This window comes from Candidatus Liberimonas magnetica (genome assembly GCA_020523885.1).
GTDB classification, from domain to species: domain Bacteria; phylum Elusimicrobiota; class Endomicrobiia; order Endomicrobiales; family JAFGIL01; genus Liberimonas; species Liberimonas magnetica.
The window spans coordinates 1-57,671 of record JAJAPY010000004.1 but is presented as its reverse complement, the minus strand read 5'-3'; the positions used below and the strand labels follow the sequence as shown (position 1 = coordinate 57,671).

Below are 57,671 nucleotides of genomic sequence, written 5' to 3'. Positions count from 1 at the left end.
CGTTGAGCGATACATTGAGAGGAGCTTTGCGGGCCGCTAAAAAATTAAATGTGGCTATAGACCTTCAAATTAAATCCACCACGTTTGATGAGGTCGCTCAATTAACCCGGAAAGACCGCGCCGAACTGATAAAGAGAGTTAAGGTTGCCCATTCAGACTGGCACCAGGTGTGTTTTGCCGATCCGGACCCGGTTAACAAGCAAAAGGATATTGCTTATGCAAAAAAAGAAATCGATTTTCTGGCTGAACTGGGAATAAAGTACATGGCGGTTCACCCGGAGGGAATTGGTTTTGCCGGTCTTTTGACTGCCGAAGAGAAGATAGACAATATCGCCTCTGTGCTCAAAGATTTGGAATATTATGCCCGGCAAAAAGGTATATTTGTTCTTTTAGAGAACATGGAAGGCGACAATCCCAGGTACACGAGAGACATTTTAGATAAAGTTGACAGCTCAGTTGGGTTGTTAGAAGGCCAGCATGTTCCGAATCTCGGGGTCACCCTGGACCTTTATCATGCAAAAGGGTCCATAGAAAAGGGCAACGGGACAGTTGATGATTTCATTCGGCTTTTGGGGCCGAGAGTTATGAACATGCACATTAACGACGAGGTTGAAAAGTTCGGCAATGAAGCGAACCCGCCGCATCTGCATATGCCTCTTGTTACGCCCGAAGGGATAACTCTTTTTTCAAGGATCATAAGAGAAGTTTCGCCCCAGGTTGTGAGTTTTGAAGTTTTCAGCGGTTACGGCGACCCTGCCATAATGGGACAAATGATAACCACGGCCCGGGATGCCAGTAAAACAACACCCATAGAAAAAAAGATGAGCGAGAGTGCCCGCAGGCAGGTTATTAAAACAGTCAAGACAGCACGGCAGGAAGCCTTAAACGGCAACAACGAGAAGGCTATTCAGTTGCTTATAAACATATTGAGAAAGGATTACAGGCTTGCCAACGTCCTGGTGGACGGCGTGTCTATCGGGACACAACTGGGGCTATTCTTGAGAGCAGGCCCTTCAAATCTTGCGAAGAGTTCTAAAAAAACGTTGCCTGGCTTCGGAACTATCCTTTCTGCATTATCCGTCTTTATACACAAAGTTATAAATAAAATATTAATCTCGGATAAGGCCTCAATGACAGCAGAATCAGCCGGGACTAAGCAAGTAAAGCCTGATACCAGAGTTTCTGCTGACACTAGAGCAGATACCGGAGTTCAGCCTGAAGAAAAAAGGCCTCTTCTTACTGTCCAACCTGTTAACCCAAAGCCTGATCTGGACAAGACAAAACTTTTTATAAATGCTGTCGCTGCGGTTCAAAAAAGAAAAAGTTCTATGCCCGAATTTTCCTTTGATAATAAAATGTATTATTGGGAAGAAATCATTCTTGAATTATTATACGGAATGAATAACGGCCTGGATTTCAATGTTCAGGAAGAAATGCCGAAAGCTATGAGTATAATAACAGAAGCAGAAAAATATGCCAACTCAAACGAGCAGGGATTGAAAGCTGCCTTATCGGAAACGATGTCTAGAGAAGAAGCCGGAATAATAATTGCAGGGCTAAAAGAATGGAGAAAATATGCCACGTTTGAAAGGCTTTTGATCAGTTCTTTCCGTGTTGAAGGAAATAAGGTTACTAAAACAGACATCGCATATGACGATGCCGGAAACGTAATTAAACGTGATTACCCGAAATCAAAGCACTATGACATACCATATATAATAAATGCTGTTGAAAAAGGCAGGATTATTTTTGCAGACACTTATACAGGAACAAATTCTATTATAATGAAATTTTTTGAGCAGGCAGGAAAAAGGATTGTTTCACAGCAGGAACAGATAGAACTCGGGATACCTCGTATTATAGGAGAAGGGGGGTCTGTCAATGAGCGCGAAATGGACATTATATCGGTAGCCGGTTATGCTATAGCAAGAAGGTATACGATGATATCTAAGCATCAAGATTTGTCTTTAGAAGGATTGCAAAGACATTTGGATGATTTGTCTAAAGCACTTTTAAAATATGAACAAGACGAAGATGAACAAAGTGCTGCATTTTATAAAAATCTCATTATACGTACACAGGAACAAATTGATTATGTAGGAAAACACCCTGAAATTGTGGATGAAGTAAAAAATAGTTTTCCGATGATATTCGGAATAAACTATGCCAGGCTGAAAGAAAAAAATGAGAAAGGAGGGCCGAAAGGCAGAGGCCAGATCGTAAACAATGTGCCTCTTGAAGCTATAAGCCATGTTTATATCCCAAAAGAAAAGATTACGGAGGTTAATGAATGGCTGGAAAAAATAGGCGCAGAAGATGTTTTAGTAATACCTATTGAAGAAATAGAACAAATACAAAAAGTTCCTGATCTTGAAAATTACACTCAAGACTTCGGCGATCAACCTTTTAATATAGTTGACAATGACAGTTTAGAAATGCCGCTTGGCAAGGTTATAAAGTCCGTTATTACTTGGGAAAGGGCAAGCAGGCGTAATATAAATGACGCAAACGCTGCAATTACCGCATATATTGAAAGCTATCAGGCTGAATGGTCTCCTGAGCAGGGCCAAGTAACCGTAAAGGCCAGGCCCGGTATTTCTGTCGGAGAAATCCTTGAAAGAATACGCAAAGTATTGTCTTTTGCACAAGAAGAACCGGGTATTATTGAAATGAGTGTCCCACAGGGAAACATAGATAATTATATATATTCAGATATAGATAAAAAGATATTTGCTCATTTGTTTATAGAGAAAAAAGAAGGCTTGAAAGTTATAAGGAACAACACACCTTCCGGCAATAGCGGTATGAGGGTAGAAATGAAAGGAGAAGTTGATATAACGTATTCCGATAAACCTGAGTCTGTAGTGTATGATGAGTCTGGGCAGAGAGGGGCGAGGTTTGAGTTAAAAATTGCAGGTGCAGGTAATATCGACTGTACTTTAAACCCGATGCTTTTGGGAAATACCAGGGACATACGGGACCTGACGGACGAATCCATCCTGTCCCGTAACTGGGAGTTTTACCGCAGAATGCTTGAACGCGGAACAGATGTATTTGCAGAACTAGGAGTTTCACATGAAAACGATGGGAGCACGGTTATAATATTTATATCAAGCAATGGGAATCAAAAAGTAAAAATCACTTTTCCTGCCGGTGTGAAAGTAGAAATTATAGATAATAATGTGATACTGATGGAAAGAGAAACTCAGCATATAGTAAACAAAAAAGCTCTCAAAATAAAAGCGGATCGGAGTTTTGATGTAAAAATAGAATTTACTACAAATGACACTCCTCTTGAACCTTATAAATTGGAAGAACTATTTATCCCCGAATTTCTCGAAGCCTTTTACAAGCTAAAATCCTCCGTTGAAGCAGGCCAGGCTTCGCCGGAAGAAGAAAAAGAGTTTGAAGTCCAGCAAAACCTTATAAAAACTGCACGGTTTTTGATATACAAAGATGTCTGGCTTGCAGGCAGTTGGCGGTTCTTGACTTATTTCGGCAGGGATACGGCAATAACCTTAAGGATGCTGATGCCGATTTTAAATCGGGATGTCGTAGAAAATGCCATTGAATCCATATTAATAAGAGAAAGTGATAAAGGAGAGGTATCTCACGAGGAAGATGTAAGGTTTGCGGCTGATGACCCGCATCGGAACGATTATAAGATGGCTGATGAAAACCTTATGCTTCTTCCTGTTTTTATGGACTACCTAAAACAGTACGGTGCCGGTGCAGCAGAGCGTTTCCTTAATAAATACAAAAATCCTGATGTGCAGGTCCTTGACTTATTGCTGAGAAACCTTGAGTTCAATATAGCAAATATCCAGCGTTATGCAAATGACAGCGAGTTTAAAAGTCTCATCGCATCAGTTAACCTTGGCCCCAAGGCAAACTGGAGAGATATGGAAAACGGCCTTGGAAGAGGTATTTACCCTGGCGATGTAAATGCTATGTGGGCGTATATAAATGTTTTGCTTTACGGCGAATTGTTGGCTTCAGGGCTTAAAGGTGCAATCGAAGAAAAAATGGAATATAAATCGAATCAAATCAGGTACCCTTATCTTTACAACTACATCAGGCAAAACGAAAACCAAAAGGCAAAAGAGCAGGAAGCCTTAGCTCTTTCCTGGCAAAAGGCAGGCGAAAGTTATAGGGTGAACTTATCTATCGAGGAATGGCGCAGCAGGTTAAGAGTTTACTATGACTGGCTAAAAGTCGAAAATCCAAATGAGGCAAAAAAACTTCTTTCAAGAAAAATAGGGGCCGGTGTTACATTAAAAGATTTTGTGTACGAAAATAAAGCTTTGCCGGATGAATACGGGAAATCTTTCTCATATTTTGCCCTTAGCAAGGACAAAAACGGGACAAACATACCTGCTGTCAACAGCGATGTCATATTTAAACTACAAAATGAAAAGCTTTCTCCTGAAGAAGTGGTTAAGCTGCTTCAGCCTTTTTTTGTACCTTACGAATTAGGCGGCCTTTATATGAAAGGCATTGGTTTTGTGGTTACAAACTCTATGCTTGCAAATGACAATTATGAAAAGTGGGAACCCCTGGACATACCCGCCTATCACAGGCCTCGGCTTCCTTCAATATGGCAGATGCTGGACAAAAATGCTTACCATGGAGCAACGATATGGGGATATCATTTGACTATGCTCCAAATAGTGCTTACAAAGTATATAGAAGATGCATCCCAGTCCGGAATAAGTGAAAGCGATAAAAATATTGCCATAATTAAGTCGTTCCTGTCAAGATTAGATGCTGACATCTCAAATTGCGACAAGTTTCAAAGCCAGGAACTCTTTACCTGGGAAATTGAAAACGGAGAATATAAGCCTGTTCCTTATGGGACTAAGGGCTCCCAGGCTGTCTCCTGCGCTGCACAGTTGTGGAACGTTATAAAGTTAGGCCTTATTCATCTTCAAAATGTTAAAAAAGCTCGTACCCGGACACTTGGAATACCTGGTGCTGGGCATATGGATCTAGGGAAATATGATTATATAATGAGCTGGGCAAAGCCGTTAGAATCGATTCGCACGCTGGTTCTTATAGGGATCATTCATTTCCATGAGTTCAGGCATTACCTTGCTGCAAGCATGATGGGTCTGCACGCAAAAATCCCTGACATAGACTCAAGATCTCTTAAAGGTAAAGTTGAGCTTAAAGAAGCCCCCAAAAATTCCCTGAAAGCACTTATTTTCTTTGTTGTTGGCCCGGTGTTCGATGTACTGCTTTCTGTTTTCATTCCGGTCATTGTCCAGGGGCTTACAGGCATAGACCTCCTGGCAGTCCTTAGCCTCATAATCTCCTATTATTTCCTAACGGCAGGAACTTTAGGTTCCAAAGAAGACTGGCAAGATATAAAAAATATTGTTTTTGGCAATGCTGAGCTTGCCAGAAATCAAGCCTTGAAAAAGCTAATTCCGGATGAGCTGACTGGCAAAATAGTGCAAGAAGAGGGCAGAACCAGGCTTTATGTTTGGGATGAAAAAGCTAAAAAATACAGGGACATTAAAGAGGTTTCCGGTGCGGTATCTTTGGCAAAAGCTTTTTATGTGGTTCTGCCCAAGGGTTATTCTCCCCATAAAGCTTATACAATGACGATGTTCCTGCACGGCTATGCGCATCCGCTTATAGAAACATTAAGCTCCGCTGAAAAACTTGAGTCTCCGTCCTCTATCCTTGTGGTTCCCATAGGCCCGGTTCAGGAAGAAAACGGCACTTTTTCCTGGTTTGGGAAACCCCTTATCCTTAAAGACCCTGAGGATAAAGCGAAACAAAAAGCAAGCGAACCTATCTTTGAGATAGTTTCCCGGGTAAAAAAATCTTTCAATATCAATAAGGTTGTTATAGGCGGTAATTCCCAGGGCGCTCTTATGGCGCTTTATTGCCTGTTTACGTCGCCCAAATTATTTGATTCTGCGTTTGCCGTAAACGTACCGTACATTAAGGGGAATGTTAAGGCAACGGCTGAAAGTTCCGGAAAAAGAGTACTGTTGTTAAATTCCATTGAAGATATTATTGTACTGCCGAAAAGAACAGAAGCAATGAGTAAGGAGCTAAGTAATAATGGAATATTATTAGATAGCTATACCTATCCTTATGGCGAACATCATGAAATGGTTGTCGGCATGGGCCCGGACATAGTTTCCTGGCAAAATGAAAAAGTAGAAAAAGCCGGATCAAAAGACCAGTATCTAGATATACTTTTAAATGAAAATCTGCCTCTTGACGAGCGCTGCCAAAGCTTCTTAGGCCTTGAACGGGTGGTTCCTGCAGATGACCCTGTCTGGAAAGATAAGAGGATAGTTTTTGTTTCTAAACTACTTGCTGCCAAGTATCAACTGGCGACTGCAAGGCGCATCTTAGCCTATTTAACTGAGCATTTTCCGGGCCAGGAACAGGGTTCCCAGGGATTCTTAAAGTCTTTTGGAGATTTTGCTCAAGAACTAAACGCCTCGGATATTCTTTTCGAACAGTATATTACAGGCCCGGAAAACAAAGCCGGCAGGCAAAGTGTTTTAGATTTGATTTTGCGCATTGAAAAACTTTCCAAATCAGGCGTTTCTTTGGAAAGTAAATGTAATTCGTTCAGCTGCGGCATGTTTTTGGCGATAGAACAGGCAAAATTATCCAGAAAAGAAAGAAGTCCATTTGCCGCTCATATAGGTGCGGCTATACTTGATTCAAACGGGGTTAAACTCGGTGAAGGCTATAACAGGGAAGGCCATCAACTGCATGCCGAAGAATTCGCGATCATAGATTTGATTGCAAGGTTGATAGGCGTAGATACTGAAAAATTGATAAGTGCAGATGAAAACGATGAGCATGTAGATAAAAATGTAGATAAAAATGGCAAGCGTATTGAAGCTCTCTCTAAAGAGTTCAATGATCCGCTCAATGATTCAAAAAAGGATGAAATTTATAAAAAGTTAAAATCAATTATAATTAAGTCAGGTAAATTCGAAAGCGAAGATGCCTTAGTAGCCTTATTTGATGAAACAAGTGATTCATTTTTAGAAATAGCCGGCATTATAGAAAAAATAACCGGCAAGCATATCTTTGATAATATAATCTTATGCGGGAGTATGACTCCCTGCAATAAATGTGCTTCAATGTTTTTGAAATTAAAAATGAATAGTCTAATCTTTGGCGCAAAATCCCCTAATCCGAAACATATAGGCATTGCAACACTTAAGGCAGCAGGTGTTGACAGCATAATTACCGATGTGTATGCAGGCCAATGTGCCAGGGTAAGCTGGTTTTTTATAATAGTTTCGCGCCATATTCCAAAACTGTATGCTTTTATGCAGGTATTTTTTAGGACAAAATCTATAAAAGAAAACGAAAGTTCTGAAAATAAAACAGGCAGAACTACATTACCGGTTATCTTTAAAAACAAAGACCTTTCCGGCTTAGGCAAAGCTGATAAAAAATGTATGGAGCGTTTAATGGGTGCGCCACCTATCGTCGAGAAAATTCTTTCTTTACAGGCGCCCGAAGGCACAAGGCACCTGCCGCAAAAAGGGCTGATGCCTCCGGATTTAACGCGTGAAGAGTTCAGGGAATACGTAAGTCATCTCTCTGTTGAGGAAAGGGCGAAATTTGAAAGCCCTTATACTGTGATAAAAGGAGAACGGGATAAGGTTACGGGCAAATGGGAAAAACTTGAAACAAGGCCGTTCTCCCTGGAATATGAAAAGGAAGTGCGGGAACTCTGTTCTTGCCTTAAAACGGCAGCTGAAGTAGAAGGGTTAAACAAAGGGATGAAGATTTACATACAGAAACTCATTGCAGCGCTCAGCGAAACAGAAACAGATAAAATAGATGATGCCTTTAAGGAAGCCAGCCGTGCCTGGCTAAAGACCACAAGCCTGCCTTTTACATTTTTACTGGGACCGGGTGATGACTATCCGGATGAAATGTTAAAACGTAAATGCTTTTTTGAGATGAGTATACATATAAAAAATAAAAAACTAATCAAAAAAGAACAAAAAATAAATGAAAATATCGAAAAGTTCAATGCTTCTTTAGATAACCTGGCAAAGGATGATGCTGTTTTTTCACAAATGCTTGCGGAGTATAGAAAAAGTAAAAAAGAAAGCAGGCTGGTTGGCCAAAAACAGAAAATACTGTTTTATGATACATTTTTCTCCGTAGATTATGGTAAAATGCCTGCTTTAGGCGTGAGAAATCCGGGTATCCTGGATTTAAAAGAAGATACCGGCATGATATTCGTCAACATGCTAAAAATAAAAATCGGGGAAACTCTAGGTCAAATAAAAACCCGCATATTAAACAATTCAAAGGGTTTTAAGACTAGTTTTGAAGCACTTACAGAGTTGACTACTTTTCATGAAATAGGGCACATTCTTCTAGACCCGCTGGAATCAAGGACTGACCTGCTCAGAGAGGATTATAACATCATCTATGAACTTGTTGGAGAGCTTTTCTCTTTATACCAGATAGGAGAGCAGTATAAGAACAAAGAGATTGACATAGAAAAGGCAAAGGAAGGGTATATTACTTTTATTGCCTTAATGGCCCATGTCTTTGCAAGGGAAAAAGAAGAGGACTATAAAAAAGGATATAATATTATATTTAAAACCCTGGAAGAAGCCGGGATCCTTATCCCGAATAACGGCCGCTTTGACCTTAATCTGAAAGATGAGGCAGATATTAATAAATTGCACAAAGGCATTACAGCTCTGTTAAAGCAAACGCTTTTGGTGCAGGAAACAGGAACTGCAGAAGATATAAAGAAATTTATAGAAGCCAACCAGATCGAAGGCCTTGAGAAAACATTGGCCGCTCTTTTAGAAGGCATAGAGACACAGCCAAACATCGATTTTGTCAGTGCCCGGAATATGGCTAAGAAAGTCAGCCGGGGAGGCAATAATATATTCAGGTATATAAAAGGTTTAAACATCAATGAACCGGTAAAAATAAAAGCCATGGTCTTTGATATCGACAGGACATTATCAGAGACTGGATATTCTCCGCTTAATGAAAAAGCTAAAGAACAGATAATAAGGGCTCTGGAAGCTGATATACCGGTTCTATTGCTAACCGGGAGTATGTTTAAAAAAGACCAAAAAACTACATTATTTAAAAGCGCTGGGGCAGATGATGTTAATATTGAAATTAAAAGCTATGATATGAATGCAATTGAACTGCGTATATTAGAAGACCTAAAAAATGAGATGGGAAAAAGAGGTACAACAAGCAAGCTTTCAAATTTACAAATAAGGGCATTTTCGGGTTTAGAAAAGGTAACTTTTGATAATTCTGGTAATTATAACTATGTTTATGATGACCAAAAGCAGTTTTCTCCACGGGCACAAAGAGAAATAGGCAGGGCCCTTGCGATAGGGTACCTGGAAGTTTTATCCGAAACAAAAGGTATCAGTTTAGACGGAGCAATCAAAAGGCTTAAAGAGGCAGGCAATATTATCGAAGTTCGCAGTATCTTTACAGAGGCAGTTAAACCGTATGGCGATGTTTTATTCAATATTTTCGATTCAGAAATCGAGGTAGACGAAGTGGAAGTCAGCGGAATAGATTTTGGAAAAGCGCGGGAGATAGCGTTAAATATATTGAAAGAAAATTATGGGTCAATAGAAAAAGACGGACAAAACAGATTGTACCTGTTAAACGGGAGTAACTTTTTTAATGTAAGTCTATTTAGTAAAGCGGACGAGTCAACTGATTATTTAGGGGGCATTAAAGGAGATGGAGTTGTTTTGTGCATGGGAGATTCAGGAGTTGATACATTCCTCTGGGAGCAGAAAGAAGAAAAAACAGTATCGGTATTCCTTGGCAAAGCCTCAATACCTCCAGACAAAAAAATATTAGTTGCATGTAAAGGAAACAGCGATGACTTACAATCCGAAGGTTCGGGGTATGTAATTGAGAAGTTCTTGGATGCAAGAGAAAATAAGAAAACCTACCTTGAATTATCCGCAACCCTGTCCGAAGGAGAGCTTTCTTTAAAGACAGCAGGAGAAATAATAGTAGAAGCTTTTATACAGGCTATAGCTGCTGCATTTAAGGGGAGTATAAAGCATACGATTAATGCAGTTAAATATCGCGGGACGATAAAGGGTTTTGTTGTTAACCTTTTCGGGAGAGAATCCTTCCTTAAAAAAGAGTTTAAAATAAAATCTGCAACAGAATACAGGCCTATTGGTGTTGGAGAGAATAGCGGTGTTGTTGAAAAAGAACTGCTGGATAAAGCAGAGTACGGTATAAACGAAATCGGATTTACTTATATAACACAGGAGGAAGCAGAAAAACAAAGATTGGATAAGCTGACAGGAAACGGGATACCTTTTATAACTTATAATTTAAGTGATTCGCCCCAATCTTTGAATGTTTGGGCAAAAGTGTTGAGGACTCAAAAAGGTTCTGCTTTGATGCTCTATGTGGAAAAACCAGCCGGGGCTCTGGCTGAGATAGAGCCTGCTGTGTACGACTTATTATTAACTAAATTCCTTGCGCAGTTCCTCAGGAATATAAACGGAAACAGCCGGCTGGTGGACAGCTTAAAATCATTCGGGCTTCCTGGCGAGTTTTTTATCGGCAATACGCTTAAACCGGACATGATCTCGGGTAATTCAAGGATAATGGCTTTTATGGTGCAGGGCAACGTTAAAAATAAATTCATTATAAACGGCAACAGTATCTCGTTTGAAAATAATACCCGCCAGGAAACAGAAGTTTTATTTACAGATACAAAGTTTAATGTGGTTCTAGAAGACGAAAAACAAAAAGTTGAACAGGAAGTCTCTCAAGATGTGGCAGGCGCTGTTTCTGGCAGTATTGTGGTAAATGACGGGAAGGTAAATTATTGGGATCTAGTTAATGCCTCTGATGCCATTGACTGGGTTGAAACACAAAAGGCGTCATTTATCGAACGCATGATAGACTTCGCTCAGTTGATGAGGAAAAGGGCCGTAACTGCCGGCTTTAGAAAAGGCTCGGACATTATCCTGGAATTTGACCAAAAATTTTACGATGAGAACAGCGTCACAGATATTGAAAACCTCCTTAAAGAGAATAACGCCCTGTTTAGGGTAAACGGCAAATATGTCAGCGTTGAAAAAATAAAAGATAAGAAAATATTAAAAAATATCATTCTTGCCTGCAATATAGATGTTAACAGAGATATAAAAGATATAAAAAAATTAGCCGCCGATTTGCAGAAGCACGGTTATAGAGGCATGCATCTTGCTCTGGAACGGGATTTGTCACAAGAGGAATTTGCTTTCCTAAGAGACTTGAAAAGGAAGAACCCGGAGTTTATTGTATCTCTTACACTTAGCGAGAAATCGCAGTACAGCCAGCAGGATTTGCAGAAAAAATATAACTTTGTTGTTGAAAGGGAATTTACCCCGAAAACTGCGGGCAATGTTATATCCGATGAAAATATTTCCTGGAAACTTGAGTTTAAAGGGATAAACAGCAAAGACGGGCTAAAGGAATTTTTAGGAAAAGCTTTCCATTCAGGAGCGGTCTGGGTTGTTTTACCTTATGATTTAACAAGCATAGAGGAAATTAACTCGTTGAATAAAGAGGATGAAAGAATGATAGATGAAATAAATAATATGATAGACAACATGTCTAAACCGTTTAAACCCAAGGACCAGAAAACTATACTTGAAGAAGCATATAAATCCGGTTTGAACTTTGCCAGAGGTTTTGATACGCAGGCTTTCAGCGAAACGACTCTTGGTTTGCTGGCCGGGGCGCTTCAATCAGGCGATATTTATAAAGTCTCAAAAGTTTTGGATGACTGCGATGAATTTAAAGGTATGAAGGATACCGGTGGTAAGTTGAAAAATAAGGCTTTTTACGGGGTTTTGATGGAAATGCAGAGTTATTCAAGGAAATATAATGCACTCAAGGGTAAAGACCAGGTGCAGGCAGACAATATAAGGTCCCAAGGCATTAAATATATCCTTGGCGTGCTGCACAAAATGACAGAGGTTAAATATAAATTAGATAACCTGGAGTTTTCAAGCGATAATGCCAGGTATGCATTTTTTATGATGATATTGTTTACTCCGGAAAAGAACAGGGGTCTTGATTATTTCCTTGCCATAAGAGATTATGAAAATGCAAAAGAATATTTCAGGACTGAAAGTACAAAACAGGCTGTTACCAAGGAAGAGTCTTTAAGGCTGGTTGAAGCCCTGTTGAATTGTTCCGCTGTCAAGGAAGACAGAGAGTTCATGCAGGGAGTGATTGATTTTACTGATAAGACCCTTGCAGGGTATTCCCGAGAGAACCTGCAGCAGCTGGAAATTAATATTCTGCCTGTTTTGTATAATGTTTTGGACGCAAGGTTACAGCTAAGAGGAAGCGGAAAGTGGAAAGCTTTGGGCCTTTTAGTCGAGGAAAGAATTGACAGTATAAACCCGGCCTTGAACTCACCTGATTATACAATCATAGAAAACCTTGCTCAGAGGGATCCAAAAGCCATAGCGCTGATGGAGCCTGCTGTTATCGCAGCTACCTGGAGGGTCCTTGGAATTTCATATAACTTTAAAATAAAGGGTATTTTAGAGGAAACAATTAAAGAGGCAACCGAGGCTACAAGGATAGCTTCAGTAGAAGCCCTAAAGTCCGCAGCATAGCCTGAATCCCTCCCCCCTGATTCTTGAAAGTATTTGCTTATTTTGATAAAATAACTTCCCAAAATGAACGGTGCTTTGAATTTGGAATTTTTGCCTCTGAAAAGGGAATATATAAGCGAAATCCTGGAGATTGAGAAAGTTTCTTTTCCTGAGCCCTGGACAAGAGAGATGTTTGAACGTGAATTATCTCTTCCTCTGTCCAGATTTTTTGTTTTAAAGTTTGAAAATAAGATCGCAGGCTATGCCGCAGGCTGGCTCATACTTGATGAAGCTCATATAACGAACATTGCCGTACATCCTGATTACAGGAATAAAGGGCTTGGCAGCAAGGCCCTGGAGTTTTTAGTGGAAGATATGTGTATTAAGGGCGCAAGGAAAGCATTGCTTGAAGTCCGCGAAAGCAATACAGTAGCTCAGAAACTTTATAAATCAGCGGGATTTAAGGCAGTAGGTTTTAGAGAAAAATATTACAGGAATGAAGGCGCGATACTGATGGAAAAAAACTTATAAGCCCAGAACTAAACTCTAAACACTAAACAAACTCAAATAACCAAAAATAAAAAACAATTGAATTTTTTGTTTAAATTTTTAAGTTTTGAGCATTTGAATTTATTTAGAGTTTTAAATTTAGGGTTTAGGATTTTAATTCAAGGTAATAACTAACATTCAAAATAAGGGAATTAAATGAAAAAAATTATATCATTACTGCTTATCTATAGCTTGGTTGTTCCGATTAATTTACAGGCTGTTTCCAAAGAAGCCTATCAATCCTATCTGAACGGCCTTATCGCCAGCCGTTCAGGGGATTTTGACCGCGCGATCAAAGAATATGAACATGTATTAAAAATTGATGATAAAGCTATAGATGTTTACCGGCAGTTGACAAGCCTTTACTGGCAGGTCGGCAGGATACCGCAATCTTTTTATGCTGCTCAAAAACTTGAAGAATTATCCGGAAAGGATATTGACACCAAGCTTTTTTTGGGCAATTTTTATCTTGTTTCCGGAAATCCCAACAAGGCCAGGGAGTTGTGGGAGAGCATACTGGAAATCGAACCTGACACTGAAACGGCCCTGCTTTACCTCGCAGCTTATTATTCCGACAGGAACCTGCCCCAGGCTATTTACTACTGGAAAAAATTTATAGAAAAAAAGCCAGATTCAGCGCCGGCTTACTTTCAGCTCGGCACAGCACAGGAAAAACTGGGGCAGTTGGACGACGCTGTAGAATCCTTTAAAAAGGCAATTTCACTGCAACCGAACGGAGCTGAAATGTACCTGGCTTTAGCGAATATCTATGAAAAACAGGAAAATTTCACTGAGGCTATAAACGAATTTAAAAAATATTTGGAATTAGCGCCGGATAATGTCAATGTCCTTCTCTATCTTGGCGGGCTGTATTATCGTTTAAAGATGTATGAGGAAGCTCAAGGCGTTTTTCTGGAAGCCTTAAAAATCAAGCCGCAGGATACTAATATTAATTTCTGGCTCGGGATAATGGCTGAACATAAAAAAGACTGGAAAGAAGCCATAAAATATTTTGAAGCCATACGCGAAAAAGAAGAAAATGCTGCTATCCTTACGCGCCTTAGCTTTTATTATTCTGCTTCTAAAAATATGAAAGAGTCCTTAAAATGCTTAAAAAAAGTCGCTAAACTTGAACCCAACAACGCAAATTCATATTATTTGCTGGGGCTTGCCTATTTTGACATGGATAATTATAAAGATGCAGAAAAAATGCTTATTAAAGCCCTGGAGTTAAAACCTGATTTTGATGAAATCTATTTCCATTTCGGCGTTTTGTATGACACCTGGAAAAAATTTGATAAAGCTGAGCTTATGCTTAAAAAATCAATTGAGCTGGACCCGAAAAATTCCACAGCCCTTAATTACCTCGCGTATTCTTATATAGACCGCGGGATCAACCTGACCGAGGCAGAAAGCCTTATAAAAAGAGCGCTTGCTCTTGGCCCTGATAACGGTGCCTATATAGACTCTTTGGGCTGGCTGTATTTTAATAAAGGGGAATTTGAGAAAGCGGAAAAGTATTTGATAGATGCCTCCGAAAAGATCAATGACCCTGTTGTCTTTGAACATGTAGGCGATGTGAGCATGAAATTAAACAAAACAGCAGATGCCTGGGATGCTTATCAGAAGTCCTCAAGTTTGGACCAAAAAAATAAAAATGTGTTAAAAAAAATAAAGGCATTGGAAAAATTTGTTTTACCGAAGACCGTTCAGAGAAAATTGCTCAAACGGGCCATAGGAAATTTACTTCAGGTAAGTTCACTGAGATCTAATTTCTCCATAACAGGCAGGAATTCCGGCGTAAATTTCTATTCTTTCGGGACATTCCAGTATAAGCGCCCTGCCAGATGGAGAGTTGACATACTCGGGAATTTTTTAATGCCTCATGTGGTAATTGTCCAGAATAAAGGCCTAAAGATCTATCCCAAAGACCTCCAGGAAAATGACTCTGTCTTTAACCTTGATTGCCTGGACAGGGTTAAAGCTTATTTTAATACGGAAATTCTTGCAAAGTTCGATTCTGACAGGACGGCCGTTTCTGTCAAACGTAACCTGTATACGTATAGACTGGACGCCATGGCCCTGGTGATCGATTCCAGGACCGGTGCCATAAAGGAATACAAAGAAAGCAATAAAATGGAAATAGCTTTTAGAAAACAGGTCCAATATGAAGGCCTATACCTGCCTTTAGATATAAATATCTATCTGCCGGATAAAAATATATCCGCGCAGATAAAAATAAAGGATTTTGACATAAACAATTCAATAGAGGACGGTGTATTCACCCCTTTTGAAAAAGAGATAATAAAACAAGGGGAAAACAAGCAGTAAAATGACAAACAAAACAATGACAAATGACAAAAAATATCTGGGATTTTGAATTTATTTTGTTGAGATTTTATAATATAGGGATTTTGTCATTATAAGGTTGGAGTTTTTAATGCAACTGCTTGCGCCTGCAAAGCTGAATTTGTTCTTGGAAGTTATAAACCGGAAAAAGAACGGGTATCATAATATCCAGACTATTTTTCAGACCATCAGTTTGTATGATAAAATAACGATCCTTCCCAGGAAGTCAACCCTCTCTTTAGACAGCAACTCAAACGCTATCCCAAAGGATATGAATAATCTGGTTTTAAAGGCAGCGTTTGCTTTAAGGGAAAAGCTAAAGACCGGTAAAGGCGCACACCTATACATAGAAAAACATATTCCCATAGGTGCAGGGCTCGGGGGCGGATCAAGCGATGCCGCAGCTGTGCTCAAGGGTTTGCAGATTCTCTGGAAAAAAAAGCTGCCAAGAAAGGCACTGTCAAAAATAGCTGTTAAATTAGGAGCTGATGTGCCTTTTTTCCTTTCTAAAGGGAGTTATTACGCTTCAGGGATCGGAGAAAAGCTCAAAAAGATAACAGGCGTCAAACCTGCCTGGTTTGTCGTTATTTATCCAAGGGTTCAGGTTCCTACAGCCTGGGCATATCAAAACTTGAAGTTTCCATTGACAAATAAACAAAAAATTAATAGAATTAGGCAGTTGTTAGCCAGCGGCTCTTCCTCAAAAGCTTGGGGGCATTTTTTGTTTAATCGTCTTGAAGGACCCGTGCTCAAAAACAGGCCGGAAATTGCGGATATTAAAAAAACATTGAATAAAATGGGGCTTATGAATCTTATGTCCGGTTCCGGGTCAACTGTTTTTGCTTTGGTGGCATCGAAAAAAGAAGGGGGAAAAATCAGGTCGGCTTTGAAAATGCATCCTTGGGATATTTTCTTGGCAAAGTCGGTTAATTAGGATTTCCCTTTCCCTGTGTAAAGAGAGATGAAGTGTTCCTTTAAATGCTCTCTACTAAGATGGAGGGGTAATGAAGATCACAGAGGTACGGATTTTCCTGAAAGATGAACAGAAGCTGAAGGCTTACGCTGCTGTAACGTTTGACGATGTTTTTGTAGTGCACAATCTCCGCATCGTTAAAGGCGAAAAGGGCCTGATGGTATGTATGCCGTCAAGAAAGATGAACGACGGTACTTTTAAAGACATCGCACACCCTATTACCAATGATTTCCGCCATGATTTGGAGAAAAAAGTTTTAGAGTTTTATGAAGAAAAATTAAAGAGTAACCCTGACCCGGGTCAACATACAAATGAAGTAAAGCCTCAATAATTCTGCTGTAAATTTAACAAATGTTCTTTATTCCGGGATGGTGTAATGGCAGCACAAAGGAATTTGGATCCTTTTGTCTAGGTTCGAATCCTGGTCCCGGAGTTTTTTTGGGAAAGCAAGCCAAGAGTTTGGCTTGCTTAAGGATTCGAAGACCGCAGGGAGCCGAAGGCGAGCGAGGGGCGGGCTGCGAGCGTTGAGCGGAGCGAAACGACTTGTAGCCGAATCCTGGTCCCGGAGTTTTTAAAGAAACAAACATTAAATATTCACTAGGATTAAGCCCAGATCACAAATAAGGGCACAATTAAAGGAGGTCTATAATGAAGAAAGTAGGGGTTTTTGCACTGGTCATGATTATGGGAGCTAATTTTGCTTACGCCGCTAACCCATTCGATAATTTTCAGAGCTTGATAACGGGCCAGGCTACCACAATTGCCCAGGGTATGCTTGATAACTTTGCTAAAGATTTAGGGGCATTAATGGGAGGCGGGACATACCACCAGGGTAAGTCTCTTGGGCTTCCCGGTTTTGATGTAGGCCTGCGTATACCAGTTGTAAAGGTCAAGGATGAAGATACAATAATAAAATCAAGTTTAGACAGCGTAGCTTTACCGATTTTGCAGGCGGAGATAGGTCTCCCTGCTAACCTTGACCTGATAGCAAGATTTACTTCTTATTCGGATTCTTCCCTGGCAGGAGTTGGTTTAAGGTATGGGATCATAAAAAAGAGCATACCGGGAGTTCCTTCGCTTTCAGCACAGGCTGTATATAATACACTTAATGTAAATTCAGGGCTCAACAAACTAAAAGCCACCACCTTGAGCGTTTCCTGTATAGCCTCAATTGACCTGCCCATAGTTGTTCCTTATGCAGGCATCGGGATTGACAATACTGAGGTAACTCCTGATGCAACGATAATCGATTTGAAAGGCAAAGCTTCAAGCATGAGAGTGGAAGCAGGGGTAAATTTAAGCCTTATTCCTTTAACCTATATACAGCTTGGCGGTGCACTGGTTAACGGAGATATTAACTATACTTTAGGTCTTGGGATCAAATTCTAAATAAGTTACCTTCTTAAAAAAGAGGCCGGTTAAAAGTCAATAAAATATTTGTACAGGCTATTGACAAATTATATCGGTTTATGTATAATTAGCACTTGCAATTGGCGAGTGCTAATTTTATTTAGGCAAAGAATGCCAAAAACCAAAAACTATAGGAGGTGAATTTTTTATGAAACTTCAACCATTAGCAGACAGAGTAGTTGTAAAACCTCAGGAAGCAAAGGAGGTTAAAAAAAGCGGTATTATCATACCGGACACGGCAAAAGAAAAGCCGCAGGAAGGTGAAGTAATCGCTGTCGGGAAAGGCAAAATGACAGATGAGGGGAAGCTTATCCCGATGAACGTAAAGGTTGGCGATAAGATCCTTTATGGCAAGTATTCCGGAACCGAAGTGAAGATCGATGATCAGGAATATCTTATAATGAACCAGGACGACATACTCGGAATAATCCAATAATGTAAACGCAAAAGCGCAAAATACCCGCAAAAGCGCAGAAAATTAAAATATTTTAATAAATTTAATTTATCTTTTGCGCAACCTGCGGAGGTTTTCATCGTTTTCTGCGTAATAAAACCAGGAGGTGTATTAATATGGCTAAACAAATAGCATATACTGATGACGCTCACAAACTAGTTAAGACAGGTATAGACAAATTAGCAAACGCTGTAAAAGTAACGCTCGGGCCTAAAGGCCGCTATGTGGTACTTGATAAAAAATTCGGCTCGCCGACAGTTACAAATGACGGTGTTACTATAGCAAAGGAGATCGAGCTGGAAGACCCGTATGAAAATATGGGTGCCCAGCTTGTAAAAGAAGTTGCATCAAAGACAAATGATGTGGCAGGCGATGGGACAACTACTGCCTGTGTCCTTGCTCAGGCGATAATCACTGAAGGCTTAAGGAACATTACCGCAGGTGCAAATGCGATACATATCAAAAGAGGCATAGACAAGGCGGTTGCTATAGTAGTTGACGAGATTAAAAAAATCGCCAAACAGGTAAAAGGCAAAGAAGAGATAGCGCAGATAGCTTCTATATCGGCAAATGACAAAGAGATCGGCGACCTGATAGCCGATGTTATGGACAAGGTAGGCAAAGACGGCGTAGTGACAGTAGAAGAAGGCAAATCAGCTGAAACAACAAAGGAAGTGGTGGAAGGCATGAAGTTTGACCGCGGTTACGTGTCTCCTTATTTCGTGACTGATGCAGAAAGAATGGAAGCCGTGCTTGAAGACCCTTACATTATCATAACCGATAAAAAAGTATCTGCAATGCAGGATATATTGCCGTTACTTGAAAAAATAGTCCAGACAGGAAAGCCGTTCCTTTTAATTGCCGAAGATATAGACGGAGAAGCTTTGGCGACTCTGGTTGTAAACAGGTTAAGAGGCACCTTAAAGGTAGCTGCTACAAAAGCGCCGGGTTTTGGAGACAGGAGAAAAGAAATGCTCCAGGATATAGCGACTTTAACGGGCGGTACGGTTATTTCCGAAGAGACCGGTATGAAGATAGACAAAGCGACGCTTGAAATGCTGGGCACTGCAAAAAGAGTAGTCCTTGACAAAGAGAACACGATAATTGTTTCCGGAGCAGGGGACAAAAAAGAGATAGAGAAGCGTATTTCCCAGATCCGCAAACAGATAGAGGAAACAAAATCCGATTATGATAAGGAAAAACTTCAGGAAAGGCTTGCAAAACTTGTCGGTGGAGTTGCGGTCATTAACGTGGGTGCAGCTACAGAGACTGAGATGAAAGCCAAGAAGTACAAAGTTGAGGACGCCATGCACGCTACAAGAGCAGGTATTGAAGAAGGTATAGTCCCGGGCGGCGGAGTAGCGCTTCTTCGCGCTCAGGCAGCTCTTGAAAAACTTGCTAAAGATGCGGATATAGATGTGCAGACAGGCATCAATATAGTCAGAAGGACTCTTGAAGAGCCTATAAGGCAGATCGCAAATAATGCGGGTGTCGAAGGTTCCATAATAGTTGAAAATGTAAAAAAGAACAATAAGAATCCTAACTATGGATTTAATGCTGAAACCTTAAAGTATGAAGAAGATATGGTAAAAGTCGGTATTGTTGACCCTGTAAAAGTTACACGTTCAGCGCTTCAGAATGCCGCTTCGATAGCAGGCTTATTGCTGACAACCGAAGTGCTTATTACGGACGTTCCGGAAAAGAAAGAACCTATGATGCCGGGTGGAATGGGCGGGATGGGTGGAATGGGCGGCGGAATGGGCGGGATGATGTAATCAAATAGGGGATGACCCATTTTTTTTCTATTAAAAAAGCAGTATTCAGGCTACAACAAATAAATTTATTTCCTAACCCTGCATTTAGCGGGACTCCGTTAAAATTTATTATTTCGCTCTGAGTACTGCTTTTTTATTTACGAAAACGGGGATGGTTCCCTATTTGGGAACTAATGAAATAAACCAAATGAGCTTGACAAACTAACATTTCTTTAAAGAACATTAAACCGGCATTATGCATTTTTGATGAGAATTTTGATGAGAATTTGGACTTGACGAAATAATTTCTCGAGTGTATAATATAGTTATACAGATGAATAATAACATTTTAGAATCCATTGAAGGTTTTGAGTGGGATAAATTTAATATAGAAAAAATTCTTCAAAAACACAAAGTAATCATTAGTGAGTGTGAAGAAGTGTTTTTAAATGACCATATACTTGGGAAAGATGTTAGGCATTCTTTAGTTGAGGACAGGTATTATTTGTTCGGTTCATCAAACAATGAAAGGCTGCTGACAGTTATATTCACCATAAGAGGCAAAAGAATCAGAGTTATTTCGGCAAGGAAGATGAGTAAAAAAGAGAGGTTAAGCTACCATGAAAAAATTAAAAGAACTACCAAAATTCAAGACTGAGAAAGAAGAGGCGGATTTTTGGGATACCCACGATGTTACTGACTACATTGATATGTCTCAGGCAAAGAGAGTAATTTTCCCGAACTTGAAGCCTTCTTCAACGGCGGTCCCGGTGAGGTTCCCGAATTCCCTGCTTAACAGTATTAAGATGATAGCCAACAGGCGGCATGTCCCCTATCAGTCATTGATAAAGATATTTTTGGCTGAGAGAGTCAACAGAGAACTTCATAAGGCAAAGGCATAAATCCAGTTCAAACTTGGCCAAGTTTGATTTAAGGGAGAATCCTTCTCCCTTCCTCTTGGTTAGCATCTAAAACTACCAAAAACTTGAGTGATTCCCGTCCTCGGCGATCCTCTCAGGTTCGGCTTAGATGTAGAGTTTTAAAAAATATAGCAATTTTTAGCTGGTTTAGTAGTTAAAAAACTCCGTTTGAGTTATATTTAAAACCAAAACGGAGCTTTTTTTTTGTCAAAAAATATGCTATAATACTACATTGTGCTCTAAGTTAAATCTATGATTAACCAGAATATCGATTTTGTCAGAAAAAAGATAGCAGTTTCTTGTAAAAAAGCCAACAAAAATCATAATGATATTACTATTGTTGCAGTAACCAAAACAGTTCCGATTGAGCTTATAAATGAGACTATAACGGCAGGTATAAAAGATATAGGCGAAAGTAAATTGCAGGAAGCTTTATTAAAGATAGATAAACTTCCAGCTAACATAAAAAAGCATTTTATAGGGCATTTACAAAGCAATAAAGCAAAAAAGGTAGTAGAATTTTTTGATCTAATACAGTCCGTAGATAGTTTAGGCCTGCTTGAAGAAATAGATAAACATGCTTTTAAGGCAGGCAAAGTTCAAGAATGCCTGTTTGAGCTTAAAGTATCTGATGAAACAACTAAATTCGGCATCACAAAAGAAAATTTAGGTCTAGTGTTAAAAAACATTGAAAAATTAAACAATATTAAGCTTTGCGGGCTTATGGCTATGGCCCCGTATTTTGAAGATCCAAATGATGCAAAGCCGTATTTTAAACAAGCAAAAGAAGTTTTTGATAACATTAAGAACCATAAGGGGCTTGACGGTTTTAATATTTTATCCATGGGAATGTCGCACGATTTTGAGGCTGCCATAGAAGAAGGCTCAAATATGGTAAGGATCGGAACGGCGATATTCGGAGAAAGGGCAATTCAAAATGCAAAGTGAAAAATGCAAAATTAATGTGTCCGCTTAAGCGGACTTATTTAAATAATCCGCCATTGAATCTTTAGCGGATACCTCAATTTTTCATTTTGCAATTTGATATTTGCATTGCTTAAGTAAACCATAAATTTTGAAAAAGAGAAAAAATAATGCCACAAAACCGTATAAACAAAAAGATAGCATTCCTCGGTGCAGGCAACATGGCGGAAGCTCTCATAAACGGGTTTGTAGGAAGCGGGCTGGTTTTACCGAAAAATATTACAGCAAGCGACATAAATAAAAAAAGATTGACGTATATCAAAAAGCAATTCGGTGTTAAGACAGAGAATAATATAAGAGCCGTAAAAACCTCAGAGATCATATTTATAGCCGTAAAACCCAAGGATGCAGGTGTTTTACTCGGCGAAATCGGAAGATATCTAAATAAAGACAAGCTTATGATATCTATAGCAGCAGGAATAACCACAAAATATATTGAAGGCTTTATTGATAAAAATGTTCCGGTAATAAGGGCCATGCCGAACACTCCTGCCCTTGTAGGAAAAGGAGCCATAGCTGTTGCAGGTGGGAAATATGCAAATAGAGGCGATATAGATGTTGCCGTTAAACTTTTTTCCAGTGCCGGCATAGCAGTAAAATTAAATGAAAAAAAACTTGATGCTGTAACCGCTGTTTCGGGTTCCGGGCCAGCTTATGTATTTTATCTGTCCGAAGCCATGGAAAAAGCTGCGGTTAAACTGGGGCTTAGCAGCGACATCGCAAAGAAACTGGTCCATCAGACCGTACTTGGAGCAGGCAAAATGCTCACAAGTCTTTCTCTTGACGCAAGCGTGCTTCGTAAAAATGTAACCTCTCCCGGAGGCACCACTGAGGCTGCGATCAATATCTTAGAAAAGAGACAATTCACGCAAACGGTAATAGAAGCTATAAAACAAGCTGATAAAAAGGCCAAAGAATTAAGAAAAGATTAACAATATTTGCATTCGCAAAAACTTAAAAAATAAACAACGGCAGCGATTTTAGCGGGTGTAAAAAGGGATGCAGTTATGATGATTAAAGTAAGAGTGATCCCAAATGCAAGCAGGAATGAAGTGGTCGGCAGAATAGGTTCTATCCTGCGAGTTAAGGTAACCGCTCCTGCAGTAGAAGGCAAGGCAAATGAAGAGCTGTGCTATTTTTTAGGAGAGTTTTTTGATGTAAAACGTTCCCATGTTTTCTTACGCAAAGGCGAAAGGGGCCGCGAAAAAACAATTGAAATCTGTGGAAGGACAGAAGAAGAGTTAGATGAGGTTTTAGAAACAATACCTTAAACGACAGTGATAAGCTTTAAGCTGTAAGTTGTAAGAAAAAAATGCCTTTCTTATAGCTTAAAACTTATGGCTTATAGCTGATAACCTATGATCAAAACACTATATTGGAAAAATGGCAGTACATATATTCTTGACCAGAGGCTCTTACCGGACAAAGTCAGATATATTAAATGCCGTACCCATCTTGCTGTTGCAAAAACCATCAAAGAAATGGCGATAAGGGGCGCTCCTGCTATAGGTGTTGCAGCGGCGTTCGGCATGGCTTTGGCGGCAAACGAAAGAAAGTTCAATTCTTTAAAATCAGCAAAGATATTTTTAGTAAAAGCAAAACACACACTTGCCAAAACCAGGCCTACGGCTGTTAACCTTTTCTGGGCGCTTGACAGGATGGAAAAACTTGTCTTAGAATTCAATGGTTCCTGTCCGGGCCTTGCAAAGCTGTCCAAAGAAGAAGCTTTAAGAATATATACGGAAGATATAAACATAAACAAAAATATTGGGCGCAACGGCGCAAGGCTGATAAAAAGGAATTCGAGGATACTCACTCATTGTAATGCAGGGGCCTTAGCTACAGCGGGTTACGGTACAGCCCTTGGCGTTATACGCTCAGCTTTTAAGAAGAACAAAGTTAAACTGGTTTTTGTGGACGAAACAAGGCCATACCTTCAGGGAGCACGGCTTACGGCCTGGGAATTGAAAGAGGAAAAGATACCCTATGTTTTAATAACAGACAATATGGCAGGATATTTTATGAAAAAAGGGGATATTGATGCGGTAATAGTAGGAGCTGACAGGATAGCAAAAAATGGAGATACCGCAAACAAAATAGGCACCTATTCTCTTTCGGTCCTAGCAAAGCATCACGATATACCTTTCTATATAGCGGCGCCGCTTTCAACTATAGACTTTAAGACAAGAGACGGGAGCAAAATAAATATTGAAGAAAGGCCTTCTAAAGAAGTCTTGAATATTAATAAACTTTCTATAGCTCCTAAGGGGGCAGTTGCCCGTCATCCCGCATTTGATGTTACTCCCGCAAATTATATCACTGCTATCATAACAGAAAAAGGTGTCTTTAAGGCAAATGAACTAAAAAAATTAGCCTAGACGGATAGAATTTCAAAATATTTATTTTGCCCGCCCAGGGCGAGTCCGCCGCAGAGGCGGGGAGGGGGTTAGATGAAAGAAAGAAAATTGTTGATCGTCGACAAAAAATTTCAGTACGCTTTTATTAAAAAGAACCTGATATTGATGTTTTTTACTTTTTTGCTCATATTTGCGGTTTTAAGCATCTGGGAAAAATTTCAGGTCCGGCAGGGTTTTTTACTCAGGCCGCCCGAAAACAGCGAAATAGTGGAATGGGCAAAGGCCAATCACATAGACGTGAATTCGGCGGAGTTCATGAGGCAGTTCATTCAGCGTGCAAAGGTTTACACATTTTTTCAGTTACTGTGGAAACCGATGGCGCTGGTGCTTGTAATAAACGTCTTGGTCCTGATTATTGCGAACATATATTATTCACATACTATAGCGGGGCCTATACACCATTTAAAAATGATGCTGGAAAGCAAAATCCGAGGAGAGGTCATCGAACCTGTCCATTTTAGGAAAGATGACGCATTCCATGACCTGGCTGAAGTCATCAATAAAGCATTTGGCTTGAAATAAACACGGACCCCCGATGGCCGGAAATCCGGATACCCGGATAACCGGCAAAACTATAAATATTATGGATTTTTCAAAAACCGTTAATTTACCCAAAACCGATTTTCCCATGAAAGCCAACCTGCCGCAGCGCGAGCCGGCTATGGTAAAAAAATGGGAGGAACAGGGCTTGTATAAAAAGATAAACGATAAAAATAAAAACAATGAAAAGTTCATTCTTCATGACGGCCCCCCCTATGCAAACGGCAATATACACCTTGGCACGGCGTTGAACAAAATATTAAAAGATATAATAGTAAAATACAAATCCATGAAGGGTTTTTATTCTCCTTACACTCCGGGCTGGGACTGCCACGGGCTTCCTATTGAACAGGCTCTAATGAAAGAATTAAAAGTAGACAAACACAAGGTTGAGAAGCTGTCTTTCAGGAAATCCGCCGCGGATTTTGCAAAAAAATTCATTGATATCCAGCGCAGCGAGTTTAAACGCCTGGGAGTACTTGCAGACTGGTACAAGCCGTATCTCACGTTAGACCCGAAATATGAAGGAGTCATAGTCAGAGTCTTTAAGGACCTGGTTAAAGAAGGCTACATTTACAGGCAGAAAAAACCGGTTTACTGGTGCCCGACCTGCGAGACCGCCCTGGCTGACGCCGAAGTTGAGTATGCAGACCATACATCCCACTCCGTCTATGTTAAATTTAAAATAAAAGTAATACCGGACACGCTAAAAGGCAAGATTGATAATGATACATCGGTATTAATTTGGACCACTACTCCTTGGACTCTGCCTGCAAACGTTGCTTTGGCCTTTCAGCCAGATGCAAGATATTTTCTTGCAGAGATAGAAGGAAAAAATGGTGATATAAGTAAAGTAATAGCAGCAGAAAAAAGAATAGCTGAAGTGCAAAATTTAGTTCATAAAGAAGGAAAATATAAACCTATAGCAAATTTTCAGGGCAGCGATTTTGAAAAAATTATATGTGAGAATCCTCTTCTTGAAAGAGAATCTGTTGGTGTGTTAGCAGACTATGTAACTTTGGAAGACGGAACAGGCGTAGTTCATATAGCTCCGGGCCACGGCCAGGAAGATTATCAGGTAGGACTCAAATACAAGCTCCCGATAATTTCTCCGGTAAATGACAGGGGTCTATTCACAGATGAAGCTGGCGAGTTTAAAGGAAACCATGTTTTTAAAGCTAATGATGTTATCGTCCAAACTCTTAAGAATAAAAATGCTTTGTTGTTCGAAGCTAAAATAACCCACTCTTACCCGCATTGCTGGAGATGCAAAAAGCCTATAATATTTCGCGCTACCGAGCAATGGTTCTTAAGTGTTGAATATAAAAACCTCCGCGCCAGAATGTTTGAAGCCATTAAAAAAGTAAGATGGATACCTGATTACGGCCAGAACCGGATAAACGGGATGATAGAGTCACGGCCCGACTGGTGCCTCTCCCGCCAGCGTTTGTGGGGCGTGCCTATACCGGTTATTTACTGTACAAAATGCAACAAACCGCTTTTGGATGAAAAAATTATGAACCGCGCAGTTGAACTTATTTCCAAACACGGTTCCGATACCTGGTATGAAAAGACGGTTAAGGAAATCCTTGACGGAATAGATGTAAAATGCGAGTGCGGAAGTTCCGAGTTTAAAAAAGAAGAAGATATCCTTGATGTCTGGTTTGATTCGGGAGTTTCAAGCGAGGCAGTGCTGTCAAGCGGGGTTTTTGAAGGGCTTTCCTTTCCTGCTGACATGTATCTTGAAGGTTCAGACCAGCACCGCGGGTGGTTTCAAACCTCATTAATACCTGCTGTAGCCTTAAAACAGAGCGCACCGTACAAGACAGTCCTTACCCACGGCTTTGTTGTTGACGGTGAAGGTAAAAAGATGTCAAAATCCGTTGGCAACGTAATCCTGCCCCAGGAGTTGTTCCAGAAATACGGAGCCGACATAATTCGCTTATGGGTTTCTGCCAGCGATTACCGCGAAGACATAAGGATATCCCAGGAAATAATAAAGGGCTTGAGCGATTCATACAGGAAAATAAGAAATACTTTAAAGTTCCTCCTGGGCAACCTCTGCGATTTTTCGATGAAAGATAAAGTCCCTTATGAAAAACTGAGGGAAATAGACCAATATGCTTTAAATAAACTTAATGATACGGCCGAAGCCGTTACAAAGGCTTATGATAATTATGAATTTCATATTGCGGCGGTTAATCTCAATGTTTTTTGCTCGGTATTTTTAAGCAGTTTTTACCTTGATACATTAAAAGATACGATGTATTGTGACGGGACAGATAGCCAGGCACGCAGAAGCGCTCAAACCGCGCTGTACGAGATATGTTCATCTTTGATACGCCTCCTTTCGCCGATCCTTTCTTTTACTTCCGAAGAAGCCTGGCAGGAACTTAGAAAAATTAATTCCGGGCTTGAAGAATCTGTTTTCCTTTCAGAATTTACTAAAGGTAATGTTTTTCAGCCATTGAGTGAAGAACGGGTAAAAAAATGGGAACAACTTATGGTCATCCGGGAAAAAGCGATGATCGAATTTGAAAACTTGCGAAAGGACAAGCAGATAGGCTCAAATCTCGAAGCGCATATAAAAATAGCAGGTTTAGGTACAGGTATAGATAAAGAAATTCTTTGCCAGGTCCTGGGCACCTGGGATATAGAAATACCGGATGATAAAGCTCCTGGCGAGATGAAAATAACCGCAGAAAAGTCAAAGAACCAAAAATGCGAAAGATGTTGGAGATTTACGCCCGATACAAAAAAAGACGATATCTATGAGGGTGTTGTTTGTGGCCGTTGTGTAAAAGTCTTGAAAGAAACAAAATTGGCAGTTTAGAATTTCCCTTGATGTATTGGAAATTCAATCCTATACAGCATAAAATCTATGTCCCTAAAGGGATTTCATTTAATTAACACTAAGGAAGTCATAATCTGAGATTTTATCTGTGTAATCAAAGTTAGGAACGAAGCGACACTAACTTGAAAAAATATATAAACTATATCTTATTAATAGTCCTCTTTGACCAGGTAACGAAGTATCTAGTGCGTAAGAACCTGTTCCTAGGCCAGGCGGTACCTGTTACTTCATTTTTTCAGGTGAGCTACTATACAAATACAGGCATTGCCTTCGGGATGTTCAAAGGCGCCAATACAGTATTTACTGTTTTAACTATAATATTTTTCATAGTTTTTGTTGTTTATTTTAAAAAGTATGAACATACTTTCAGCAAGATCCAAAGAGTTTCATTCATCCTTATATTGTCCGGTGCCCTAGGCAACCTGCTAGACCGTCTGGTTCATGGGAGCGTAATAGATTTTCTTGAATTCCATATCAAATCCCATTACTGGCCTGCATTTAATGTTTCAGATTCATGCGTAACCATAGGCGGTGTGCTTCTTTTCTGGAGTATACTTACGGGCAGTGAAATAGACATAAAAAAGCACGAAATACTAAACTCTAAACCCTAAACAAACTCAAAACTCAAATAACCAAAACAAAAAAACAACTGGATTTTGTTTTAAATTTTAAATTCTGAGTATTAGAATTTATTTAGAGTTTTGGATTTAGTGTTTAGGGTTTTGCTTAACGAATAGAACTGTTAATAGTAGTCTCGAATACAGGATTTAAATATTATGTTCCCAATATTATTGAAGATCGGGCCGATAACGATACGAACTTACGGGCTTTTAGTAGCTATAGGTTTTTTTGCGGCATTACAATATATTTTGATCAAAGCCAAAACTATCGGCCTGCATGAAGACGAAATACTTGACATTGTTTTATATACAATAGTAGCGGGGCTCATAGGCGGCAGGCTTTTATATGTTATGCTTAACTGGTCGTATTACGCAAATAATTTCCTGCAGATATTCCAGCTGTGGGAAGGCGGGCTTGTTTTCTACGGCGGATTTTTCTTAAGCATAATAGTAATTTTGGCCTATGCCGGGTACCATAAAGATTTTAATTTGTGGGGTTTCAGCGATATCGCCGCACCAGCGATAGCTATAGGACACTTTTTCGGAAGGCTCGGTTGTTTTTTTGCAGGGTGCTGCTACGGGCTTCCGACAGACCTCCCCTGGGCCTGCACTTTCACGAACCTCAATGCCCTGGCGCCTTTAAATATAGCGCTTCATCCGACTCAAGTTTATGAAGCTTTGGGGAACCTCCTCATATTCCTGACCTTAAACTGGCTGCTAAGGTTCAAACATTTAAGCGGACAGATATTTGCGGTCTATCTTTTTTTGTATGGCATCTTGCGGTTCCATGTGGAGTTCTTGCGCGGCGATGACAGGGGCGGGTTCTTGTTTAACTTATCGCCGAGCCAGCTTATTTCTATACTCATGGTATTGACGGGTGTTTACATAACGGTCCTTAGAAGAAAATATGGAAAAAATAATATATAGTGGAACCCCTATTCCTGCCACTGAAACAAAAGAACGGATAGACCTCTATTTAAGCACTAAATATAAAGAATATTCAAGAGGGTATTTCCAGAAACTGATCTCAAGCGGCAATATTAAGGTGAACGGCAGGAATATAGTGCCGAGCTACCGGCTAAAAAACAGCGATGAGATAGAGTTTGATTTTGTTTCAGAAACCAGAAAATTATTGGAAGAAGATATTCCGTTAAACATAATCCATGAAGACAAGGATATCCTGGTAGTAAATAAGACTGGCGGGCTTGTCGTCCATCCTGCGTGCGGGCATAAAAGCGGGACTTTGCTCAATGCTTTGTTCGGACATGCAAAAGGCAGGTATTCTCCCCAGCTGGTACACCGCCTGGACAAGGATACTTCAGGAGCCATCGTCGTTGCAAAGAACGAGAAGGCAAAAAACAGCCTTGTAAAACAATTCCAGCACCGCGATGTAAAAAAGAAATACCTTGTGATAGTCAGAGGAAAGATAGTGGAAGATAAAGGCCGAATCAATGCACCGCTCGGCCGTGCCCTGGGCGACAGAAAAAGGATCGTTGTTGGCCCGGAAGCCAGGAAAAAATCGGTCACGGAATTTAAAGTATTAAAAAGAACAAAAAATTATACGATGCTTGAAGTATATCCCGTCACAGGAAGGACCCATCAGATAAGAAGCCACCTGGTCTATATAGGCCATCCTGTTTTGGGAGACGAGTTTTACGGCGGGCCAAAAAGCATTGAGGGTATTGAACTGGGCAGGCAGATGCTTCATTCCTGTTACCTGTCATTTACTCATCCAAAGACTTCCAAGAAAGTGGAGTACAATGCGCCTATGCCAGAAGATATGGATAAGGTGTGGAAGAAACTAAAGTAGGGTCTAACTTGAAGCTTAGGAATTTGAATATTACGGATTTATTGTAAAATTAGCCATTTTATATTTTGAAATTAAGTCAGCGAAGCATGACGATTGCAATAAGGGTAATTTTTTAATAGAATAAACCATGCCAAAAGGCCATATTTTTGTTTTATCGGCTCCGTCAGGTGCCGGAAAGACTACACTTTATAAAGGAATAATTAAGGAAATCCCTAAGCTTAAGTATTCCATTTCTCATACAACACGGCCAAAAAGAGCCGGTGAAACAAACGGCAGGGATTATTTTTTTGCTTCAGTAGAAAAGTTTAAAAAATTGATCAAGAAAAAAGAGTTCATTGAATGGGCGAAAGTCCACGATAATTATTACGGGACGTCACATTCGTTCATACAAAAAACAATAAACTCCGGTTTTGATGTGGTTTTAGATATCGACGTTCAAGGCGCCTTGCAGATGAAAAAGGCATATCCGGGTGCGGTCTTGATCTTCATTATGGCGCCTTCTTTTAAGGAACTAAAAAAACGCCTTGTCTTGAGAAAAAAAGATTCTCGGGAAGTTATCAAGAGAAGGCTGTGTAATGCAAAAAAAGAGGTGCGGTATATAAAGAAATATGATTATCTAATAATTAATGATAAAGTTTCGCAGGCTTTAAGGGATTTATATTCGATCATAACTTCCCGCCACTTAAAGGTGTCAGGCAGCGTAATAAAAAGGTTTGATTAAAGTTTAATAGGAGGAAGTAAAGTGAATGATTACCCGCAACTAGAAGAGATGCTGCTTAATTTAAAGACCGGCCGCTACGGCCTGGTTGGCATGGCAAGGGACTGGCTTAGTTATTTGCAAAGAACAGATGAAGGTAAGCTCATGAGCAGGGCAGAGCTAATAAAGAAATCCCTTGATGATATTTTATCAGGCAGGGTCAAGGAAGAAGATGTTACAGCTGCCCTGGGTAAAATAAAGAATCTGCCTCCGGAACACAGCGAAGAAAAGGAAAAAGAAAAGAAAGGTTAATCAATTCCTGGTAATGAAAATAATCAAGAACAAAAAAATTATTTTAGGGATTTGCGGCGGAATAAGCGCCTACAAGGTGCCTCTCTTGGTCAGGGTTTTAAAGAAAAAAGGAGCTGATGTTACGTGCATCTTGACGGCTAACGGGGCACGTTTTGTGACTCCGTTGACACTTAGAACTCTGTCTCAAAATAAAGTGTATGAAGATATGTTCGATGAATATGAAACGGACATCGAACATATTTCGCTTGCTAAAAAAGCCGATATCGTAGTAATAGTGCCTGCTACGGCAGATACGTTATCAAGGCTGAGCTGCGGCCGTGCCGGGGACCTGGTTACGAGCACGGTGTTGAGCACAAAATCCCCTGTTTTGTTATGCCCTGCAATGAACCAGAATATGTGGCTGCACCCTGCGACAAAAAATAATTTGAGCGTGCTGAAAAAATACGGCTATAAATTTGTAGAACCTCAGGAAGGAGACCTTGCCTGCGGCGAGTCAGGTATCGGGCGGCTGGGTGAGGTAAGTAGTATCGTAAAAGAAATAGAACGGATTATAGGATAACCTAACTTGATTGTCATTTCTCAATTCTGATGTCCAAATAAAAATCTAAAAATAAAAGGCTCATTTAAATATCAACCCTAAGTTATAAGTCTTAATTTAGGATTAAAATGCCATGAAAAAAGTATCTTTCGTTATAATTTTATTAACAAGCTTAATAAGTATATCCCTAGCCTTTAAGTACCCTAAACCGAGCGGGTGGATAAATGACTTTGCAGGCGTTATAGACTCCGAGAATAAAGAAAAAATGTCGGCAGTTATCGCCGAACTTGAGCAGAAAACATCGTCACAGATATCCGTTGTGACTCTGAAGAACCTGGAAGGGGGCTCGATAGATGAGGCTTCTGTAAATCTTTTTGAAGAGTGGGGTATTGGCAAAAAGGGAAAAGATAACGGGATATTGATACTTGCAGCCATAGAAGATAAGAAAGTAAGGATAGAAGTCGGCTACGGGCTTGAAGGCATACTCCCCGACGGGCTTGTAGGGAGTATCCTGGATTCGTATGTAATACCTGAATTCAAAAAAGGAAATTATGGAAAAGGGCTGATGCTTGGTACTCTGGCTGTTGCATTTACTATTGCTAAAGACCAGGGAGTAGAACTTACCGGTAAAGATGAGTATACAAGAAACCTTCAGCCGCAAAGGCCAAGCCTTTTAAAGTCATTGCTTAATTTGGTATTATTAGTACTGATTGTCATATTGTTCATTAACAACCCCATGTTATTTCTGTTTTTCCTTGGCCTGGGCGGAGGACGTTCTTCGGGTTTCGGCGGCGGTTTCGGCGGCGGTTTCGGAGGGTTTGGCGGCGGTATGAGCGGCGGCGGCGGATCGTCAAGAGGGTGGTAAATGTAGCCAGCAGAAATAGAAATACGAATTTCGAATATCGAAATCCGAAAAAATATCGAATACCCAAAACTGCAAACAAAAAAGGCATAAGCCTTAATTAAGTTGAATTTATTTGATTTTTGAAGTATTTTCTGTTTGTAGTTTTATTCGGATTTCGTGCTTCGGATTTCGGATTTATTGATAAGGGGTAAAAAATGAATGATCTAGAGAAATTTGTTGAAGAGATGAAAAATATTTTTGGCAATAGCTTAAAATCCGTTATTTTATACGGTTCAAAAGCAAGCGGAGAAGATACAAAAGAACATTCCGATCACAATATTTTGCTTATACTTGATAACATCAGGTTTGAAGACATGAGGGCATCAAATAAGGCGATGGACAGCTGGACAAAACAGGGCAATCCTCCTCCGCTTCTTTTTACGTATCCGATGTTTACGGAGTCAGCAGATGTTTTCCCGATAGAGTTTCAGGACATAAAAGACCATTACAAGGTTTTATACGGAGAAGACCCGGTAGCAAACCTTAGAATCGAAGACACTAACCTTAGGCATGAGTTGGAATTTGAGCTGAAAGGAAAACTTCTTAAACTCAGGCAGGGTTATATGATGTTTAGTAATAAAAGCGCGAAATTGAAAGACCTGATGATCGGTTCAATATCTAGTTTTTTAATACTTCTTAAACATTCAATAAAGCTTTTAGGGGGAAAACCTCCGAAAAAGAAGCTTGATGCCCTGGAAGTCTTAAGCGAAAAAACAGGCCTGAATAAGAAAGTGTTCCTGGATATCATAAATATGAAGAACGGCGACAAAGCGGCATTAAGCGCAGATATGGACAGGACGATGATAGAATATATGCAGGAGATAGAAAAGATAGTTGCTGTAGTGAATAATTTATAAATAGACTACAGACAGCAGACCACAGACTGCAGAAAAGGCAAAAGGCTAAAGGCTTTATAACAAAGATTTTTAGATTTTAGTCTTTTATTTAAAGTCTGTAGTCTGTGGTCTGCAGTCTGTAGTCTAAAACGGAGGTTTTATGAAACAATTATGGATAGTTTTAGGAGTGCTTGTATTTTTTGTGGTTATTCTAGTGGGCACAGTTGTGGGGAATTACAACAAAATCGTTACCTTGGGAGAAAGCATAAATGCCGCCTGGGCACAGGTGGAAAACCAGCTCCAGAGAAGAAATGACCTTATACCGAACCTGGTAAATACCGTGAAAGGTTATGCTGCGCATGAAAAACAAATATTTGAAGATGTGGCAAGTGCAAGGGCTGCTCTGGGCGGCGCAAAGACCATCGATGAAAAAATAAAAGCCAACCAGGGCATTGAAAGCGCACTCTCGAGGCTTTTGGCGATAGCTGAAAATTACCCTAACTTAAAAGCCAATGAAAACTTTATTCACTTGCAGGATGAGCTCGCAGGCACAGAAAACCGTATTGCGGTCGAGCGGATGCGTTATAACGAAGTAGTACAGGCCTATAACATCATGATAAAACGGTTCCCGGGAAATATAGTAGCGTCATTTTTCAAGTTCGAAAAGAAAGATATCTACTTTAAAGCCGAGGAAGCAGCTAAAACTGTACCAAAGGTACAGTTTTAATAAGGTAGACGGTAGATGGTAAAAGGTAAACGGTAAAACAACAAAATAAATCTATTTCGTATACCTTCTCCGTATCCCTTTTACCGAAGTTTGGATTTTTATGGTTAATTTTTTGATCACATCAGGCGCCACAAGAGAATATATTGATCCTGTGAGGTTCCTGTCAAACGCTTCATCCGGGAAAATGGGCTGTGAGCTGGCAGAAGCGGCAAAAAAACTCGGGCATAAAGTAGTGCTGATAAGCGGGCCGTCAAGTTTTGTGCCTGCCGGAAATATTAAATCCATACCGGTAACCTCAGCCTCGGAAATGCTAGAGGAAGTCAAAAAAAATATATCAGGGTCTGATATTTTTATTTGTGCCGCAGCTGTGTCGGATTACAGGCCGCAAAGAGAGAAAAAGGACAAGATAAAAAAAACGAAAAATGGCCTTGTTTTAAAACTTGTTAAAACCCCCGACATCTTAAAAACTATTTCTTTCAAGAACAGAGGCAAAGTAATGGTGGGGTTCTGCCTTGAATCAAAGAACCTTGTAAATCAGGCAATAAAAAAACTAAAAGATAAAAAACTTGATCTGATAGTCGCAAATCCGGTTAAGGCAATAGCCAGCGATAAATCTGATGTTGTAATAATAAGTGGAACTCCTCCGGCAGGAGCCGGAGGCTCATTCGATAACGTGACATCCCGCCGCAGCGGGATACGGCAGGATAAATACAAATCATCTCCGGTTCCACCTACGCGGTGGACCATGGTTCAAAAGACGGTGCTCAGGAATAAAAGCAAAAAAGAAATAGCAGAAAGGATAATAAATGAAGCGGCAAGAATTTTCAAAAATATTAAAGCTTGCTAAAGCCTCTATCCTTGACGAAAAGAACTGGGGCGAGTTTGAAGTAATAACGAAACCTTCTCCTAAAAAACCCGCCAAAGATGAGCTTCCAAAGATAGCAAAACCCGAAAAGAAAGAGCCGGGCAATGTAAATAATGAATTAGATGATTTTAATAAAAAGATCTCAGGATGCAAAAAATGCCCGCTTGGAGAAACACGCTTGAATTTTGTTTTTGGCGTGGGAAATCCGAATGCGAAGCTCATGTTCATAGGAGAGGGACCGGGTTTTGATGAAGACCACCAGGGGGTGCCGTTCGTAGGAAAAGCAGGCCAGCTTCTGACAAAGATAATAGAAGCTATGGGATTTAATAGAAACGATGTCTATATATGCAATATAGTAAAATGCCATCCGATGATAGACTCAGGTGACCCTGAAAAAAGGGGTAATGACCGGCCACCGGGCCTTGAGGAGATAAATTCATGCATTGGCTACCTTGAAAAACAGATTGAAATAATAAGGCCGGATTGTATATGTGTTCTCGGGAATGTTGCAGCAAAAGCGCTTTTAAAAACAGAAACAGGGATCAGTAAGTTAAGAGGGACTTTTTGTGAATATAACGGCATCAAAGTAATGCCTACGTATCATCCTGCTGCGCTTTTGCGTACTCCGAGCCTTAAAAAGGACGTTTGGGAAGATATGAAAAAAGTAAGAAATGAATTAAATAAAAAATAGGGTAGACGGTAAATGGTAAAAGGTAAACGGTAAAACAGGGAACTAAACCTATTTCGTCTACCTTCTCCCGTATACCTTTTACCGAAGTTAGGTTTTTATTATGTTCGCTGAAATATATTTATCCCTACCTGTAGATAAACCGTTCCATTACGAGATTCCGGAAGGCCTGGCAGATAAAGCAAGGGTCGGAATGCGTTCCGAGGTGCCGTTCGGTTCAAGAAAAGTAATTGGTTTTATAACTAAAATAGTACAAGACACTTCAATAGAAAATGTAAAACCTATATTAAGCCTTTATGACAATGAAGTTGTTTTAACTGAAAAAATGTTTAAGCTGGCAGAATGGCTAAGCCAAAATTATATGTGTTCCTATGGCGAAGCTTTATCCTGCATACTTCCTGCAAGCATACGCCCTCCAAAAAGGCCGCCAAAACCTAAAGACAAAGATAAAGATAAAGAAATGAAAGCAGATATAAAACCTGTTCTTAATGTAGAACAGCAGGATGTAACAAACCAGATAATAGAAAGCGCAAAACAAAATAAACCTGATATTTTTTGCCTGCACGGCATTACAAGTTCCGGGAAAACAGAGGTTTATCTAAATTCAATAGAAGAAGTGCTCAAACTCGGCAAATCCGCGATTTATCTGTTACCCGAAATATCCCTTACACCCCAGTTCATAAGCATAGTTGAGAACCGTTTCCCTGGCCTTGTGGGGGTCTGGCACAGCCGCCTTTCAGCAGGTAAAAGATACCTTACGTGGGAAAAAGCAAGAAAGGCAGAGATAAAGATACTTCTTGGAGCCAGGTCATGTATTTTTGCGCCTTTTACCAACCTCGGCTTGATAATAATGGACGAGGAACATGAGCCTACCTATAAACAAGACCAGAAACCTCAATATCAGACAAGAGAAATTGTAGATGTCTTGGCAAAGATAAACAATGCAGTGGCTGTTTTCGGTTCAGCAACACCGTCTCTTGAGGTTTATTACAGGGCGAAACAGGGGCAATATAAGCTTCTTGAAATGAATGAACGGGTAGACAAAAGAGAGCTGCCAAAGGTCACCCTTGTTGATGTTACCCAGATACCGAGCAAAGCAAGGGTTATAACAAAAGAGCTGGCCCTAGCCTTAACAAGGATACTTGCAAGGAGGGAGCAGGCGATAGTGTTCTTAAACCGCAGGGGATTTTCTCCGGGTGTGTCCTGTCCTAAATGCGGCAATGTATGGCAGTGCCCGAGATGTTCGGTTTCTTTGGTCTATCATAAGACCAGTAATGATTTGAGGTGCCATTATTGCGGGTATACCCATCCATGGCCCGGTGAGTGCCCGACATGCAAGAACAAAGAACTGTCTGTTTTCGGTATCGGAACGCAGAAAGTGGAGCAGGAGCTTCACCAGCTTTTCCCGCAGGCAAGGGTATTCAGGCTTGACCGGGACACGGCTTCAAGCCATGAAGTATACCATAGGGCATACCAGGAATTTAAAAATGAGAATTACGATATACTTCTCGGCACACAAATGGTTGCAAAAGGCTTTGATTTTCCAAGGGTTACTTTGGTAGGTGTTATAGATGCTGATACAGCGCTTTACCTGCCGGATTTCCGTTCAGCGGAACGGACTTTTCAGCTCATAACGCAGGTAGCAGGCCGTTCCGGGAGAAGCAGTTTGGGAGGTGAGGTGATAGTACAAACGCGTTACCCGAATCACTATGCTTTGTTGGCAAGTAAAGACCATGATTACCACGAGTTCTATGACCAGGAGATAAATAACCGCAGGCAAATGGATTACCCGCCTTTTAGCAGGCTTGCAAATATACTTGTCCGGGCAAGTAAGGAAGAAAAGGCAATTGAACTTATAAACAAAATAAGCGGTGATTTGAATGATTTTAAAGAAAAAAATGTATTTAAATATGATATATTAGGGCCTACCCCTGCCGCGCACTCAAAATTAAGAAGGTTATTCAGGTGGCAGGTACTGCTCAAAGGAAATTCCGAAGAAATCCTCCTTGCCTCAAAAAATATAAGAAATTACTATATTCCCCGCGGCATATTCGTAAGCATAGATATTGACCCTCAAAACGTGCTTTAATTCTGGGGACACACACCTTAATTACTTAGTTTAACTCTTCTTGCTACTAGAAAGCCATGCTCAAATTTGGATATTTTTTTTGTAATTAAGGTGTGTGTCCCCCGAACTAAGCATAGGAACACGGTCTTAACCTGCATCTTTCACAAAAAATTCACATAATTTCTATTGAAATTTCTAATATTTTATCTATAATTATATAAACATTTACATATATATAATAAAAGATATTATGAAAATAAAACTAAGTATATTAATTATATTCTGTATTTTTATAAACCTTTTTTCTTTTGTTTCTTTAAATGCACAGGAAAGCAGTGCTATCAGTTCAGTAGTATTAGATAATACTATGAAAGTTGCAAAGAACTTTTTTGTAACTTACTGTATCTCAACTACCGTTGACATAGTTATGGGAAAGATTACTTATCAGAATTCCGTAACAACCCCTGCAAAGAACAAATCCAATAATAAATCCAAAACAAACAATGATCTTGACCGGACATTTTTAGTTCAAACTGCGGGCAGTTATTCCGGCAATATCCTTGAAAGTAAAGCTATCACAGGTTTTTATCAGGACATTTCAAGAACTACGAACGATATAAAATTTACGATCTTGTTCCGAAAATTCATGCAGAGATCGTTTATTTTTCTGATACTTATGGCAATGCTATGCTTATTGCCAAGAGGCGCAATAGATAACTATGCTTTATTAAACATAAATAGCAGGATAAGATAACTCGGCTTGACTTTAAAGCCGGGTTATTTTTTTTGGAGGACAAAATGCTCTATAAAAAATTTACCGCCATTTTAACAACATTATGCTTCGTATTCAGTTTTATCGTGAGCCCGCCTCTTCAGGCCGTGGTCGAGAGGTACAAGGAGGTCAAAGATTTCAAAAAGATCTTTGACAGCTTTGTCCTGCCGGCTGCGGTCGGCAGAATAACGGACAACTACGGTTCGGAGCTCAAAGTTCAGAGTTCGGAGAATAAGGATCAGCTTCCCGGAACTATCTCTGAACTAAGAATTAATAACTCGAATACTGTTGTTATTAACATTCAGGATCTGCATTGCCATGCTGAAGTACAAAGGAATATTTCAAAGATTCTTTCCTTGCTGGATAACAAGTACCATTTAAAACGGGTGTATATCGAAGGTGCTGCAGGGCCGGTAGATACTTCCTGGATAACACAGGTCAAGGATAAGGAATTAAAAACCAAAGTGCTTGAATCCCTGGTAAACGGCGGAAAGCTTACCGGAGCAGAGTATTACTCGGTCCTGAGCGACAGGCCTGATCTGTTGTTCGGTGTGGATGACAGGAAACTTCATACGGACAACATAATACGCCTGAACACAATTGAAAACAAGCAGAAAGAAATAATGGCAAGCCTTGATGAACTCTCTCCTGACCTTGATAGGCTTAAAGAAAGGTACTATGATTCAAAAAACAGAAAATTAGACAACTTTGTACTGAAATACAAGAACGGCAATATTGACCCCCAGAAATATTATTCCGATTTACTGGAATATTCGCAGAAACTTAATATAGACACCGTAAGATTTAGAAACGTAGAAGAATTCTCAAATACCCTTATTATCGCCAAAGAGCTTAATTATAAAAAGATCACCAGAGAACTTCAGAGTTTCATAGTGCTTCTTAAAGAAAAGCTCCCCTACAGCGCATACAAAATGCTTGCGGCAAATACCGTAAATTTTACCCAGGCAAACCAGTTATACGTGTATTTGGCCAGGTTAGCAAAAGACTATGACCCCTCTTTGCTAAACGATCTCCCTAACCTTAAAAAGTTTTTCAACTACCTTGACTCAACCAAAAACATCAACCCCTTACAGCTCGTAAAAGAAGAAAACAAACTGCTTAATGAAATCCGTTTAAGGCTTGCCTTGAAATCCAGCGAACGCGACATAGTTTTCTTAATTGAGTTTACAAAGAGTTTAAAAGAATACCTGTCATATAAGATAACAGCCGAAGATTATAAGTTTGTCGAAGAAAACATATCGAAGTTCAACACTTTATGGGCGCAGTATGCGGGAAATGATAAACTTTCCCAGGTCCAGCCATATATCGCTTTGCTGAACGAATACTACAATGTAAATATCAAAAGGAACGAATGTCTTTTGGCTAACTGCAATATAGTAACAGGGGATAGCAGACAGGGGGCAGGGGTCAGTGAAACTGCTTTGAATAACAGCGAGATTGCTTCGCCTGCGGCTCGCAATGACACCCCTTTAGTCATTGCGAGAAGCGAAGCGACGAAGCAAGCTAACTCAAATTCACAGCTTGATTCATCAAATCTGCTTGAAAACGCGGAAAACATAGTTGTTGTAATTACCGGGGGTTTTCATACGCCCGGCCTTTCAGAGCTGTTGAAAGAAAAAAACATACCTTACCTGGTCATCACTCCGAATGTGACTCAGGATGTCGGTTTTGCCGAGAACACTTATTCAGAGCTTTTAAAGCTTGAAAGCGCTATGCTTGCTAAAGACCCAAAAGTCTTGGGATTTCTTCCCGGGGTTTTCAATGATATAGCCGGAACAGTCAAACAGGAACTGGCATTCAACATAATAGATTTCTCAAACATTAAACTTGCCTCGGAACACTTAAATTCCCTTCAGCTTATAGTACTTTCAACTATGGCAGGCTTTGAAAACAAAGCGACTATTGTATCAGCCGATTTTATAAGAGATTTCATTGTTAACGGTGAAGGTAAGGCAGGAGAAAGAATAGCTGCTGTCAACAAGGTGCTGGGAGAGCTTTTTGGTGAAAACGAAAAGTTTAAAATTCTTATCACTCCAGCCGATGACGGGAATTATGAACTTCAAATCGTATATGTAGATGCAAATAACAAAACAGTTGCAGTTACCCGTACCTATGACAGCAAAGGCCATTTGTTAAGTATTGATGATAAAGCCGATAAAAATGCAGTTAAAATGACAGCAGCACCTAATGTTGATGAGTTTTCAGAAAAAAATGAATTTAACGCTCCTGACCAGGTAAGACAAAGTGTGCAGAAGGAAATTAATAAGATTGATGAAGAATTTAAAAAAAGCCGGCAGCCGGCGTGGAAATCACCAATATGGCGGACATATATTTTCTGGGCAGCTTTAGAAACCCTTACGCTTGGAGTTTTAACTTTTATTCCTGTAACAGGTTTATTAAGAACCGCTGCATTCGGCGCTATAACAGTAGTTTTTGTTTCGATTCATCTCATACAAGATATTCAGGAGTACAATAAAGGACACATTACAAAACAGGAAGTAGCAAAAAACTTCTTTAAGAGGCTTGGCGGCGCGGTCCTTATTGTATTTCTGCCATTTTCGTTCCTTAAACCTGCGGCAGCGATAGCTGTAAGCTTTATAGGCCACGGCGTATGGAACACCATAGCGGTATATTATAAAAAACTTCCTGCACTGGCTGCAGGTTCAAGTGCAACCTCAGCTGCAAGGACGCAAATTAAACAAGCAGATTTGGAAAAACAAGCAAAAAAAGTATTGGATGGTTTTCAGTTAAGGAATAATGTATTGCTGGGTAAAGCGGCTGCAGTATGCCATCCTGAACCATTAGAGTTTGCCAAAGCGCTTAAAGCATTAGGGAAATTACAATATCCGGCTGATGCAAAAAAACCATGGTTTATGGCAGAAGTTTATACTCCTATAAAGTTTGACGGATATTTTCGTACATTGCAAAAAAATATTGAAGAAGAATTAGGCAGTACAAGAACTGACCTGAGTGAAATAATAATTCCCCTGATAATTCCAAAAGATGTTAAGGTTGATTATGTGAATCTTGCAGGATTTTTGCGCAGCATAACTGAAAAAGAATATTACGGAAGGGTGATGTTTGCGATTATTTTTGAAAGTGAACCTGAGCTTTATGAATTTCTCTATCCTGAAGCTGTGAGAGGATTGAGCCCTATGCATCCGGATAGGCAATATATAACTGAAGAGACGGGGTATAGCCCAGATAGAGATATAAGCGTTAGCAGGGTCTATAATTTTATTAGGGGTAAAGATGCCTCTGTACATTACGATACCACTGCCGCAGCAACACTTGACCGGACTGCAGGACAGGAAACACAAAAAACGCCAATATTGGCGCTGCCTGCCCCAGCCGTAAATAAATTAATCGAAACTTTGAAGGCATTCGGAACTGAGTATGCAGGCAAAAGAACGCTTTATGATTCTGATAAAACTTTAGGCGGCTTAGACCTCAATCTGCAAACTTTTACTAAGATGTTTAATATTACAAGTAAAGGTTTGATGATTTCTGCACAGATTGCAGCTGGAGAAGATAAGGTTACAGTAACTTTAAATGAAAATAAAAGTATTTCGATAAATTTCGGCAGCAAAATAAAAGGTGTCAATATTGATCAAGACGTATATATGAAGGAGTATCCTTCGCTGAAACGAATTGCAGAAATGCTTTATGCCTCGCAAATCCCCATGCCGGCGCCTGAGCAAATGCAAAGAACTGCAGATCCGAAAGCCTGGGCAATGGCTATAATAAAAGATTTTGATGCGGTGTTCCAGGAGGCTATGAAAAAGTCCAATAACCAGGACTCTAAATTGGTCCAAACCAATCTCAACGAGAATTTGGCAAACCCTGTAGTAGGCCCGATATTGCTTAAGATATTTGAAAAGATGCAAACTGAGATTACCGGCATGAGCTATGAACAATTAGTCTGGGAAGCTGTAACCAGGTTTAATGCAAACACTGAAATCGAAGACAGAGGCCTTACTTTCCGGACCGTATCAGCCGGTGATTGGGTTATCATAAATGATCTATTTAGAACTTTGGCAACCTCTGTTATTGGATACACAGATATGATAAGGCTCGTTACTGATAAGACAAGCCAAAAGATTTTTATTGATAAGGTAACCGATAATTTAAAAACTCTGCTCCTTGTAGCAATTGTATGGAAGATCCGAAGTAACTTGAAGATAACCATAGAAGATAGGGAAAACGGATTTGATTTTCAGTATACCCCGGTTATAGAGCGGGCTGAAATAGCGAGAATATTAAAACTACAAAAAGCCGCGAAGACGCCGGATGCGTCGCCTGAAGCAAAGCAGGAATATGAAACTGCGTTGAAAGCGTTCTTAGATGCGCACAGGCCTGAAGGTAAGGATGCTATCAGCGATAAAGAATGGGAAAAAAGGAGCGCTGAACTGGAAAAGGGATTGGGTTTTATTAAAAAATCCATGGGCAAAAGAGCCCTAAAAGCCGCAGCCGATAGTTTAGGCGAAGAGTTTAGCGGTGTTACCAACCTTTCAAAAGCAGCCAATGCCGTTGTAGCTATCCTGGCTTTAAGCGAGAAAGATAAAAAGCTGATCCAAGACAAGCTGGGGCTTAGTGAAGGCGCAGATATCAATCCTGCATTAGCAGATTTGATAGTAAAATCTATAAATTCGTTCATGTCTGTTCAAGAAATATCTGCCCTTACCCTGGAGGAACTGGCCAACATATCTGCCCATACTGCCTGGAACCTGACACATAAAAAAGAGGAAAGGTTATCGGCAGTCAAGTCTTACACCGATGATTTCAGGGCTTATGATTTCGAAAAGGAATTCGAAAAATTTAAAGCTGGCTGGACTGGGGATGTATTGTCCAACCCTGCTGCTGTTGAACAAAAGATAAACAATTTATCCGTTATACTTGAAGAGATGATGAGCCTGAATAAACCGGCTTCAGAGAAGTTGGCAGATCTGTCGAAAATAGAAAGTTTCATACAAGATTTATTCCGCCGGCCAAATATCCCGGGTTTAACGTCTGACAATAGAAGTTTTTTAGGAATATTATGGGATAAAACAGCGGTAGCCCGGAGAAATTTAAATGCACGGCAGCAGCAAGCGAATACTGATACAAATGCAGCACCGGCTCCGGTAGAGGCCAAAGTTGAGGTACGTAAAGACAGGCCGCTGGACAGGGTAGGCGGGCTGTGGGATTACATAGAAGAACTGCAGCAGACAGGAAACAGAAAAGAGTTAGAAATGGTTTTTAGAATTATTATGGTTGAAACAAACGGAAATAGCGACCCTTTAAGAGAAAATTACACTATAGAGGATATTAAAAAAGAGATAAATTTCGTTGTGAAATATCATCGGCCAAGTGCAAGCTACTTACTCGATATATTTCAAAGGCATGGCATGGATAGCAGTTATAATAAACAAATTATACATAATTTCATGAAGGCTTGTATTGCAGAACCAAAAGGCCATGACCCGAGGGCAGACGGATTAAAAGAATACATAGCGTGTTTAGAGCTGAACGGGGAAACAGAAAAGCTTGATATGGCGCTAAAATTAGTTTTATCAGAAGTGGAAAATGATACGAGTATTCTTGCCAGAGAAGAAAAATTGACACAAGAAGAAGTAGAGCGGGCAAAGACCAGGCTTTATGCATTTTGGGCATTCAAGCCGCTTAAGAAAGATTTAATCGACAGGGCGCATAGATCCGAAAGGTATACTGCTTTAATGCAGGAAACAATATATGAGCTCTTGGAAGCACTCTTAGTAGAGCCAAAAGAAAACGACCCGCGGGCAGAAAGGTTAAAACAATATATAGCAGGTTTGGAATCAGAAGGTGATGCGGAAAAACTTGATTTAGCGCTGAAGTTTGTTTTGACAGCAACTGAAAAGAATATGGACATACTAAGGAGCAAGAAAAACGTAACAGATTTAGAAGGAGATACTGAACAGCTTAACTTGGAAATAAGAACCGCCTTGGAAGAGGCAAAAAACAAGCTCAATATGTTTAATAAGGAATATAAATTGACACAAGAGGAAAGAGCCAGGGCAAAAAGCAGGCTGTACGCATTTTGGGCATACCAGCCTGAAGTTATAGATTTACGTGAAAGAATAAAATACGAAGATTATACCCCTATGAAACAAATAGCTGAAGATATTATTGCTGTAACCAGGCAAAAGCAGGATGAAGCCCTGGCAATTCCCTTGGCTGGAAATCCCTGGCAGTCAGATCCTTCAAGGCTGGCCCAGGTGGTTGATAGAGTTAGACAGAGTGCCAAAGAAGGCTTAAGGCAGGAGAACGAACGCAGACGTATTATTGAAGAAGCTCTTGCAGAGCCAAGAAGAAAGCTGGAGTTAAAACGTGCCGAGAAAGAGCGGCTTGCTAAGATTGAAAGAGCAGAAGAAAGAAGAAGGCAGGCTAAGAAAGATGCCCGTGAACAGGCCCGTCTCAATAAAGCCCTGGCTCTTATTGACGAGATAGAAGAGCAAGGAACTGATGCGACTTATCTTGATGTTCCAGGGCTTAAAGCTGACATTTCCGGAGCTTTTAGTTCATTAATCCTTGCTGCAGAAAAAAGCACGGATGATGTTGAAAAAATATCGTATTACGTAAAAGCGCTTAGAGTGGCAAAAATAGAAAACTTATCCTCTGTGCTCAAAACTGTCGAAAACTTGTTTGGGTCTACGGATTGGGGAAAGAGAGTAGTAGAAGCGTATCGTAAAAAGATAATAAAAGAGGAAAGCATTGATTTACGGCAGTTAATCATGCACCTGGAATTTATATCAGAGCTGGTAGAAAAAGATGTTTCAATGGCTTCTAATGAATTTAGGGACAATATGGTTGATGCTTATAAAAGCATTAACAGACTTGATTATGATGAGGCAAAATATTATTGTGAAAAGGCGATTAATTTTGCAGAACTTTGGAATCTGCCGGAAGTGTTTGATACGCTTGATTCAATATATAGCTCAGAGTCGCTTGGCAAGGAGCTGGTGAATGCCTATTCGGATAAACTGGATGAATTAATAGTAGAGGGAAGGCAGGATGAATTTGATATCCGGCAGATGCTGGACCGTGTTCATAACACAAGACGGCATATCGAAGGTTCACAAAGGTTTGCAACTCTGCTTGCTCATGCCCGGACCTATCTTAACGGATCTAATTATTTTAGGGCAGAAAAGTTTTGCAGGGAGGCTGTTCCATACATTGAGCCGTACCAGATACCAGCACTTTTGGAATTTCTAATTGATGAATTGTATTTGGATTATAAGCCAGCAAGGAAGGAAAAAGCTGAGTTTTACAGAAAAGTCTTTAGGGAAATGCTCATAAACGGAAAAGAAAAGAAATTTGATATACAAAAAGCTTTTAGGATTATTGATTCTGATTTGCCGCTGCCTGATGAAATAGAGTTTCAATATTCTCCGGTTAGGGAGCGCATAAAGATAGCAGAAATATTAATGTTAAAGAAGGCTGCTTTTGCGCCTGGTGCCTCTGATAAGGATATGCGGGATTATATAGAAGCTCTTAAAACGTTTATAAATGCGCACAGGCCGCAAGGCAGTGAATCTATAAGCGATAGTGAATGGCAAAAAAGGCGCTTTAAGCTGCTTAAAGGGATTTTATATATTGAAAATTCAACGAATGAAACTGCCCTAAGTGCCGCAATGAAGATCTTAGGTGAAGAATTTTATGGAGCTAAAAACCTCTCAAAAGCGGTAACTGCGGTTGTGTCAGTCCTGCTTCTGGGGCTGGGCAAAGAAGATAGGCAGAAAATCTCTAAAAGGCTCGGGATTGGCGGGTTGGTAAATTTAAATTCTGCCTTGACAAAGTTTGTACTAAATTCAATCAATTTGTATATGTCTCCCCAGAGTATATCTTCCCTTACAATAGAAGACCTGGCCAACATATCCGCGCATAGTATATGGAACCTGACACATAAAAAAGAGGAAAGGTTATCGTTATTTAGTGGTGATGAAACTCAATACGGAAGCGGCCAGGGTGATGAGCAATTAAGAGGACAGAATAGAGCAGTCCTGTATGATGATAATACGGACATTGAACAGGCAATAAATGATATACGTACTTTATTAAGCTCAAACTCACCTGATGAAAATTGGGTTAGTTTAAAAGAACAAATAAATAATATGTTTTCTATAAATATAACAAGCCGGCAGCGTGGTATTTTAAGCGGGTTATTATCCCAAGTGGAAGCTAAAATAGCAGCGTCTGCACCCCAAGCACAAGCACCAAAGAAAAAGAAAGGCTGGTGGCTTGGCATAAGTGCCGGGACTGTTAAGCAGATACTAAACGAAGTATTGAATATGGCTAAAATAAATACGGTTGTAAGTTTGTCTGACTTATCTGTAAAATTAGCCGAAGCCGGGCTTTCGGCTGATGCGCAGGGCGTAAGGTATGCCAGCCATGACGAAACCGGGGAAGTAAGCATCGAAGCTTCTGCTGAGGCTCTTGGGAAACTTGATAAAAAAATAGAAAAAGTAATATCTCTTGATATAGTAGGAGTGCTTGAAAAATCAATAAATACAAAAGAGCAAAATTATCAGGCACTGAAATCCCTGCTGGCTTATTGCAAGGAAAACGGTATAAAGATAGTTATTACTAGTACAAAGGATGCAGCACCTTTTATTGAAATATTAAATGTAATGTTCGGTTTAGAGGGAACCGAGATTACTATCCTTAATGTAGAACGCGGCGCCTCGAAGCTTGAGGTGTTGCACGAGATGTTCCCGGAAGCGGACATAATCCATATTGATGATAAAGAAACTTTAGCATCAAAAGGGTACTTTGCAGCCTACGGGAGTTCATTGGCATGGCTGTATAACCTTGCAAAGAATGAGATGTCTGTTAATTCTTATATTGAACGGCATGAGAGAATGGAATTTAGAGCGCTGAAAGTCAGTGGAGTCAAATCCGCTGAAGAAGCACAAGGTGAAGCGAAGGTTTTTGCCAGATATTTGGAAACGCACCATAAAGAATTACAATTTAAACATGCAACAGACGAACTCTGGCACGAGTGCGTGAAAGCTGTAGCTCAGGAAGCTCAAAAATCCAAAGTACAAACTGGAAGATTTAACGTATGGGGAGTAACTATTGAGGACGCCGGGCCCTACATCAGCGACGCTAAGCTCATCAATGCCATGGAGGTGAGCATAATAGATGAGATTATAAATGTCATGAAGGGAATGGTTCCGGCTGTTGCATCAGCCAACCTTTCTGCAGAGGCTGTGCTTGCTCAATTAACCAACGCGGCCAAGTCCGGCACAAAGGCAGATGTTATTGGGTCCAGGATTAGTTTTTTACAGGTATACAAAGATTTAGTACCAAGGTATGATAGGGCCAAGAGCCTCCTTTTACAGAAATTCGGAACTGTTGAAACGCATAACGTGAATGACAATGAAAAAAAGACTGTTGCCGAACTGCTTGAAAAAATTGGCAGAAACTTAAGGAACCTGGAATACAATCTTAAGCGGGATTTTCCTTCCGGCGGCAAGTTTGAATATTGCAGTGTTTTTACCGCAAATGCTGAAATGAATATCCGCTATTTGGAAATTCTTTATGATTACCTGACAAATATAGAACAAAAAGATGGGCTAGCCTCTGCTCTTAAACAAGACGGAAGGTTTGTCGATATTTCTGTAAGAGTTCAACTTTATAAAGATATGTATAAAAAACAAAAAGCAAGGTTTGAAGCAAATGAAGATTTAATAATACAGAATGATACACAAAAGCAAATTCTTACATATACTGTTGATGCAATTGGAAAACAAATAGAAAAAGCAGAATTAATAGTAGAACAAGCAAGAGAAGCAAAAAGTGAAAGTGAAAAAGATCGTTTAATTAAGAGCGTATTTGGCCATCTTAATACAGTAGATGAGCTTTTACCTGGTTTAAAATCAGATATAGATAGAAAACTGCGTATAGAATATTATATAGGTGAAGCAGAAAACGCGCTTGATCAAATGGCCAAGCATGATACGCAGATTTTAAAAGAAAACTGGCTGGGTAAAAGCGTGAGGCAGGTGGTTTTGGATGCGCTTGGCAATATGCCTGTTATCAGGGAAGCCCTTGGCCGGGATTTGGCATTGGTTGCTCTAGAGACGGCAAAGGATATACTCCCAAATATAACTAAGATAGCGCCGGAAAACATTAAAGAAGGGCAGAAAGACAGGCAAATAACATTTGACGGCAAGGCCGTAAAGATAAGGACATATAATGGCAAAGTGATACAATCACAAACAATGGAAGGTGTGGCCGGTCTTGCAACGCTTGAAGCTGACGGGCTTACAATTGCTGTGTCAGAAAGTTTCTGGGAGCTTTGGGATAGCTGGGTACCTGCCAATGATGAACTTATGGTAGCTGTTAAACATGAATTTAGAGAAGCTGATGCCCGCCAGGGGGAAGATACCGGGTTTAATAAGTACTTGGGTGTATTCAAAGCTGGAAAATCAGCCCGGAACCTTGACACAAAGGAGTTTGTAAAACTTTACCATGCCTATATTGAAGCCAAAGCCGGAGGAGAGTATTTAGATGCAGGCAAAAATGAGACTGCCGAACAATTCCTGTTAGAAACCAAGCTTATCAAAAAAGCAGAAAGTGTGATAGATGAAGCTGAAAAAGCCTATAAATTTAATGCCCCTGAAACCGTCAGAGCTGTATTAAATTCCATCCCGGGCGTTGAGCTGTCCGAAAATGAAACAACCTCGCTTGACGATTTGCTCAACTCGTATAACATAACATTAGATAGAGCAGGCGGTTTGAGGGCTTATATTGAAAGTTTGGAAAAAAGCGGTAATAAAGAAAAACTAAATAAAGCGTTAATAATCATTAAACTAGGTATAGATAAAAGCAGTTATATTTTAAGTAAAAAAGAAAATATAGATGTAAAAAGAATAAAGTCTGAATTAAATGTTTTTTTAAAAAACCAGCCGAAAAAAGACGAAATAATTGATATTTTTAAAAGGCATACCCAAGACTGCGATGAAGAACTGTTAGATGAAATTATGGAAGCGTATATAACCGAGCCAAAGGAACATGATCCCAGAGCAGACGGGTTAAAAGCATACATAGCAGGTTTAGAAGGAGACCCGGATAAACTTGATCTGGCCTTAAAGATGGTTTTAGCAGAAGTAGAGAACAATATAAATATTCTCGCAAGAAAAGAAAAATTAACGCCGGAAGAGATAGTCAGGACAAAGACAAGGCTGTATGCGTTTTGGGCATTAAGGCCTTATAAATATAATTTGTTTCCGAAAGCAGTAGAGTCACCTGCAATAGAGCAGATAAGTGATGAGCTTTTAGAGGCGCTTATAACCGAGCCAAAGGAACATGACCCCAGGGCAGACGGGTTAAAAGCATACATAGCAGGTTTAGAAGGAGATCCGGATAAACTTGATCTGGCCTTAAAGATAGTTTTAGCAGAGGTGGAGAGAAAAACGGCAATTCTCGGAAGAAAAGAAAAATTAACGCCGGAAGAGATTACCCGGGCAAAAACCAGGCTGTATGCATTTTGGGGATACCAGCCTATTCAAATAGATATATTGGAAATGGCAAGGCGGGCTGGCGCATCTTCTCCTGCATCAGACCAGATAATATACGAGCTTATGGCAGCAATTGGAAAGAAGCCGTGGAAAATGGATGAACTGGGCAGAAGGCCGTTAGATAAGACAAGCGGATTGATGGAGTATATAGAAGAGTTAGAAAAAGGTAGTAATCCAAGGAAATTAGATGTGGTGTTGGATCTTATTGCAGAAGTGGTTGAAGGAAGCTCTCTGTTTGTTCATGCGGACAAGGATAGAGTAAAAGCAGAATTATTTTCGTTTTTAGCACACCGCCCTTCAAAGGAAAGTTTAACTGATATAGTAAGGAAGTATAGCCAAGACACTGATTATATGCTGGGGATAATAGATGAGGTTTTAGAAGCGCTTATAAAAGAACCAAAAGGCCATGACCCCAGGCTGGACGGAATAAAAGAATACATAGCAGGTTTAGAAGAAGACCCGGAAAAACTTGATTCAGCATTGAAGTTAGTTTTAGCAGAGACAGAACAGGATACGAGTATTCTAAAAAGCAGCCATAAATTGACAGATGCAGAGACAGCGCGGGCAAAGACAAGGCTGTATGCGTTTTGGGCATTCCGGCCTTATAAATCAGATTTAATCATAAAAGCACAGCAGGCTAAAGTGTACTCTCCTGAAGTACAGGAAATAATAGATGGGCTTCTGGATTCTCTTATGAGAGAGCCAAAAGGCCATGACTCCAGGGCACACAGGCTAAAAGAATACATATCAGGTTTGGAAGAGAACCAGGATAAACTTGATTTAGCATTGAAGATAGTTCTGGCAGAGGCGGAGCAAAGAACGGAGATGCTCTCCAATAATAATAAATTGACAGATGAAGAGATAGCGCGGGCAAAAACCAGGCTGTATGCGTTTTGGGCGTTCCGGCCTTATAAAACAGATATAGTTGAAAGAGCCAAAAGAGCTGGCATAACTTCTCCTATATTAGATGAGACAATAAATGAGCTTATGTATGCGATTGGACAGAAACTATCAGCCGGGCAGGTAAAAATAGTCCCTGATTTAGTGAAATCAGAATGGGAAAACAAATCTCTAATTGAAAAGCTCGAAATACTAAAAAGTATATTATATGACCTTGAGATAAACGGCAGAGCAGACAAATTCCCAAAAGAATTGCTCACTATTGGTGATGAACAACTCAATGTGTCCAAAGAAAAACTGTTGGATTTACAGGAAAAATATAGCATAAACCTGCTCAAATACGAGAAAGAAATAGTTGACCTTTACGGCAAGCTGGAAGCGGCGCCTCGGATAGAAGCCGGGGAGCTCATGAATCTTACATGGCTTTGGTTTACACAGGTCTTTAACCCTGGAAAATATGCTGATGCGCGGGCTGCGTTCATGAAAGCACACAAGGTGAAATACAGAGAAAACGACCTGTGGACGTGGGAGATGGAGCGGGACTTAAATAAGATAATTTCTAAGACTGCGCTTGCAGGATTGCTGGGAGGCCTTGTTGGTATTGCACTATCAGTTATGCTAGGCCTTTTAGCAAGCACGTATTTTATGCCTCTTGTAAACCTTTTAGATATAGGCGGAAGCGGATTTAATGTGATAAGTGCTGTATTAGTAGGTATAAGTGCCGGGCTTACATATATTTTTGGGTCCGTGTTGGCATATAACTGGGCGCTTAAAGGAAATATTTACTTTCACAGGCAGGTGAACGTACAAGCCAGGTTCGGCGAGGAGCTGACAAAGCGAACAGTCAAACGCAATCTGGGGATCACTGCTCAAAAGTTGAATAATCATCTTGAAATGTATATACAAAAAGACGAAACACACTTACGCAGTGCAGAACAGGCAGCCACGGAAGACTGGCAAAAAGATTTGGTTAAAGCTGCAAGGCTTGTACTTGAGGAACAGTGGCAAGAATGGAGAAATAATGGAACTAATAAGGTCTTTAATGAAACTTTAGGTGTTTATGCCTGGCTTGAGGCTATCAAAAACAAAGAACGATATAAATTAGAAAATTTACTTGATTTTGTTGCAAAAACCTCGGAATTGTATATAGCCAACTTTCATAGTGTTATCTATACTCTGGATAATGATGTTTTAAAACTTGGAAAAATTGTTTTTTACGCTAAAATAGAAGCTATGGATAATTGGAGAGAACTTGATTTAGAAATAAGAAATACTGCTCTAGCACAGTTAGGTGTTCAGGGTCTCGGCAAGAACATGTACGGCATCATTTTGAAGATACTGGGACCTGTGGCACAAGTGCTTTTGGCAGGTAAAATTCAGGAAATTGCTGGAAATATGGGATTTGCCATACTTGCAGAAATACCTAAAAAAAGGGTCTATATAAAACAAAACGTTATTGAAAGAAAGATTGTTGTTGACGGAGTTGAATATCCGGTAAAAATAAGGGAATGTAAAGGCGATATTCTCTATGTTGACCAGACTACAGTAGGTTTTGCCACAATAAATAAGGAAGAATCAGCTAAAGGCAGTATTGTTATAGATGCGTCACAAGGATTCTTTAAGTATTTTACCCCGAAGGAAAGAGTCACAGGAATAATACATGAAATAAAAGAATCCATAGCCAGAAAAGGCGGCAACGGGGATTTCAATTATTATTGGCTGAACGAGAAATACAGGGATATCCAGTCTAAAAAAGAGCTGGATGAGTTTGACTCTTTAGTTAAGGACCCGGAACAACTAAAACAGTTAGTTGCAGGGCTTGGTACAGACGAATTCGTAGAATCATACCACCGCTATTTACACCACATTGCCAAAGTAAAACCTGAATATGCCGATGAATCAGCTCTGATTAAGAAGTCAGATGCTGTCCTTGCACGAATAATCGCCAGGACCACTTTTAAGGTAGACGATAATATGAGAAAGATACTTAAATATCTATTCCCGGGTATGGATTTTACAGACATCGTAGAGACAAGCATGTATTCACTGGCAGGCAAAAACATTTCAGCAGAACAGAGAAAAGTAGTTGATAGAAACATTGCAATGCTAAAGGAGCTAGACATTCAAGCTCTCGGGCAAACTCTCGAGGGTAAAAACTGGTTCTCGAAGATTCATGTTTACATTGATAAGAGCGGGAAAATCATTAGTATAGGCGAGAAACCTGAGCAGGAGACACTAGAGTTGACACTGAATATTAAGAGGTCAAATAGAGGCGTGTCAGTAAAGGATTTTTCGTTTTCATGGAATGAACCGTTAAACCAGGCACAGTACACAATGGTTACGGAAACGGAAAGAATGCTTAACCTTGATTCAGAAGCGAAGAAGACAATAGTTGAGCTGTCTAAAACAAACGGCACCAGTGAGGTGATTTTAGAAGACAGCAAAACAATTCATCTGCTGATCAAGGACAGATTCAGATCTATATTAAATATTGAAAACGGAAAATTATTTGCAGTAACCGATAGAAAAGGTACCGATAGAGGTGATATCGAAAGCAAGAAGCTGCAGGTGCCGTCAAACGGGAAAAACTTTAAAATCGGAAATTTCGTGTTAAATGTAACCAGGATAGGCAAAGGCTATTTTAAAGTGCGCATAAGTCTTGCTGATAACAGGGTTGGCAAATCAATTGTAAGTATAACTAATTCAAAAGCCGATTTCTTTCAGAAAATACAAATCTCCGAAGATGGGTTTGCCGAAGAATTGTTTGAACGGTTTGAGAAAAAGCTTAGCGGGGATATGCAAATTGTACTTGAACCCAAGCAAAAAAACTTACCATCAAGTTTGATCACGTTCAAGGATGGTAAGATAACTTCCTGTGTACCTGGGCCTAAAGGAGACGAATATCGTGATTTGAAATTCGACACGACATATGATTTTGGCCCTCTCGGGAAGATCTGGTTTGATAATGATAACGGGGAATACTCAATAAAGATACTTCCTAAAGCAGATGTCAAGGTTACTTTTATCCCTGACTATAGCCAGCCCAGCCAGGCAGTTCCAGTGGCAGGAGGGGCCTTGACCGCGGAAGCAACGTATAAGAAAGGGGAATCTTTATGGGAAGGGATGTCTCTAAAAGAAAAGCTGGAAGTATTAAAAAGAATATTGTCTGATCTTAAAAAGAACGGCAAAGAAGATAAGTTTCCAAAAGAATTGCTCGCTATCGCTGATTTGTCTGACAGTTCGCTTGATGAAACCGTGGAACAATCATTGGTTTTGGGTACTAAACTGTTCAACCACAAGAAAGAATTAATAGCCCTTTACAGCGAGTTGGAAGTTGCTCCGCAGGTAGAGGCACCGGAGCTCATGGAACTTACCAAGCTGTGGCTGACGCAGGTATTTAACAAGGACGAATATGAAAATGCTCTGAAAGCGTTTAAGAATGCTCACAAAGTACGGGATACAGAACAGAACCGGTGGAGCGGTAGCATGCAGGAAGGCTTAAATAAGATAATTGTAAAAACCGCACTTGGAGGATTCTTGGGAGGCCTTATCGGTGTTTCACTGGCTGTTGCAGCAGGCCTTGTGATAACAATAATTTTTGCGCCCCTGGCAGGCTGGTTGGATATGGGTGCGATAGGGTTGCATGTAATAAACGTTTTATCCATAGTGGCAAGTGTGAAGGTTGCATTTAAATATGTGTTCACATTAATAAATAAGTTTGGGCTTAAAGCAAACATTCAAATCCACCGGCAAGTAAATATAGAAGCCGGCCCGGGCCAGGCACTGACAGAACAGTCTGATGCCGTAGCAATGGCAGTAAAGGGAGGGGTTTCAACAGAGGTAACAAGGAGGAGATTCCTTGCTCTTGTTTTTGGTACGCTCGCATTTATGACACTGGCTTGTGTTTCCGAAGCGACAATTACACCAGAACCTGCACCTGTTGAACCAACAGGCGTACCGTCTAATCCGGCCGCTACAACTGCGCCTGTTGCACCGACAAAACCGGCGCCCCAGCCAAGCGCACCGGCAGACTCTTATACCCCTTCTAAGAAACAGTGTACTATAGATAAATCCGGGATCCAGCACCGGCCCGTAGAAGTGATTATTGATGCTAAAACGGAAAAAAGCATTCGCAGTGTTGTAAACCTCTCTCCCGAGCAATATATCCAGAAGCATATAGTTAAAATTAATCAGATCCTTGCCGCTTCCGGCGCAAACGTAGTATTAGAGGTGATGCCAATAAGACGTGTAACAAGCCTGACTTTAGAGCAAAGGAGGCCCTGGACAGCATTTGACAGTGGCGGCTGGGCCCTGCGTGACGGAGATGACTATGCCGGGTTTCACCCGGATGCTTTAAGAAACGGTTATGATTATTTAATGCTTCATGAATGGATGCATGCCTTAGTGCCGTTTTTCGATGATTACCTCTTTGATGCCAAAGCTGACATCCCGGGAGTACCCCCTCATAAAGGTTTAATGGGCCTTATGTACAGCTTTGACTTATCTTTGACAGATATGAGAGGCTATGATAAAATTCCCGCTTGGCAGGTTAAACTCCTTAACAGGCGCATTAAGCAGGGGCTCGGATATACAGGCACCATGGTCAATGGAGTACAGATGATAACAAATCCCCCTTTCACAAAAGAAGACATACCTGAAACTATTAAGATACAGCTTGATAAATCGCTTGGCCTAGCAGTAAATGTATATGAGACAGAATCAGACCCTAAAGTAGTTAAGAGGACTCCCATGTTTTCCCGGGCTACTGATGCACAAGGAGCGTTCATACTTGACCGTGCAAAGGCATTTCCGGATATCATGAAAGAACCGGATCAAAACATTGAATATGCTATTAGTCAGCTTGGCAAAGGTGTCTTACTAATTGAAACGATAAAGGACAACAAGACAAAAAGCTACTACTGGCTTGATTTACCCGCTCTTATTGCTGCCAAGCTTGATGGGAAAACTACTATCCAGCTTCAGCCGGTTTATCAAGCCTCTGCTCCGGCGCCCGGTGTTGCCTCTAATTTAGGTGTTGGCGCAGTAGCGCCTGCAATACTATCAAAAACAAATAAAAAAACAGGTGATGAAACCGGAGGTAAGCCAACACTGACACCGAATCAAAAAAAGAGAATAATAAACCGCAGGCTGGACAGCATACTTCAGCGCATGGATCAGGAAAAACTTACAGGTGAAGAACTGGAAAGATTGTCAATAGAACTTCAAAGCATAAGACAGGAAGTTGATGAGGATAATGATTATGATAATTATAGGCACAGTTTAAATAAAAGAATCACAAAACTTGAAGACAAATTGAAAATTCACAGGCAGGTGAACATAGAAGCCGCTCCAGGCGAGGCGCTGGCTTCGTCGGTTTCGGGTCTTAATATAAAATCTGAAACGCCTGTCATCGCGGAGGCAAGGGTGTCGGTATTAGCAGCAATAAGGACATATAAGCCGCAGGAGATAGTAAAGGAGATAGTAAAGCGGATAATAGCTCAGGCAAGCGGGCTGGGAACAAAGACGGTGTTTATAGCGGATTTTGGGATGGCAAACGAGGAAGAAGCAAAAGGCCGTGCGAAAGCAGCGGCAAGCAGCGGGGCGAATGTAATAAGGGTAGGATTCATTGATCCTGAGGCAGCGACAAAAGAAGGGAAGCTTACAAAGCTGGACGTGAACGGGGAAGACACGATGATTCCTGGAATAGTGCTTGCGGGAGCAAGGACTGCCTTAGGGCTGTGGGTAGAGAAGACAGAGTCCGCTCTTAAACGCTTCATCTGCCAACACGTTTCTTATCTTTTCAAACAACCCCTCATCCTTATCATTGTAGCACTCAACCGCCACTTTGCACATCTCCTTGAAAACTTCTTCTTTTAGTTCCTTGATCTGCCTGGCAGCCTTCTTATTCCCTTTCCCAAAAATCGTTAACCCTAACTCGTTGCCGTATTTAAAGAGATCCGCATCCATTACCCCAAACCCTACTAAATCCCTCAGCTTATCGCCCACTCTCACATCTTTTAAACCCTCATAGCTGTTCATTATAACTACATCCGTTATACCTTCAGGATTTGCCAGCACTTTATTAAGATCTGCTTCTTTTTCTATAACAAACGGGTTTATATAAAAGTTCTGTACCCCTCTTACCGCAGCTTCTAGATTCTTGCTTCCCTCTTCTCCCAGAGCTGCACCTAAACTTTGCGGCATCGTAAAATATATCTTCGCTTCCGGATATTTCGCCCTCTTATCTACAGAAAATACAGCAAACCAGCTGATAAAATCCGCTGCGCTAAGCTCTTTGTCTAGTTTCCTTAAATCTAGGTACACATCGTCATACGTCCCCAACAGGTTTAGCACCTCTTTTTCAAGGCCCACAAACTTTTCCAGCGTGTCGCACACATAGTTCCTTGCAACCCTGATATTCAGTTTCTTCCTTAGCTTATTAAGCTCTCCCCTGCCTAACTTCGGCCCGGACTCATCATCAATCCTTACACTCGACATCAGCGCTGACCCGGAAAACCTGTCTTTCTTCAGCTGCGAAACCCT

At 40.3% G+C, this 57,671-nt stretch carries 30 protein-coding genes and 1 tRNA gene (1 of these 31 running past the window's edge); all 31 read left to right on the top strand.

All coding sequences use genetic code 11. From position 1 onward, the window contains the following. Nucleotides 1–12,644 carry the 3' portion of a TIM barrel protein gene (locus tag LHV68_04435; GenBank protein MCB4791116.1) on the top strand. It extends 25,264 nt beyond the left edge of the window, so 12,644 of the gene's 37,908 nt are visible here — the last part of the coding sequence; the start codon falls outside the window, past its left edge; it ends in the stop codon at nucleotides 12,642–12,644. Between the two features lie 63 nt (nucleotides 12,645–12,707). Beyond that, nucleotides 12,708–13,154: a ribosomal protein S18-alanine N-acetyltransferase gene (gene rimI, locus LHV68_04430; protein MCB4791115.1), complete on the top strand. Its 447-nt coding sequence runs from the start codon at nucleotides 12,708–12,710 to the stop codon at nucleotides 13,152–13,154. 174 nt (nucleotides 13,155–13,328) lie between these two features. After that, a complete protein-coding gene (locus tag LHV68_04425; protein ID MCB4791114.1) occupies nucleotides 13,329–15,503 on the top strand; it encodes a tetratricopeptide repeat protein in 2,175 nt (724 codons plus the stop codon). A gap of 109 nt (nucleotides 15,504–15,612) precedes the next feature. Next, entirely contained in the window at nucleotides 15,613–16,455 is an 843-nt protein-coding gene (gene ispE / locus LHV68_04420) for a 4-(cytidine 5'-diphospho)-2-C-methyl-D-erythritol kinase (protein MCB4791113.1), read from the top strand. A 70-nt stretch (nucleotides 16,456–16,525) separates the two neighbouring features. Continuing rightward, nucleotides 16,526–16,825 (top strand): septation regulator SpoVG, encoded by a 300-nt coding sequence (spoVG, locus tag LHV68_04415; protein MCB4791112.1) that lies wholly within the window; start codon nucleotides 16,526–16,528, stop codon nucleotides 16,823–16,825. A 31-nt stretch (nucleotides 16,826–16,856) separates the two neighbouring features. Further along, a tRNA-Gln gene (locus tag LHV68_04410) sits at nucleotides 16,857–16,927 on the top strand. Nucleotides 16,928–17,142: 215 nt separating this feature from the next. Beyond that, nucleotides 17,143–17,883, top strand: a complete 741-nt coding sequence (locus LHV68_04405) for a hypothetical protein (protein ID MCB4791111.1) — start codon at nucleotides 17,143–17,145, stop codon at nucleotides 17,881–17,883. Nucleotides 17,884–18,052: 169 nt separating this feature from the next. Continuing rightward, on the top strand, nucleotides 18,053–18,340 hold the full coding sequence (gene groES / locus LHV68_04400) for a co-chaperone GroES (protein MCB4791110.1): 288 nt from the start codon (nucleotides 18,053–18,055) through the stop codon (nucleotides 18,338–18,340). Nucleotides 18,341–18,474: 134 nt separating this feature from the next. Continuing rightward, nucleotides 18,475–20,133: a chaperonin GroEL gene (gene groL, locus LHV68_04395; GenBank protein ID MCB4791109.1), complete on the top strand. Its 1,659-nt coding sequence runs from the start codon at nucleotides 18,475–18,477 to the stop codon at nucleotides 20,131–20,133. Nucleotides 20,134–20,446: 313 nt separating this feature from the next. Further along, nucleotides 20,447–20,770 carry a BrnT family toxin gene (locus tag LHV68_04390; GenBank protein ID MCB4791108.1) on the top strand — a complete coding sequence of 108 codons (324 nt, stop codon included), beginning with the start codon at nucleotides 20,447–20,449 and terminating at the stop codon, nucleotides 20,768–20,770. After that, nucleotides 20,733–21,014 carry a BrnA antitoxin family protein gene (locus LHV68_04385; GenBank protein ID MCB4791107.1) on the top strand — a complete coding sequence of 94 codons (282 nt, stop codon included), beginning with the start codon at nucleotides 20,733–20,735 and terminating at the stop codon, nucleotides 21,012–21,014. The genes LHV68_04390 and LHV68_04385 overlap by 38 nt, the downstream gene beginning before the upstream one ends. A 270-nt stretch (nucleotides 21,015–21,284) precedes the next feature. Beyond that, nucleotides 21,285–21,980 (top strand): YggS family pyridoxal phosphate-dependent enzyme, encoded by a 696-nt coding sequence (locus LHV68_04380; protein ID MCB4791106.1) that lies wholly within the window; start codon nucleotides 21,285–21,287, stop codon nucleotides 21,978–21,980. Nucleotides 21,981–22,126: 146 nt separating this feature from the next. Continuing rightward, nucleotides 22,127–22,948, top strand: a complete 822-nt coding sequence (gene proC / locus LHV68_04375; GenBank protein ID MCB4791105.1) for a pyrroline-5-carboxylate reductase — start codon at nucleotides 22,127–22,129, stop codon at nucleotides 22,946–22,948. A gap of 75 nt (nucleotides 22,949–23,023) precedes the next feature. Beyond that, nucleotides 23,024–23,287 carry a DUF167 domain-containing protein gene (locus LHV68_04370; GenBank protein ID MCB4791104.1) on the top strand — a complete coding sequence of 88 codons (264 nt, stop codon included), beginning with the start codon at nucleotides 23,024–23,026 and terminating at the stop codon, nucleotides 23,285–23,287. An 87-nt stretch (nucleotides 23,288–23,374) separates the two neighbouring features. Continuing rightward, entirely contained in the window at nucleotides 23,375–24,394 is a 1,020-nt protein-coding gene (gene mtnA / locus LHV68_04365) for an S-methyl-5-thioribose-1-phosphate isomerase (GenBank protein MCB4791103.1), read from the top strand. A gap of 72 nt (nucleotides 24,395–24,466) precedes the next feature. After that, nucleotides 24,467–24,955, top strand: a complete 489-nt coding sequence (locus LHV68_04360; protein MCB4791102.1) for a hypothetical protein — start codon at nucleotides 24,467–24,469, stop codon at nucleotides 24,953–24,955. A gap of 61 nt (nucleotides 24,956–25,016) precedes the next feature. Then, entirely contained in the window at nucleotides 25,017–27,806 is a 2,790-nt protein-coding gene (ileS, locus tag LHV68_04355; protein ID MCB4791101.1) for an isoleucine--tRNA ligase, read from the top strand. Nucleotides 27,807–27,949: 143 nt separating this feature from the next. Next, nucleotides 27,950–28,438 carry a signal peptidase II gene (lspA, locus tag LHV68_04350; GenBank protein ID MCB4791100.1) on the top strand — a complete coding sequence of 163 codons (489 nt, stop codon included), beginning with the start codon at nucleotides 27,950–27,952 and terminating at the stop codon, nucleotides 28,436–28,438. A 165-nt stretch (nucleotides 28,439–28,603) separates the two neighbouring features. Further along, a complete protein-coding gene (gene lgt, locus LHV68_04345; GenBank protein ID MCB4791099.1) occupies nucleotides 28,604–29,374 on the top strand; it encodes a prolipoprotein diacylglyceryl transferase in 771 nt (256 codons plus the stop codon). Beyond that, nucleotides 29,355–30,257 carry an RluA family pseudouridine synthase gene (locus LHV68_04340; GenBank protein MCB4791098.1) on the top strand — a complete coding sequence of 301 codons (903 nt, stop codon included), beginning with the start codon at nucleotides 29,355–29,357 and terminating at the stop codon, nucleotides 30,255–30,257. Before lgt ends, LHV68_04340 begins: the two co-directional genes overlap by 20 nt. A 127-nt stretch (nucleotides 30,258–30,384) precedes the next feature. Next, entirely contained in the window at nucleotides 30,385–30,978 is a 594-nt protein-coding gene (gmk, locus tag LHV68_04335) for a guanylate kinase (protein ID MCB4791097.1), read from the top strand. Between the two features lie 21 nt (nucleotides 30,979–30,999). After that, on the top strand, nucleotides 31,000–31,266 hold the full coding sequence (locus LHV68_04330) for a hypothetical protein (GenBank protein ID MCB4791096.1): 267 nt from the start codon (nucleotides 31,000–31,002) through the stop codon (nucleotides 31,264–31,266). A 13-nt stretch (nucleotides 31,267–31,279) separates the two neighbouring features. Continuing rightward, nucleotides 31,280–31,825 carry a hypothetical protein gene (locus LHV68_04325; protein ID MCB4791095.1) on the top strand — a complete coding sequence of 182 codons (546 nt, stop codon included), beginning with the start codon at nucleotides 31,280–31,282 and terminating at the stop codon, nucleotides 31,823–31,825. Nucleotides 31,826–31,937: 112 nt separating this feature from the next. Further along, the gene (locus LHV68_04320) at nucleotides 31,938–32,669 is read left to right on the top strand and encodes a TPM domain-containing protein (GenBank protein MCB4791094.1); all 732 of its coding nucleotides are present in this window, start codon (nucleotides 31,938–31,940) and stop codon (nucleotides 32,667–32,669) included. Between the two features lie 194 nt (nucleotides 32,670–32,863). Beyond that, nucleotides 32,864–33,565: a hypothetical protein gene (locus tag LHV68_04315; GenBank protein MCB4791093.1), complete on the top strand. Its 702-nt coding sequence runs from the start codon at nucleotides 32,864–32,866 to the stop codon at nucleotides 33,563–33,565. A 139-nt stretch (nucleotides 33,566–33,704) separates the two neighbouring features. Then, a complete protein-coding gene (locus LHV68_04310) occupies nucleotides 33,705–34,271 on the top strand; it encodes a LemA family protein (GenBank protein ID MCB4791092.1) in 567 nt (188 codons plus the stop codon). Nucleotides 34,272–34,371: 100 nt separating this feature from the next. Then, nucleotides 34,372–35,118 (top strand): phosphopantothenoylcysteine decarboxylase, encoded by a 747-nt coding sequence (locus LHV68_04305; GenBank protein ID MCB4791091.1) that lies wholly within the window; start codon nucleotides 34,372–34,374, stop codon nucleotides 35,116–35,118. Then, complete coding sequence (locus tag LHV68_04300) at nucleotides 35,078–35,827, top strand: uracil-DNA glycosylase (GenBank protein MCB4791090.1); 750 nt, start codon at nucleotides 35,078–35,080, stop codon at nucleotides 35,825–35,827. Before LHV68_04305 ends, LHV68_04300 begins: the two co-directional genes overlap by 41 nt. Nucleotides 35,828–35,927: 100 nt before the next feature. Then, the gene (gene priA, locus LHV68_04295; GenBank protein ID MCB4791089.1) at nucleotides 35,928–37,913 is read left to right on the top strand and encodes a primosomal protein N'; all 1,986 of its coding nucleotides are present in this window, start codon (nucleotides 35,928–35,930) and stop codon (nucleotides 37,911–37,913) included. Between the two features lie 229 nt (nucleotides 37,914–38,142). Next, nucleotides 38,143–38,646: a hypothetical protein gene (locus LHV68_04290; protein MCB4791088.1), complete on the top strand. Its 504-nt coding sequence runs from the start codon at nucleotides 38,143–38,145 to the stop codon at nucleotides 38,644–38,646. 44 nt (nucleotides 38,647–38,690) lie between these two features. Next, the gene (locus tag LHV68_04285) at nucleotides 38,691–57,005 is read left to right on the top strand and encodes a hypothetical protein (protein MCB4791087.1); all 18,315 of its coding nucleotides are present in this window, start codon (nucleotides 38,691–38,693) and stop codon (nucleotides 57,003–57,005) included. The last annotated feature ends 666 nt before the right edge of the window (nucleotides 57,006–57,671 follow it).

Excerpts from the sequence above, each read along its gene's own strand:
- rimI (MCB4791115.1), top strand. The coding sequence starts at position 12,708 with ATGAACGGTGCTTTGAATTTGGAATTTTTGCCTCTGAAAAGGGAATAT.
- LHV68_04425 (MCB4791114.1), top strand. The coding sequence starts at position 13,329 with ATGAAAAAAATTATATCATTACTGCTTATCTATAGCTTGGTTGTTCCG.
- ispE (MCB4791113.1), top strand. The coding sequence starts at position 15,613 with ATGCAACTGCTTGCGCCTGCAAAGCTGAATTTGTTCTTGGAAGTTATA.
- spoVG (MCB4791112.1), top strand. The coding sequence starts at position 16,526 with ATGAAGATCACAGAGGTACGGATTTTCCTGAAAGATGAACAGAAGCTG.
- LHV68_04405 (MCB4791111.1), top strand. The coding sequence starts at position 17,143 with ATGAAGAAAGTAGGGGTTTTTGCACTGGTCATGATTATGGGAGCTAAT.
- groES (MCB4791110.1), top strand. The coding sequence starts at position 18,053 with ATGAAACTTCAACCATTAGCAGACAGAGTAGTTGTAAAACCTCAGGAA.
- groL (MCB4791109.1), top strand. The coding sequence starts at position 18,475 with ATGGCTAAACAAATAGCATATACTGATGACGCTCACAAACTAGTTAAG.
- LHV68_04390 (MCB4791108.1), top strand. The coding sequence starts at position 20,447 with ATGAATAATAACATTTTAGAATCCATTGAAGGTTTTGAGTGGGATAAA.
- LHV68_04385 (MCB4791107.1), top strand. The coding sequence starts at position 20,733 with ATGAAAAAATTAAAAGAACTACCAAAATTCAAGACTGAGAAAGAAGAG.
- LHV68_04380 (MCB4791106.1), top strand. The coding sequence starts at position 21,285 with ATGATTAACCAGAATATCGATTTTGTCAGAAAAAAGATAGCAGTTTCT.
- proC (MCB4791105.1), top strand. The coding sequence starts at position 22,127 with ATGCCACAAAACCGTATAAACAAAAAGATAGCATTCCTCGGTGCAGGC.
- LHV68_04370 (MCB4791104.1), top strand. The coding sequence starts at position 23,024 with ATGATGATTAAAGTAAGAGTGATCCCAAATGCAAGCAGGAATGAAGTG.
- mtnA (MCB4791103.1), top strand. The coding sequence starts at position 23,375 with ATGATCAAAACACTATATTGGAAAAATGGCAGTACATATATTCTTGAC.
- LHV68_04360 (MCB4791102.1), top strand. The coding sequence starts at position 24,467 with ATGAAAGAAAGAAAATTGTTGATCGTCGACAAAAAATTTCAGTACGCT.
- ileS (MCB4791101.1), top strand. The coding sequence starts at position 25,017 with ATGGATTTTTCAAAAACCGTTAATTTACCCAAAACCGATTTTCCCATG.
- lgt (MCB4791099.1), top strand. The coding sequence starts at position 28,604 with ATGTTCCCAATATTATTGAAGATCGGGCCGATAACGATACGAACTTAC.
- LHV68_04340 (MCB4791098.1), top strand. The coding sequence starts at position 29,355 with ATGGAAAAAATAATATATAGTGGAACCCCTATTCCTGCCACTGAAACA.
- gmk (MCB4791097.1), top strand. The coding sequence starts at position 30,385 with ATGCCAAAAGGCCATATTTTTGTTTTATCGGCTCCGTCAGGTGCCGGA.
- LHV68_04325 (MCB4791095.1), top strand. The coding sequence starts at position 31,280 with ATGAAAATAATCAAGAACAAAAAAATTATTTTAGGGATTTGCGGCGGA.
- LHV68_04320 (MCB4791094.1), top strand. The coding sequence starts at position 31,938 with ATGAAAAAAGTATCTTTCGTTATAATTTTATTAACAAGCTTAATAAGT.
- LHV68_04315 (MCB4791093.1), top strand. The coding sequence starts at position 32,864 with ATGAATGATCTAGAGAAATTTGTTGAAGAGATGAAAAATATTTTTGGC.
- LHV68_04310 (MCB4791092.1), top strand. The coding sequence starts at position 33,705 with ATGAAACAATTATGGATAGTTTTAGGAGTGCTTGTATTTTTTGTGGTT.
- LHV68_04305 (MCB4791091.1), top strand. The coding sequence starts at position 34,372 with ATGGTTAATTTTTTGATCACATCAGGCGCCACAAGAGAATATATTGAT.
- LHV68_04300 (MCB4791090.1), top strand. The coding sequence starts at position 35,078 with ATGAAGCGGCAAGAATTTTCAAAAATATTAAAGCTTGCTAAAGCCTCT.
- priA (MCB4791089.1), top strand. The coding sequence starts at position 35,928 with ATGTTCGCTGAAATATATTTATCCCTACCTGTAGATAAACCGTTCCAT.
- LHV68_04290 (MCB4791088.1), top strand. The coding sequence starts at position 38,143 with ATGAAAATAAAACTAAGTATATTAATTATATTCTGTATTTTTATAAAC.
- LHV68_04285 (MCB4791087.1), top strand. The coding sequence starts at position 38,691 with ATGCTCTATAAAAAATTTACCGCCATTTTAACAACATTATGCTTCGTA.